This window comes from uncultured Shewanella sp. (assembly GCF_947501665.1).
Taxonomy (GTDB): Bacteria; Pseudomonadota; Gammaproteobacteria; order Enterobacterales; family Shewanellaceae; genus Shewanella.
Window position 1 is genome coordinate 1 of record NZ_CANMWS010000016.1, and the last position, 57671, is coordinate 57671.

At 40.1% G+C, this 57671-nt stretch carries 43 protein-coding genes and 2 pseudogenes (1 of these 45 running past the window's edge); 24 read left to right on the plus strand and 21 right to left on the minus strand.

The window, feature by feature from the left end:
• Nucleotides 1–470 precede the first annotated feature (470 nt).
• The 3 genes and pseudogenes from Q0976_RS13305 (at nucleotide 471) to Q0976_RS13315 (ending at nucleotide 4528) form a co-directional block, all read left to right on the plus strand.
• A pseudogene (locus Q0976_RS13305) lies at nucleotides 471–1906 on the plus strand (sodium:alanine symporter family protein).
• A 709-nt stretch (nucleotides 1907–2615) separates the two neighbouring features.
• The gene (locus Q0976_RS13310; protein WP_299494316.1) at nucleotides 2616–3965 is read left to right on the plus strand and encodes a reprolysin-like metallopeptidase; all 1350 of its coding nucleotides are present in this window, start codon (nucleotides 2616–2618) and stop codon (nucleotides 3963–3965) included.
• A 206-nt stretch (nucleotides 3966–4171) separates the two neighbouring features.
• Nucleotides 4172–4528 carry a hypothetical protein gene (locus Q0976_RS13315; RefSeq protein ID WP_299494317.1) on the plus strand — a complete coding sequence of 119 codons (357 nt, stop codon included), beginning with the start codon at nucleotides 4172–4174 and terminating at the stop codon, nucleotides 4526–4528.
• Between the two features lie 223 nt (nucleotides 4529–4751).
• On the opposite strand, the gene Q0976_RS13320 is transcribed toward Q0976_RS13315, so the two are convergent.
• Complete coding sequence (locus Q0976_RS13320; protein WP_299494318.1) at nucleotides 4752–5756, minus strand: MBL fold metallo-hydrolase; 1005 nt, start codon at nucleotides 5754–5756, stop codon at nucleotides 4752–4754.
• 1429 nt (nucleotides 5757–7185) lie between these two features.
• Here Q0976_RS13320 and Q0976_RS13325 point away from each other — a divergent pair.
• Complete coding sequence (locus Q0976_RS13325; protein WP_299494319.1) at nucleotides 7186–8595, plus strand: sugar porter family MFS transporter; 1410 nt, start codon at nucleotides 7186–7188, stop codon at nucleotides 8593–8595.
• A gap of 177 nt (nucleotides 8596–8772) precedes the next feature.
• Here the strand turns inward: Q0976_RS13325 and Q0976_RS13330 are convergent, their stop codons facing one another.
• Nucleotides 8773–9486: an SDR family oxidoreductase gene (locus Q0976_RS13330; RefSeq protein WP_299494320.1), complete on the minus strand. Its 714-nt coding sequence runs from the start codon at nucleotides 9484–9486 to the stop codon at nucleotides 8773–8775.
• 355 nt (nucleotides 9487–9841) lie between these two features.
• On the opposite strand from Q0976_RS13330, the gene Q0976_RS13335 reads away from it, so the two are divergent.
• Nucleotides 9842–10534, plus strand: coding sequence for a DUF3592 domain-containing protein (locus tag Q0976_RS13335; RefSeq protein ID WP_299494321.1), 693 nt, complete (start codon nucleotides 9842–9844; stop codon nucleotides 10532–10534).
• On the opposite strand, the gene Q0976_RS13340 is transcribed toward Q0976_RS13335, so the two are convergent.
• The 11 genes from Q0976_RS13340 to Q0976_RS13390 are packed head-to-tail and all read right to left on the minus strand — an operon-like array spanning nucleotide 10520 to nucleotide 22955.
• Complete coding sequence (locus Q0976_RS13340; protein ID WP_299494322.1) at nucleotides 10520–11803, minus strand: MFS transporter; 1284 nt, start codon at nucleotides 11801–11803, stop codon at nucleotides 10520–10522. The genes Q0976_RS13335 and Q0976_RS13340 overlap by 15 nt on opposite strands.
• Entirely contained in the window at nucleotides 11800–12909 is a 1110-nt protein-coding gene (locus tag Q0976_RS13345) for a hypothetical protein (RefSeq protein WP_299494323.1), read from the minus strand. The genes Q0976_RS13340 and Q0976_RS13345 overlap by 4 nt, the downstream gene beginning before the upstream one ends.
• A complete protein-coding gene (locus Q0976_RS13350; RefSeq protein WP_299494324.1) occupies nucleotides 12909–14015 on the minus strand; it encodes a hypothetical protein in 1107 nt (368 codons plus the stop codon). The genes Q0976_RS13345 and Q0976_RS13350 overlap by 1 nt, the downstream gene beginning before the upstream one ends.
• Before the next feature lie 27 nt (nucleotides 14016–14042).
• Nucleotides 14043–15476 (minus strand): serine hydrolase domain-containing protein, encoded by a 1434-nt coding sequence (locus Q0976_RS13355; RefSeq protein WP_299494325.1) that lies wholly within the window; start codon nucleotides 15474–15476, stop codon nucleotides 14043–14045.
• Nucleotides 15477–15518: 42 nt separating this feature from the next.
• On the minus strand, nucleotides 15519–16511 hold the full coding sequence (locus Q0976_RS13360) for an aromatic ring-hydroxylating dioxygenase subunit alpha (protein WP_299494327.1): 993 nt from the start codon (nucleotides 16509–16511) through the stop codon (nucleotides 15519–15521).
• Nucleotides 16508–17617 carry a hypothetical protein gene (locus Q0976_RS13365; RefSeq protein ID WP_299494328.1) on the minus strand — a complete coding sequence of 370 codons (1110 nt, stop codon included), beginning with the start codon at nucleotides 17615–17617 and terminating at the stop codon, nucleotides 16508–16510. Before Q0976_RS13365 ends, Q0976_RS13360 begins: the two co-directional genes overlap by 4 nt.
• Nucleotides 17614–18753 carry a hypothetical protein gene (locus Q0976_RS13370; protein WP_299494329.1) on the minus strand — a complete coding sequence of 380 codons (1140 nt, stop codon included), beginning with the start codon at nucleotides 18751–18753 and terminating at the stop codon, nucleotides 17614–17616. The genes Q0976_RS13365 and Q0976_RS13370 overlap by 4 nt, the downstream gene beginning before the upstream one ends.
• A 41-nt stretch (nucleotides 18754–18794) precedes the next feature.
• Nucleotides 18795–20135: a F390 synthetase-related protein gene (locus tag Q0976_RS13375; protein ID WP_299494330.1), complete on the minus strand. Its 1341-nt coding sequence runs from the start codon at nucleotides 20133–20135 to the stop codon at nucleotides 18795–18797.
• Between the two features lie 29 nt (nucleotides 20136–20164).
• A complete protein-coding gene (locus tag Q0976_RS13380; RefSeq protein ID WP_299494331.1) occupies nucleotides 20165–20986 on the minus strand; it encodes an MBL fold metallo-hydrolase in 822 nt (273 codons plus the stop codon).
• Nucleotides 20980–21957, minus strand: coding sequence for an NAD(P)-dependent oxidoreductase (locus tag Q0976_RS13385; protein ID WP_299494332.1), 978 nt, complete (start codon nucleotides 21955–21957; stop codon nucleotides 20980–20982). The genes Q0976_RS13380 and Q0976_RS13385 overlap by 7 nt, the downstream gene beginning before the upstream one ends.
• On the minus strand, nucleotides 21954–22955 hold the full coding sequence (locus Q0976_RS13390; RefSeq protein WP_299494334.1) for a 3-oxoacyl-[acyl-carrier-protein] synthase III C-terminal domain-containing protein: 1002 nt from the start codon (nucleotides 22953–22955) through the stop codon (nucleotides 21954–21956). The genes Q0976_RS13385 and Q0976_RS13390 overlap by 4 nt, the downstream gene beginning before the upstream one ends.
• Before the next feature lie 577 nt (nucleotides 22956–23532).
• On the opposite strand from Q0976_RS13390, the gene Q0976_RS13395 reads away from it, so the two are divergent.
• Nucleotides 23533–23910: a hypothetical protein gene (locus tag Q0976_RS13395; protein WP_299494335.1), complete on the plus strand. Its 378-nt coding sequence runs from the start codon at nucleotides 23533–23535 to the stop codon at nucleotides 23908–23910.
• Nucleotides 23911–24193: 283 nt separating this feature from the next.
• Nucleotides 24194–26305, plus strand: a complete 2112-nt coding sequence (locus Q0976_RS13400; RefSeq protein WP_299494336.1) for a S9 family peptidase — start codon at nucleotides 24194–24196, stop codon at nucleotides 26303–26305.
• A 55-nt stretch (nucleotides 26306–26360) separates the two neighbouring features.
• Here Q0976_RS13400 and Q0976_RS13405 read toward each other — a convergent pair whose 3' ends face one another.
• Nucleotides 26361–27677 carry a citrate:proton symporter gene (locus Q0976_RS13405; RefSeq protein ID WP_299494337.1) on the minus strand — a complete coding sequence of 439 codons (1317 nt, stop codon included), beginning with the start codon at nucleotides 27675–27677 and terminating at the stop codon, nucleotides 26361–26363.
• Between the two features lie 426 nt (nucleotides 27678–28103).
• Between Q0976_RS13405 and Q0976_RS13410 the strand changes: the two genes are divergently transcribed.
• Nucleotides 28104–29924 (plus strand): choice-of-anchor I family protein, encoded by a 1821-nt coding sequence (locus Q0976_RS13410; RefSeq protein ID WP_299494338.1) that lies wholly within the window; start codon nucleotides 28104–28106, stop codon nucleotides 29922–29924.
• Nucleotides 29925–30013: 89 nt separating this feature from the next.
• Here the strand turns inward: Q0976_RS13410 and Q0976_RS13415 are convergent, their stop codons facing one another.
• On the minus strand, nucleotides 30014–30364 hold the full coding sequence (locus tag Q0976_RS13415) for a hypothetical protein (RefSeq protein WP_299494340.1): 351 nt from the start codon (nucleotides 30362–30364) through the stop codon (nucleotides 30014–30016).
• A gap of 211 nt (nucleotides 30365–30575) precedes the next feature.
• On the opposite strand from Q0976_RS13415, the gene Q0976_RS13420 reads away from it, so the two are divergent.
• Together Q0976_RS13420 and Q0976_RS13425 are read left to right on the plus strand one after the other, a co-directional pair.
• The gene (locus tag Q0976_RS13420; RefSeq protein WP_299494342.1) at nucleotides 30576–31340 is read left to right on the plus strand and encodes a Nif3-like dinuclear metal center hexameric protein; all 765 of its coding nucleotides are present in this window, start codon (nucleotides 30576–30578) and stop codon (nucleotides 31338–31340) included.
• A gap of 251 nt (nucleotides 31341–31591) precedes the next feature.
• Entirely contained in the window at nucleotides 31592–33259 is a 1668-nt protein-coding gene (locus tag Q0976_RS13425; RefSeq protein WP_299494343.1) for a hypothetical protein, read from the plus strand.
• A 136-nt stretch (nucleotides 33260–33395) separates the two neighbouring features.
• Here the strand turns inward: Q0976_RS13425 and metG are convergent, their stop codons facing one another.
• A complete protein-coding gene (gene metG, locus Q0976_RS13430) occupies nucleotides 33396–35474 on the minus strand; it encodes a methionine--tRNA ligase (protein ID WP_299494344.1) in 2079 nt (692 codons plus the stop codon).
• A 160-nt stretch (nucleotides 35475–35634) separates the two neighbouring features.
• On the opposite strand from metG, the gene apbC reads away from it, so the two are divergent.
• The 8 genes from apbC to Q0976_RS13470 all read left to right on the plus strand — a co-directional run bounded on the left by apbC (nucleotide 35635) and on the right by Q0976_RS13470 (nucleotide 42449).
• Nucleotides 35635–36744 carry an iron-sulfur cluster carrier protein ApbC gene (gene apbC / locus Q0976_RS13435; protein ID WP_299494345.1) on the plus strand — a complete coding sequence of 370 codons (1110 nt, stop codon included), beginning with the start codon at nucleotides 35635–35637 and terminating at the stop codon, nucleotides 36742–36744.
• Nucleotides 36745–36759: 15 nt separating this feature from the next.
• Nucleotides 36760–37398 carry a uridine kinase gene (gene udk, locus Q0976_RS13440; protein ID WP_299494346.1) on the plus strand — a complete coding sequence of 213 codons (639 nt, stop codon included), beginning with the start codon at nucleotides 36760–36762 and terminating at the stop codon, nucleotides 37396–37398.
• A 32-nt stretch (nucleotides 37399–37430) separates the two neighbouring features.
• Nucleotides 37431–38015, plus strand: a complete 585-nt coding sequence (gene dcd / locus Q0976_RS13445; RefSeq protein ID WP_299494347.1) for a dCTP deaminase — start codon at nucleotides 37431–37433, stop codon at nucleotides 38013–38015.
• A gap of 82 nt (nucleotides 38016–38097) precedes the next feature.
• The gene (gene pabC / locus Q0976_RS13450; protein ID WP_299494349.1) at nucleotides 38098–38916 is read left to right on the plus strand and encodes an aminodeoxychorismate lyase; all 819 of its coding nucleotides are present in this window, start codon (nucleotides 38098–38100) and stop codon (nucleotides 38914–38916) included.
• 26 nt (nucleotides 38917–38942) lie between these two features.
• A complete protein-coding gene (mltG, locus tag Q0976_RS13455) occupies nucleotides 38943–39950 on the plus strand; it encodes an endolytic transglycosylase MltG (RefSeq protein WP_299494351.1) in 1008 nt (335 codons plus the stop codon).
• 92 nt (nucleotides 39951–40042) lie between these two features.
• Entirely contained in the window at nucleotides 40043–40660 is a 618-nt protein-coding gene (tmk, locus tag Q0976_RS13460; RefSeq protein WP_299494352.1) for a dTMP kinase, read from the plus strand.
• A gap of 1 nt (nucleotide 40661) precedes the next feature.
• The gene (holB, locus tag Q0976_RS13465) at nucleotides 40662–41582 is read left to right on the plus strand and encodes a DNA polymerase III subunit delta' (protein ID WP_299494354.1); all 921 of its coding nucleotides are present in this window, start codon (nucleotides 40662–40664) and stop codon (nucleotides 41580–41582) included.
• 81 nt (nucleotides 41583–41663) lie between these two features.
• On the plus strand, nucleotides 41664–42449 hold the full coding sequence (locus Q0976_RS13470) for a TatD family hydrolase (protein WP_299494355.1): 786 nt from the start codon (nucleotides 41664–41666) through the stop codon (nucleotides 42447–42449).
• A gap of 157 nt (nucleotides 42450–42606) precedes the next feature.
• Here Q0976_RS13470 and rsmF read toward each other — a convergent pair whose 3' ends face one another.
• Nucleotides 42607–44025, minus strand: a complete 1419-nt coding sequence (gene rsmF / locus Q0976_RS13475; protein ID WP_299494357.1) for a 16S rRNA (cytosine(1407)-C(5))-methyltransferase RsmF — start codon at nucleotides 44023–44025, stop codon at nucleotides 42607–42609.
• Nucleotides 44026–44149: 124 nt separating this feature from the next.
• On the opposite strand from rsmF, the gene Q0976_RS13480 reads away from it, so the two are divergent.
• The 5 genes from Q0976_RS13480 to Q0976_RS13500 all read left to right on the plus strand — a co-directional run bounded on the left by Q0976_RS13480 (nucleotide 44150) and on the right by Q0976_RS13500 (nucleotide 52152).
• Entirely contained in the window at nucleotides 44150–45376 is a 1227-nt protein-coding gene (locus Q0976_RS13480) for a spore maturation protein (protein WP_299494445.1), read from the plus strand.
• A gap of 362 nt (nucleotides 45377–45738) precedes the next feature.
• Entirely contained in the window at nucleotides 45739–46809 is a 1071-nt protein-coding gene (locus Q0976_RS13485) for a hypothetical protein (RefSeq protein ID WP_299494358.1), read from the plus strand.
• Nucleotides 46810–46878: 69 nt separating this feature from the next.
• Nucleotides 46879–47319: a YcgN family cysteine cluster protein gene (locus Q0976_RS13490; protein WP_299494359.1), complete on the plus strand. Its 441-nt coding sequence runs from the start codon at nucleotides 46879–46881 to the stop codon at nucleotides 47317–47319.
• Between the two features lie 962 nt (nucleotides 47320–48281).
• Nucleotides 48282–50405: an ATP-dependent endonuclease gene (locus tag Q0976_RS13495; protein WP_299494360.1), complete on the plus strand. Its 2124-nt coding sequence runs from the start codon at nucleotides 48282–48284 to the stop codon at nucleotides 50403–50405.
• On the plus strand, nucleotides 50398–52152 hold the full coding sequence (locus Q0976_RS13500; protein ID WP_299494361.1) for a UvrD-helicase domain-containing protein: 1755 nt from the start codon (nucleotides 50398–50400) through the stop codon (nucleotides 52150–52152). The genes Q0976_RS13495 and Q0976_RS13500 overlap by 8 nt, the downstream gene beginning before the upstream one ends.
• A gap of 434 nt (nucleotides 52153–52586) precedes the next feature.
• On the opposite strand, the gene Q0976_RS13505 is transcribed toward Q0976_RS13500, so the two are convergent.
• From Q0976_RS13505 to Q0976_RS24195, 3 genes and pseudogenes are all read right to left on the minus strand, one after another.
• Complete coding sequence (locus tag Q0976_RS13505; RefSeq protein ID WP_299494362.1) at nucleotides 52587–52958, minus strand: hypothetical protein; 372 nt, start codon at nucleotides 52956–52958, stop codon at nucleotides 52587–52589.
• On the minus strand, nucleotides 52955–54991 hold the full coding sequence (locus Q0976_RS13510; RefSeq protein WP_299494363.1) for a hypothetical protein: 2037 nt from the start codon (nucleotides 54989–54991) through the stop codon (nucleotides 52955–52957). The genes Q0976_RS13505 and Q0976_RS13510 overlap by 4 nt, the downstream gene beginning before the upstream one ends.
• A gap of 277 nt (nucleotides 54992–55268) precedes the next feature.
• Nucleotides 55269–55379, minus strand: a pseudogene (locus Q0976_RS24195) (methionine synthase); the annotation flags it as partial.
• Nucleotides 55380–55664: 285 nt separating this feature from the next.
• On the opposite strand from Q0976_RS24195, the gene Q0976_RS13515 reads away from it, so the two are divergent.
• Nucleotides 55665–56696 (plus strand): kelch repeat-containing protein, encoded by a 1032-nt coding sequence (locus Q0976_RS13515; protein ID WP_299494364.1) that lies wholly within the window; start codon nucleotides 55665–55667, stop codon nucleotides 56694–56696.
• A 141-nt stretch (nucleotides 56697–56837) separates the two neighbouring features.
• Here the strand turns inward: Q0976_RS13515 and Q0976_RS13520 are convergent, their stop codons facing one another.
• Nucleotides 56838–57671 carry the 3' portion of a methionine synthase gene (locus Q0976_RS13520; protein WP_299494365.1) on the minus strand. Its footprint extends 204 nt past the window's final position, so 834 of the gene's 1038 nt are visible here — the last part of the coding sequence; its start codon lies off the right edge, out of view; it ends in the stop codon at nucleotides 56838–56840.

Genomic DNA, 57671 nt, shown 5'->3' on the forward strand with positions numbered 1-57671 from the left:
TTAAGGTTTAAGGTTTAAGGTTTAAGGTTTAAGGTTTAAGGTTTAAGGTTTAAGGTTTAAGGTTTAAGGTTTAAGGTTTAAGGTGATTTATAGTTAACTAATTACCAATTACTGCCGTATAAAAATAATTGTTGTAATAGAAATAGAAATAGAAAAATAAAAAACAAACAAAAAGTTAACCATTTGTTGGTATGAATAGGAAATAGTGAATATCATCCTGATGTGTGCTATTTTTCTTTGGCTGCTTTTTTATCTGTGAAATATTGATGTTATTTAAAATAAGATAAATATTTCGATAAAATATGAATGTTTTTATGGATACATGATGATATCAACATAAATAAAGTCATTCATTTTACATTCACAAACTTATTTATTATATATTCATACTCTGTTGAATAATTACATTCAACCTAATACTAAAATTGTTCTAAATACGAATTAAGCTTTAGTCTTGAGGAATATAAAAAATGTTAGACAATATTGTTAATCTTTTAAATGATTTACTTTGGGGAAAGTATTGATTTATGGGCTGGTTGCCGCAGGATTATATTTCACTTTGCGTCTTGCCTTCATACAAGTGACTCATTTTAAACATTCAGCAAAATTGATGATCAAAAGTCGTCAAGGCTCAACAAAAGATGGACTCACTTCTTTTCAAGTATTCTGTACCAGTATGGCAGATAGAGTTGGTGCCGGTAACATGGCAGGTGTTGCTGTGGCTGATTGCTGTATTTGGCATGGCTACAGCCATGGTCGAGTCTACTTTAGCACAAGTTTATAAAGTTCGAGACAAAGATGGACAATTTCGCGGCGGCCCTTCATATTACATGGAAAATGGGTTAGGAAAACGTTGGATGGGAGTGCTCTTTGCTTTTCTCCTCATTTTAGCGTTTGGCCTCGTCTTCAGTGCCGTTCAAGCCAATACCATTTCTGGTGCCATGAGCAGTATTTTTGGTATTTTTCCAGCGACAGTGGGGGGATCCTAGTGATTTGTAGTGGGTCAATCATTATTGGCGGACTGAAAAAAGTGGCGAAGGTGTCAGAGATTATTGTTCCTATCATGGTTCTTGGTTATATCGGTATCGCGTTAATTATTGTACTTATGAATGTTCGTGAACTACCTGCAATCTTTATGCTCGTCATTAAAAGCGCTTTTGGTGTTCAAAAAGTTGTTGCTGGAGGCGTCGGTTATACCATTGCACAATCGATGCAGGCGGGTATTGCACGAGGTTTATTTTCAAATGAAGCCGGTATGGGCAGTGCAGCTAATATTGCCGCCAGTGCTTCACCCAAGCCTAATCATCCAGCATCACGTGGTTTTATTCAAATGATGGGGGTTTTTGTCGATACGATAGTTATTTGTATAGCAACCGCAGCTATTATTTTATTAGCTGGTGATGTGGGCGCAGATAATGACGGTATTGCCATTACTATTCATGCACTCACCAACCATGTAGGTGCTTGGGGCGGAATTTTTATTGGCTTAGCTATTTTGCTTTTTTGTTTCACCTCGATCATTGCAGGTTACTCTTATGCTGAAACCAATCTATTATTCTTAACGCACAATAATAAAAAAGCCTTGCCCTTATTTAGAATATGTGTGTTAGCTATGGTGATGTTTGGCGCCGTTGCTAAAGTTGGTTTCGTTTGGAACTTGGCTGATTTATCCATGGGTCTCATGGCCACCGTTAATATCATCGCTTTACTCATGCTATCTAAGCTTGCCATTAAGGTCACCAATGATTACCGCTATCAATTAAGAGTAGGAAAAACGCCTAGTTTTAATAGTAAACAATTCTCTGAACTTGCGAATTTAAAAGGGGGAATTTGGAACGGGGCCGCAACTTCTGAAGAAAATAATGACACTGCGGGCGACCAAGGAACGGAATCCACAAAAACATAATATCTCATTTGATCAATACACCATGTTCGTTGAGCCTAGTGTATTAATTCATTATCAATCTATTCAATATTTCTCTCCTGTCTTTATGTATGTGTTCCCGTGACAACTCACTTAATTAATCTAAATTTGAGATTATGAGCGTTAATTCTTTATCATTATATTTAATCAATGGGTTAGGTTTAAATCTATTCTTTGTTTCTTTCTTTGTTTGGCTGAATATTGATATAAGGTAAATTCGCACATTCCTTAAACAGCTTAAAAGTGGATTTATTCAGATAATACTTTTTACCTATATCGAGTCCTTGACGTCAGTTTAAGAGTCGTATTTTTCATAGGATAAGGCAGTTACTATAAAAGTAAAAAGTATCATCAATTATTATGGCTATTTCAGATTAAATAAAACTTATTTCGGTGTGGAAACGATTGGGATAATAGTTTATTGGAGCGCTTCTTTAATAAGCTTGAAAACGGAATATCGTCATTTTGCTGAAGCTTAGCAAAATATTACCCGCATCAGCTATGCTCTCATCAATATGATGGTGTGTCGATACTAAATAAATCAGACCGCTTGCTCTGGTTACACTCAAAAATTGTGCCCAATTTTAGTTAGCCAGTACATATGTCGCTGTAAGACTTAAGCTATCAGAAGCAACCTTAAATAATCTTAAACAACAAGTAGTCCCTAGCAACTTAATCATGGAGCTTTACTATGCGTTTTTTATTATCTTTTAAAAATTTTTTTGTATTTTTTATACTTCTATTGATGCCACTTTTCAATGTATCTGCCGAGACAATGACTCTTGAAGGAAAGTTACAGGTTTTTATCGAGGATGACTTAAATGGACAATATCGATACGACTATGCAATAAAACTCAATAACGAGCAAACGATCAGCCTTGATGCAAAATCAGCAACAATGTTGGCAGGCCTCAAATTTGGCACCCCTATTCAAATTTCGGGGCATTACGCTGATAATAACGTTATTGAGTCTGTGATGCCCCCTTTTATTGTGGAGTCGGTCATGCCCACTGCTGTTGACAAGCCTCTGTTCCAACAGGCTCAGGTAAAGATGAGCAACGAGTCATTACCCGCCCAAAAAAGTATTGGCATTTTAATGATGGAGTTTAACGATGTTAAAATGGGTAGCCAGTCTAGCGTCAAGAAATTAAACAATGAAATGTTTAATGATTGGGATTCTGCCAATAATCAGTATAAGGCGAACAGTGAAGGAAAGCTTTCTTTTAAGCAAGACTCAAACGGTGATGGCAGAGCGGATATTTATGGTCCGGTGTTAGTCGATGTGGATGCATCAGGTTTGTGTGATTATTCAAATTGGGCAACACAAGCATCAAATATCGCCCTCAATGAAGGGATTGATATGGCGCAGTATGACTATAAAGTATTTGTTTTTCCTCGAGGAACATCTTGTAAATGGGGAGGAAAAGGGAGGCTTTTTTGTGGTGATGATTGCCGTGCTTGGGTTATTCCAAACTGGGATACTCGAGTCACAAAAAACCTCTTTGCCCACGAATTAGGGCATAATTTAGGCATGCATCATTCTGCAACTGATTTTAACAACGACCATCAAGTTGACGAAGAATATGGTGAACAATCCATTATGGGATGGGGATTTAAGACTGGTACATTCAATGCCCCTCACCGCTATCATTTAGGCATGTATGATGCTTTTCCTGAAGCCTTGACCACAGTGCAAACCAGTGGTTTATACCCGCTAACACAACTACAAAATAGCTATACTGTTGTCGCACCTCAAGTCCTTAAAGTTATCAAACCATCGAATAATAAAGAATATTTTATTTCTTTAAATGGTTACGATCCGCTAATGAACCCCAATTTTATCTATATGTATCAAGTCAGTATTCACACTTTCCAAGGGAACTCGACAAGGAGTTTACTGATAAGTACACTCGATTCAGGTGAGCAATTTGTTGATGTGGATGGTGAATTTGATATTAGTGTCAGTGAGTTAATCCAAGGTTTTCCCGCGTCAGCGAATATCACTGTGAATATGGTCGAAAGCCCACTTTTAACTCACTAGGTGTTAATGATGCCTCAAGGATATTGTTGATTGTTATATGAATTCTGCGTCATCACTTGGGGGACTTTAGCTAATCGATGTTATATGGCTCTTGAATATCAATTATGGTGTTGGGTTTTGTAGTGGTATTGTTACTTAACTAATTAATATGTAATTAATATATAATTAATCATTGTGATAAAAGGTTCATTTTTAGGGTGGGATAAATGTTTAAAAAATGGAGTATTCTTTTAATGATGGGGTTAGCGTTTAAAGCTTATTCTGCAGAGATATTGACTCATGAAGGTGTGGTAAAGCAAATCGTTGCTTTTCCTCATTCATATGGTGCTTATTCTGTCGATGCCAAAGGTCTCTTAGCGATTTATGTGGAGGGGTTGCCTAAGGGCTGTATAACGGGCCAAAATAGAGTAGTGATTTCGGTTAATCATCCATTGCATAATTCCGTATTATCGATGGCACTACTTGCAAAATCTACAGGGAAAAAGGTGCGAATAGCCTATTTTAATGAGTGTACGATTAGAGCTGGATCATGGGATTTTGCCTATTTCGATTTAATGGAGTAAGTTCAAAAAGTGATTGGCTAATGCTTAGCTAGGTATAGTACATAGGGCTCATGTTCTTGTGGAATAATCATCTACTCGTGATAAAGTCGGTTTATCACGAGTAGGGCATTTAGCAAAAGTGAAAGAAACAAAAATAAGTAAGTCAATTAACGCATTAATTTTAAATGTAATTTATGTCTGACACTCGTTATCCCGAATTAAGGCTAAATATTCTCTGTAAGTCTTAATGTATCGCGTTTTCAATATGACAATTTTCAACTAATGGTGTTGGGATATAAACATCGCTAACAAATAATGTTTGAGAATAAGGTAAGTAAACAACTAAATTATATAAAGAATGAATATTCGGGACATTTATGAATATCATGTCATCTGGCTTACTTGAAGACATTATGTTTTCTTTAAATAACGTTTCACTACCTTGCTTTAAAAGCAAGGCGCTAGCTTCAGCGACTGTTTCTATTGCAATATCTGCCACATTGATCTTACTTTTTGAAAATTGATCTGGGTAAAGCGTATGAGGTGCGGTGAGTATATTTCTCAAAGCCGCTTCTGTTCCTTGAGCTGCTATGAGGCTTCCTCCATTAGCGACATACTGCCTTAATCCACCAATATGATCTGTATGCAAATGCTTAGGAACGATATAATTAATCGATTTCTTTGGAAATTTTTTCTTTATTGCCTTAAGAACAACATCACTTCGTTCATTATGCAGTGATGTTCCAATCAAGATTAGACCCTTTTTTCTTTCAATAAGCAAATTATGATGCGTACTGCCTATAATATGATAAGCGTTCGCTTGATAAGAGAGCGGTTGAATGAATACATTAGATGTATCAAGATCAAATGAGATCCCTGTCGCTAAATGACGATAAAGCCAAAATGAAGTACGTAAACCAAATGAAAATGCCTCATGGTTTACAGATTGCTCTACTAATTCTATTGGAAAGTCAAATAGATCATTCTCAGTAATAGCAGATGCTTTTAGGTAATGCCTTCCAATATATAATTCCGAGTTGATTATTTTACCATTGAATCGATAGGTTAATACCTTAGGGCTATTAATTTCATTAAATTGAATCCAATGTTGAAATAAGACTTCCACCTTACTGTCACCTGAGACAGGATGATCTTCTAATGTTTGGGTTTTAATTGGCAAGCCATCATGTTGATCAATATACAGTTCAATATCTTGAGATCCTGGTTGTAAATTCGGGATCCCAATCACCCAAAGCTTTTTTATGCCAACAAATGCCTCTCCTTTTATAACTGACTCCGCGTTGATTTAAAGCATGTTTGATTAATAATAAAGGTGATGACATTAAGTGTAATTTTTTACGCATAGCAACGCGAGAAGATGACATTTTATTACCCATTTCTTCCGCTGATTGAGCATAGTTAGGATCAGGTAATACAGAGTAATCTAAACCTGAGATATAGCCGGTATCATTATGGATAGTTTCTTGGTATCGCCTTTGAACGTTTGCAGGGTAAGCGTAGTGAGTATTCCAATTAAAATGATATCGAATATTATCGACATCAGAATAATCAACGGTAGTTCTTAAACGATAATTTGATATTAATTCTGGTTGAGCTTCAGGTGAAATAGAATGTTCAGGATTAACAAAGTGGGCTAACTTTAAGTTATCCTCACCAACAATCGATTCGATAACGTCTTTTTTACCGATTGCTTTTAAAGATAATTGTAATAACTTCTGTGGTTCAATTGAAGATGAGCCTTGTTTAACTGGGTCGCATTGGCCTCTATAAAAAAATTATTGAACACAATATAATGCCAGTAATCACTTTTTTCAATTCCATGAGATCAACCTCTGTACCTATTCAACAAAACTGTTGAGTATGTTTAAAGAATATTGATAATTAAATAATTATTATCTAAATGATATTAGCTATTTATCTAATAATCTTGAATAATCATAAGAACCAGTTACAAGTGAAGCTTTATTATTAATCGCTCTTGTTACTAGGGGCTGTTGATCTTTGGTGAGAGCATCTCTGTTTAAAGAAAGGGCTTAGAATGACTAGGTATTACACTTCTCGCCGCGACTAAAACACGTTAATCTGAACATAATTTAATCACGAAAGTTCAATCGGCCCTAGGAGCATGGGATCGTTTTTGCTGGTAAAATTATTGTTGATCGTGAAGGCGGCTTTGATTTTGCTATGCTCTATAGAGCATGATAGAAAGGTTAAATGAGTATACAAATAGGTTAATTAGGTTAGTGATGACTCTATCGAGACACTGGAAATGATTCTTAATATAACCTGAACTCGGGATAATGAGTGTCAAAGAAAATTGGCCATCCATTTAAAGTCAATAGGTTAAAATCAATCCCGTTATTGTTTAATTTGGCTAAATACCACTATTTTTGTCTATATCAAGGCGGGATTTCGTGTCTAATAGCGGGCTATTAGTAGAAAACACAACATAGATAGGGGCAAAAATAGCGCTATTAAGCGGCGCTGCTTACCCCGAGTTAAGGTTAATATAAGGCTGGTCTTTAAGAAGTATGGATTTGGTGTATTATTAGATCACGGGTATAGTTCGGCTGGTGGAGAGGTATTGAACAGTATCAATAGAGGCATTGCATCGCAATTTTAATTGATCATCGACAAAGATTAATGAGGGAGTGTAAATGGTTATTAATACAACAAAATATAATGATAAACTCATTTTGTGGGCACTGACCTCTGCGCTTGCTGGATTTATTTTTGGATTTGATACTGTAGTTATCTCTGGAGTAGAAATAACGATTCAAACTTTATGGGGCTTGTCACCCAGTTTACTTGGTGTGGTTATTAGTTCAGCGTTATGGGGAACGGTATTAGGGGCGTTAATTGGCGGTTGGCCTACCGATCGTTTTGGGCGGGTGAAAACCTTAATTGCTATTGGTTTTCTTTACTTTATTTCAGCAATATGGTCAGCATTAGCCAATGATCCCTATTCTTTTATCATTGCCCGTTTTATTGGCGGTTTGGCGATTGGTGTTTCTACTATCGCGGTCCCACTTTATATTTCTGAAATTTCCCCTGCTGAAAAACGTGGGAGATTAACCGGTTTATTTCAATTTAATATTGTTTTTGGCATCCTTATTGCTTTTATATCAAATGCTTTATTAGCGAATATAGGAGACAACGCATGGCGTTGGATGCTGGGTGTTCAAGTCGTGCCAGCGATTATTTATTTCTTATTGTGTTTTTATCTCCCTGAAAGTCCACGTTGGCTTATCGGTAAATGTAACAGAGTGACTGAAGGCAGAAAAGTCCTTATGCTTATTAATCCCAATATGTCTGCTGATACCATTAATGAGATGAGTGATAATATTATTAATGCGTCTTCAGCTGTTGGAGTAACAACCCCTTTTTGGGGCAAAAGGCTTAAATACCCTATTTTCTTAGCATTTTGCATTGCCTTTTTTAACCAACTTTCAGGGATTAATGCAATCTTGTATTTTGCACCGCGTATTTTTGAAATGACAGGGTTAGGTCAACAAGCGGCTTTATTACAATCAGCAGGTATCGGGGTGACCAATATGATTGCGACTCTTATTGGTCTTTGGCTTATCGATCGTCTGGGTCGTCGAACATTACTTTATATTGGTTCTTTTGGTTATATTTTAGCTCTGGGTACGTGTACGTGGGCTTTTCATTATAATGTTTATTCTATTATTCCTCTATGTATTTTTCTTTTTATTGCAGCGCATGCCATTGGACAAGGTACGGTTATTTGGGTTTTTATATCCGAAATATTTCCCATTGAACATCGAACGGCAGGGCAGACACTCGGTGCATCGACACTTTGGATTTGTGCTGCGCTGTTAACATTAGTTTTCCCTGTGATTATATCGACTTTCCCTCCGAGTTACATTTTTGGCTTCTTCTGCTTGATGATGGTTCTGCAACTTATCTGGGTATTTACAAAAATGCCTGAAACAAAAGGGATCCCTTTAGAGGCGTTACAACAAAAATTAGGCACTATCCCATTAAGTACATTACAGAAACATCATGATAGTGCAATTGATACTAAAGCTGTTCAGGAGAAGTAACTAAGGCATTCCCTGCTACCCATGCAGATCAGGTATTTACGGTGAGTTATTGTTGTGTTTGCGCACCAGCCTGCGGCAGGTAATTCAAAACAATAAGGCTATGGTTAATAACGAATTTAATGAAGACTAATTGACGGGAAGATTATCATCGATAATACGATAGAGGCTGACATATCTTTATTTCAGCTTCTCTTCCTCAATAGGTCTGCACAAAACCGTCATTTGTGGCAATAACGCATTGGGACTGAGGCTAAGGGCAAAATCGACGGCTTTAACGATATCATCCACTTGGATTTTATCTTCGTTGTTAATGCGACCATCATTAGTCATGTCGGTATCGACTACGCTGGGGCAAAGGCAAGTCACTTTTACACCGTATGGTAATAAGTGTTTAAAAAGGCTTTCACTGTAATTGATTAATGCTGCTTTGGTTGCACTGTAAAGGCCAATTTGGGGTAGCGCATTGATCCCCGTATTGGAGGATAGGGTAAAGATATGCCCTTGCTGTTGTTTTTGCATTAGCTGAGCCACTTTATTGGTCAGTATTAATGTTGAAGTGACATTAACGCTGAGTAAATGATCAATAGTATGATCATCAGCCTCAATAAAATTAGTGGTTAATTCCCCTGCGCAATTCACTAAAATATCGATAGGAGCATATTGTTTTAATAGTTTATCGGTAAGTTGTTCCACACTGTTAATATCCGCAAAATGGCACCGATAAATGTGAATATCAATGTTGGGATATCGCTCGCTGAGGCTTTTTTTAGCCTTGATGAGCCTTTCTTTATTCATTGCGACTAATACAATGTCGATATTTTTGTTGGCAAAATAGTTGGCGATAGCGTAGCCGATACCTCGACTGCCCCCAGTGATTAATGCAGTTGGCATAGCGTTCTCCTAAAAGATCATACCCTCAAGTGAAATGACGGTGCGAGTGTCAGAACCTCTCGAATACTCTAGTTCAAAGCGCATTTTCAAGTGATTTGATTATAAAGTATCTTACGCTTAAATAGAGCCTATTGGTAACCTCTTTTGCATGAAAAAAAATATTAATGGTCGATGATGATAAGGAGGAACACTTTGTTTCTTTTATGTTTGCATTTTGATGCCTAGGTGTTGTTAGTTTAGTGTTTGAGTGATAAAAGGCTTTAATGGGAGTAAAAGAGCTTTAAATATATAAACTAACATGGTTTATATGGAGCATAAGCTATCTATTTTATAGCAAAATGATAAGGGACGGGTTATGAAGTCTATGCCATTACTGCAAAAAATTGTGCTCATTATTGCTATGTTGATGCTGAGTCTGGCATTTTATATGGCCTTAAATACTCTAGTATATATTCAGGGGGCGACCAAAAGTGTGGGTAAGGTCATTGACTTTAAAGGCGTATATTCCAGCCATTCTATGACTTATGCACCGATTATAGAATATCAATTGCCTAATGGTAAAACGGCTCACTTTATTTCGTCCACTAGCTCCTACCCGCCAGCCTATGATGTTGGCGAACCTGTGAATATTTTGTACTCAACTCAGCAGCCTCAAAATGTCAGTATTAATGGCTTTTTTTCTTTGTGGATAGGAGAGCTGATTGTAGGGGGATTAGGTTTAGTGTTTTTAGTGATAGGTTTGTTTAGCCCAATACTGACTTGGTTAAGGCGCCGAAAAAAGGCCAATCTCACTTTATATGGTGATAGAATAGATACAAAACTTCAAGGGGTTGAGCGTAACTTTAATCTAAGAGTGAATGGGCGCCATCCTTATCAAATTGTAACGCAAGGAATTAATCCTAGAACCAGTGAGAAACAAACCTTTAAAAGTCAAAATTTATGGCGGGATCCCACCGCTTATCTCGATGAGCGGTGGATCACGGTTTATGTCGATAAAAAACGGCCGAAACGCTACGTGATGGATCTTGCCTTTTTAGTCGGTGAGTGATGGGGAAACGGTTTGCTTTAGTGATTTGGTTTCTTGTGAAATACACTGCCTCCATAGCATTAGGCCACCACAGAGTGAGAGCAGACTGTAAATCAAAAAAAGGGATTTTATGTTCACATGATAATGAAGGGCGAGGCTGATTAAGATAGCCGAAGCTATCATGCCAGCAGCTGAAATAACATTACTGGCAGCAAAAATAGTGGTTTTTTGTGTCTCTGCGCCATTCACTTGCAATAATGCATACCCGAGAAAAAGTAGCTGAGAGCTGAATAAGTTTGATAGTGCAATGACAATGATGACTTGTTGGAATTCGCTTAGCAGGCTAATGGTAGGCTCATTTTCTTTGAATGCTATCATCATGCTTAAGGTCGCATATCCTAATGTAGCACTCATACTCCCTACAATGATGATTTTAGCTTGTGAGAGACGTGTGTTGAGTATTAAAAACAGTAGAGAGCCAAAGGCAATCGCAACCGTCATGACAACAAATAATAGACTGGTATTCACCTCATTGATATTGAGTTGATACTTTGCAAAAGTGGTCATTTGTGAATAACTTAAGTTGATAAAAAACCAATAATAGCTGATGAGCAAACAACCTAAGACTAATTTAGGATCTTGCTTGATGGTTTGAAACATGTGTTGATATTGCGTGCAAAATGAGCGTGGCGAAGGTGGCTTTTTACGGGCAATGTTATGGGCAATACTGATGTTTTTTTGTTGATATACTCCAATGGCATTGATGCATGTGCACACTAAGATCCCAGTAATGGCCATATTAAGGCCTGCCTGCAACAAACCGCCCGCTAAGGCGGTACCCATGAGTATGGCGATAATGCTGGATAATTGAAAAAGTGTTGAAGATTGACTACGGCGTTGTTTATCGACTCTTTCATCGATCATGGCCAGTTTCAGTGGACCCGTTAAACAGGCGATAATGCCGATAGGCAGCAAGAGTACGCAAAGCAAATAAGGATTGTTAATATATAAACCGTAGCAAATCAGAATGATAATGACATATTCAATGGTTTTCAGTTTTTTAAAGAGCGGTAACTTTTGATGATTATCGCCCCATTGTCCGGCTAAGCCGGATAGCAGCACACAAGGTAGCATAAAGAGCGCTAAGGCAAGCGTGGTGAATTGCGCGGCCAGTTGTTCTGATTGCGCTTGAAAGCCTATGAATATCACCAGGGTATTTTTTATCAAGTGATCAACCGTAGCGCCGGAAAAGTTGACCCAAATTAAGGCACGAAACCCCTTTTTATTCATTGAGTTTGCTCCTTGAAAAAGGCGCGGCTCAGCCGACTCAGTATTTTCCAGCCACATTGTCTAAACCAAGGTAAGTGGTTGACATAAATGGCGGTATATTCCATTTCTTCTACGCCCCCTCTGGCGCGTTTATAGTCCATTGCCCCTGCACTGGCATGGCATATGAGTTGTCGCTCATCGCAGATCCGAGCCGTAATGGCATTAAGAATAGGATACAGCTGCTGCTTTTTATCTAAGGCAGTATCGTATCCACAAAAAGGCACTGTAAGCACATTCCCTTCAATAAATAGTCCTAGCATGGCGACCAATTTACCGGTTTGGGGATCTTGTAATGCTTTTATTTCCATTGCTTTTTGTTCAATACAGGTGTGAAAGAATAACGGGGTAAACTGAGGGTTATGGGGCGAATGTTGTTCAATGTACAGCTTGTGATAAAGCTGATGCAGTTCAGTTGAATAGCGTGTGTCATGTATATCGATAAGTTGATATTGGGTGTTGTTTAAATGCCGTTTATCATTTTTACTGGAGTTTTTTCGCTTGGGCAGCGGCGTTCGATAATCAATCATACAGATAGGGCGAGACGGCAATAGAATAAATCCATCGCTTTTTAGCTTGGTGATGATATTTTGATTTAAGCTTTGCGTGAGCGAGCGAAAAGCCAATGCATGATCTGGGTAAGCTTTTGTGAAATAGCGGCGCATATCATAGACGGGAAATTCAGATTGCTCAGGGGATAGGTTTGTTGCCCACAGTCGATTATTCATTTGGACACAGCGGTTAATGCGCATCCATTTCAATGGCGAAGCTAGGCCATTGATGAGTACTTTAAGGGGCGTTCTTAAGACAGTGGGAATGGATGCCAATAGCGCATCTCGCCCATAACTGACAAAGGCATTATAAGGTGAGCATACATAGGAGGTTTCATATTCTTTATTGTTTATGCTAAAAGGCATTGTCATACCTTGGTACTGCAGTAGATTCATTTCTGTATCCACATTGGCAATAAAAGGTTGGCAGCCTGAGGCGAGATACTGGGCGATCAGATGATCGACACCTTCAACGTGAAGTTCGCTAATATTGTCAGCGGAAAATAGCTTAAAATGCATTATGATGTTTTTTTCAGAAATTTTTCTGAACTCCAGTGGATCAATGTTAATGTCACTTGCCAAAAGTAGCGGCGATAACGGGGTAAATGTTGAAAGGCAATGGCGCCAAACTCTCGGTGTTCTTTCGCACCTCGGCTGGTTTTAAAGTGTTTAACGCCAGTGCCGCAATGCAGCCTTAATCTTTTTTGGAAACAGGTTTGTAAATTGAGTGCATATAAGATTCGGTAGAGTCCAAGAGATTGAGGGGCACAAGTGTCGTAGCCTACGATGGGATTCGTTAGCATATTGCCTTTATGCTTGATGGCGGTAAATCCCATGACTTTTTTTGATTGCTCACAATATAAGGCAGTAAAGTCAAAGAAGCGTTTTTGATGAGTGAGTGCAATGAAATGTGCATTGAGCTGTGGATTAAGCGTGCTGTATTGGGTGATAAAGAGCTGCTGATAGAGCTCCGCAATTCTTCCATAATGCTCAGGGTGAATATCATCGTGTTGCAACACTGTCAAAGAGGTGTTTTTTAGCAAGGTTAAATCGCGTTTATTGTCCCGCCTTTGTTGTAAATTATCATTCGGATTAAAAATGTAAGCATTCATCGTGGGGCTTAGATAATAGCCCAGTGAGGTTAGTGCGTTTTGTTGCGGTGATAAATAACTGTCTTGTATTGAACGATAAACATGGCTATGTGAAGGAAAAGCTTTGATCAGTAATGCATGGATTTCACTCAATTCTTCTAACGTTAACTGACGAGTGTGTAGATTTGTGCCCGTTAGGAAGTTATTGACAAATATTACATTATCGATTTTAAAGAGATTAAGTATCTTACCGAGAAGCGTCAGGGTACCGTTTAGAAGCGGATTGCTAATGCTTGCTTGTGGGCTGTTAATCAATGCCGTGTATAGAGAACACACAAATGAGTTGTGTTTATGGTATGAGTTAAGCGTTAATGGCAATAATTGATCGTTGATAAGAATGGCAAGATATTGCGCGTGAACATTATTAATATAATGTGCGGGTGTATGGGTTATCATGGCTTTGATGTAATCGGCATCATCACAATGAAGTGGTATTTTATCGAGATTATTTGGTGTAATGAGAATGGCTGTCATGAAGTCTTCTAATATTCGTTTTTATTTTTATAGTTGTTTATACAATGAGTTATCTTTTGTTTCTTCACAGCGAGTAAAGGTGATACGGCCACCTTCAGGCACCATAAAACATTCCATTTTGTCGCTATAGAGTCGAAGTTGAACGGCTTTACCGATGTGTTCTTGCAAAATTTTGATTTTCATACTGCCAAGACTTTGCTGTAAATCTTCATTGTCAAACCGCCCCTTAAAGGTATTGCCTTTAAACGGACTCAGCTGGATTTGGTAATTCATTGGCCCTATGCCAAAAGTCAGCTCTGGAGTGATTGTGATGTCGCCAACAATGGGATTATGGTAATGGCCAATGAGTGTGGCTGTATTTTTAGGTTTGCGCAGTGCAGGCATTGTTGAATAACAGTAGTGTGCTAATGCACGAGGAGAAAGGACGGCAAATTGCGTCTTGGGGTAATCGGCATCAATGAAAAGTTGTAAGAATTTGTCGGCGATTTTTTGGGGAATGATACTAGAACGGTTACATAAAATGCCTATGCCAAGGTGTCGCTCTTTGACGGTGAGTAAAAGTGAGGTGATCCCCGGAAAACCGCCAGTATGACGGGTAATGGTGTGTGATGCTCGCTTTTCAATGAGCCAGCCTCTAGCGTAATGACCGGTTTTTGCATTAATCGTACAAGGTATCACCCCATGGGTTAAATAGGCCTGTTCATGGGCAGTCATATTGAGTTTGTCGTGTTGCTCATGAGTCCAGAACTTAAGCCATTTGCCCATATCTTCAATGCTGCAATTGATCCCCGCGGCCCCCAATAATTGATGTGGAAAACGAGACAGAGCGAGTGGGGCATTGCCTTGTAAATTAAATGCACGTCTGTGAGGGGAGGCTTTATTGGTGTGTTGCAAATAGGCTTGTTTACCACAGGAGCTGCGCTGCATACCCAGCGGCTTAAAAATGAATGTCGATAGTGCCTTCTCAAAGGAGCAATTGAGAGTAATTTCAACGATTTTTTCAAGGGCAACAAAGCCTAAGTTATTGTAAGCGAACTCTGTGGGCGCTGATGTTTGGCTGCAATGGGTGAGTGCATTGAGCATATCATTTGATGAAAAACCTAAAAAACCCAAGTAGTCCATTGCGTATGGCGGTAACCCCAGAGTATGTGTGACCAAATGCACAAGGGTAAATTGCGGATTAAAATCAGGTAAAATATGCTGAACGGGTTGATCCCATGCTAATTTATTTTGTGCAACCAAAATGCCAATCAGGCAGGCTGTCATGGCCTTTGTGAGCGAGGAAATAGGAAACACAGTGTGTTTATTCAGGGGCATGTTTGTGTCAATGGATTGTTTGCCATAGAGACAAAAATGCTGTTGATCTTTATGTTGAACAACAATCGCTAATCCCGGTAATTGAGCGCGTTTGGCCAAGACTTTTGCTTTGTCAAAAAGTGTATCAATATGCTGGTCTATCAAGATGTTATCCTATGAATAAAGTCAATTCAGGTCAGTCATGCATTACAACAGAAGCTGTTTTTCTCTGTGGGTTGGGGTGATGTCATTGTTAAAGGCTTTGACAATATAAGGTCGCATCAGATCGGTTTTTGTCACCATAGGTTTAAAACTAGGTTCATGGTTAAGGTTGGCTTGTTGAATTTCTAAAATGCGTTTATCTTGCAAAAAAGCAATATATTGAAAAGGAAACAGGGCCTTCATTTTAAAATAACTCAGTAAGGTTTTTCCCTTCACGTAGGTTCGCACGACCATTTTGGTTTTTTGTGCGGTTTCGGGAACAAGATAAATGACCACCGAGAGCGCGATGCCTTTTGCATTGCAGTATTCCAATTCAATGGTGCCAGAGTGATGAATACGGCCGACACCTTTAGTAATGTGGTTGCCAAATAAACGACTGACGAGTCCGGTTTGTTTTTTCTCTTCAATATATTCTGCTTGGTAACCCGTTGGGTGATCCGTAATACGGGCATGACATAAATGACGCTTGGGTTGATTAGTGCGAATGATCCCGGTGTGCACGGTATGGGTGTGCAGTGCATCTAAGAAATTTTCTGCAATATCCACTGAATTGGCTTCAATAGTACCTATGTGCGTTGAATAGCGATGGCTGGCGTGCACTTCTGGAATAAAAGGCCGCTGAAGGGGCTTGTCACTGCTGAGCCAAATAAGGCCATGGGCTTCGCATATGGAAAAAGTATCAATCAAGGCATTTTTAGGGGCCTTGAAATTCACATCACCGGGAATATTGGCTAATTGTCCTTGGCCATTAAATTGCCAGCCATGATAAGGGCATTCAAGTGTTCCTTGTTTTAAGCAACCATTAGATAAAGGCACGCCCCTATGTGGGCATTGATCTTTTAAGGCGTGCAGTTGATGGCCATCGCGAAATATCACCACGGCCTGATCATGATAGGTCACAGCCAGTGGTTTATCTTGTTTTAATTGATGTGATTGTATGACTGGACACCAGTTTTTTTGTGTAATCGATAGAGTCATAATTGATGCTTTTTAATTAAGGGAACAAAAACCTTGTTGGTTATCCAAGATAACACTTGCCACATACGCTGGTTTTTTTTAGGTAAATGTTGGGTATATATCGCGGAATACTCAATGAAAGGTTGACCACCTCTTTGTCTTTTAAAATGGGCTGCCCCCGAGCTGGCATTAAAAATCTTTTGATGCTTCTGCGCAAAATCTAATCCTGAAAATGCAGCCAGTCTGTATAATCCCAGCTTTTTAGGTTGCGTAATATCGTAACCAACAATCGGGGAGGTCACGATACCTTCGATGCTAAATCGCCCTGCAATTGCGTCCAATCTGCCTCGTGCATTGCGGTAGCCCTCAAAGGAGAAATGTGGGTGAGCAAACATGGCTTCAAGATACGTTTCAGTAAATTGAGGATTGAGCCGAGAATATTTACTGACATAAAGCATGTTATACAGTTCGATTATCCTAGGATAATCATTGGGCGTGATCTCGGCTTGATCCACTCGTTGATAAGGCGTTTTTTTGAGTAAATTGAGATCGTTTTTATAATCTCGGCGCTGCTGATAATCGGCCAGCTTTTTATCATAAATATACACTTGTCTTGACGGGGCTAGAATATAACCGGCTTGTTTAAAACCTTGGATTAGCTCAGGATTAGAATAAGGGTTCAGTGAGCGAAAAATGATAGTGTGCTCACTGTAATCTTTGACTAACGTCTGCGTCAGTTTATCAATCGCGTCAGCATGAAAACTCTTGGGATACAAATTAGTCGATAATAGCCAATTGTTGACATGTAATACTTTGTTAATATTATTTTTTTTAAGGTAATGGCCCAATAAACGAATACAAGGTCGAATGAGAGCCTCTAACCAAGGTTTATTCAGTTTATCTAATTCCTCAAGGCAATAAGGGATAAAGGCGGTATAGGGGGAACACACATAACTGTTATGAAACTCTGTATGATTGAGGCTCATTGGCAACTTGCAGTGTTTTCCCACCGTCAGTGTTTGCAGCTCGGTGTCGACATTGTCTATCATACGTGACGAGGGTATGAAGTGTTGGCAGTAAGCTTCAACGGGGTGCTTCTGTGTTGTGAGTATGGTTTGTGTACTCATTTGATGGCTTCTCCGTCCCATTCAAAATCTTGTGTGGCGGCTTCTCTAACGGAGATTTTTTCTTTAAAAGCGATTTGAACCAGTTCAGCCAATGAAATAAATTGAAACCATGAAAACCCTTTATCATTTTTGCATGCCATCACATCGATGGCTTGTCGATAATCTCGATACCAAGCTTTGACTTTTCGTTGATGTATGGCGAAGGGTAAGCCCGCTAATACCATCATGAGTGAAATCATTTTTGGCTGTTGAAAATGGGGACGATGTTGAGCGTTCACACCTAAAAATGCATCCGCCAAATTAGCCTCTTCTAATAGATGCAGGCCACTGGTTGCGCGAGGGTTACATTCAATAATATAAATATCATCAGGTGTTTCGATAATATCGAATCCAAGGTGCCCTGTGTATTCATGTTTTTGGCAAAAGGCGTGAATAAAGTCACTTATTTTTTTGTTCACAATGGGCTTGAAGTAAATACCTGCAGCGACTTTTAATCTATGAGTCGGTTGATAAATGGCTTGTGCAAACACCTTACCTTTTAGCGCTATCGCATATGTACAATATTCATTACCTTGAATTTTTTCTTGTTTTAAAATACGGCCAGGGGCGGTGTCAGACAAGTGTTGTACACTTTTAGGGGTGGGAGACAGGAGAACATCGGTACCAAAGCGGCAAAACTCTCTTTTTACGATAGCGTTAGACAATATCTCAGGGGTTATCGTACTGCTAAAGTCCAGTAGCTCCGTTTTGGGTAGGGCGATGCCTGTCTCTTGGCATAAAGACAAAATATCGTATTTACTGTGCAATTGCTGCATTAAATCAAAACCGGGGCATAATACATCGCAATGTTGCGTCAGTTTGTCTTTGATTTTTGAGATATAAAAGCTTTCTTCACACATGGGCAATAGATAATCAATCTCATGGGTTTGAATGATGTCCAATAACGCTGTTTGGTAGTTGTTGATGTTATTTCTTGGACTGGGGCTGAGAATAAACTGGGTCAGACTACGGCTGTTTTTTGCGAGTGGGTAGCGCAATGAGTCCGTCATAAAGACTTGATGCCCATGTTTGGCTAAATTTCTGGCCAGCTCGAGTGAAACAGGGGCTCTGGCACAAGTAATAAGAAAACGTTTCATTTCAATGTCATTCCTAATGGAGGTAGATGGCTATCGATTCATCATGTTGATTTAACTGTGTTTATCACTCTGCGGCGCTTTTCCCCTTTTTTAGGGTATTGATATGGCTTGAACTGATAATTGGGCTGCTTAATATCAAGTTTGTTAAATAGCAAATTTAAGCTGCTGGCAATCTTATCTTTGTTGTCATTGGTGTAAGGTCCGCATTCAATAAGCAGTGTACTGGTATGGGTTTGTGTGACACGATACTCTTCGACTTTTTCGCAATGAGACACTATGGTGTTGCGAATGAAATCAGAATAGACATGAATAGCTTTATTGCTGTGGTGAGTCAGTTGTAGCACATCATCTTTTCGACCTTCAATGGATTTAATTCGAGTATGGGATGAGCCACAGGGGCAGGGCGTGGGCTCTTCAACTAATACATCATCCAGTAAATAGCGCACAATGGGCTGAGTGCGTCGCCTTAAGTCGGTGACGATAGGTGAAAAGCGTCGTTGGGTTTGATCAATCCAGTGTTTCTCAATGATGATGTTGTCTTCATTGAGATGTAAGTTGCCATGGGAGCAAGTGATCCCGAGAAACCCTTCTGTGCATTGATATATTTGATGTATTTTTTGACCAAAATAGGCTGATATTTTTTGTTTGTCCTCTTCTTCTAGTACTTCTGCAACAGCGATGATTTTCTTAGGGGTAATAGCAGGTTTTAAGCGCGATAAATGCAGTAATACACTGGCAGGAGCAATGAGAATACTGGGGTTATAAGCTTCTAATCTGTTAATGTGCGTTTCTAATGTGGTGAGTAAATCAAAAAAGCGAAATTGCGTGAATAAGCTGCGCGTGCTTTCATACAGTGTATTGTTAGCACGAAGGAAAAAGGCGATGCGTTGAGGTCTTAAGTAATGAGGAAAGGCTTTTGCGACCATGTATCCGGCCCATTCTGCGCGCTCGGTTTCCGATGAGATAAATAAGCCTCTATTACCACTGGTGCCTGATGATAATCCCACGGCGTATTGCCCATAAGTAGGGGTAAAATCACGTGTATTTTCAGCTGTAATCGCAATATCCAGAGCCTTATCGCGCAGCAGATGAGCGGTATTGATTTGATCAAAATTGCCCATGTGAATTTTTTTATTGATTAACGGAAATTGCGCTAAGGGCCAATCAAGGTATGTGCGGTAAAAAGGTGAATGGGCTAACACTTCTTTTTTAAAGCGATTGAAGTGTTTATTCTGTTGTTTCATTAATCGTGAGCGTGTTATTTTTTGATAATATTTTGCTCTAAAAAAACCAGTGATAAAGGCACCCAAACAGGCTATTTTTCGAGGCGTTTTTGTTATTACAGGATTGAATTCAATCTTGTTGCGATCAGTGCTTGTCATATTGGTATTTTCCCTATTCGTCGATTTCATCATAGCGTTAATGCTTCAATGGTTTTTTTACAGTGACTGGGAATAAGCGCAATGTCTTTATTACGGGCGTAGAGGTGAGATAATTTCTCTAAGGTATTGAGATACGCTTGCCCATTGTCCATGATGATGTGGGCTAATTTATTGGGTCTTGCGCCTTGGGTGTAAGCTTCTTGTGTCCAGCAAGCATCACCAATCAAAAAGGCGGTTTGCTGCGAATGCTCCAGCAGTAAACCAAAATGCCCAGCGGCATGGCCTGGTAAAGAAATAGCCAACATACTCCCATCATTGAATAGGTCATAACCTAAGTGAAAAGGGGCATAATGATAGGGTAAATTTAAAGGATGACTGTCTTCGATAAAGCGGCAACGATGAGTAAAGTCTTTGGGCAGCAGTTTAGGCAGATAGCCTTTAAGTAATCCTTTGAAACGACTCGTGTCATTAATGGCATTGAGTGCCTCCCGCGAGCAGACAAACTGTGCGTGTGGGAAGTCCATTAAACCCGCAATATGATCAGCATGGAAATGTGAAATGAAAATAACCCTTATTTCATCTGCGCCAATGCCCCTTAAAGCAAGCTGGGTAACCAGTTGTTCTTTATCACATAAGTGCATTGGGGTTAAGCTGCGATATAAACGTTCAGGGAAAGGTTGTGTGGCTTGTATAAAGCGTTTTGCATACCCGGTATCGAACAACACATACCCAAGTGTTGGGTGTTTTATGAGGCCGACATAGGCAGGAAATTGCATACTTTTCCAAGAGTGTCCTTGCATCACCATGGCTTCGGGATGGAAACAATGACCGACTTTTAATAAGGTTAGCATGGCGGCTCCGAATTAAAATATTGCTTTATTCCGTGCTCAAGGTCATAAATTGGACTGTATCCCAGTCGTGTTTTTGCTGCATTGATGTCTAGTGTTTGTGACTTGGCTAATAATCCTGCGCCATAGCAAGTGAGCAGTGGCTCTTTAGCGTTGAAGGCTTTAGCGATTACCTCCATTACCCGCGCGATGTTAGCCAAAATAGCATAAGATATTGGCAAAAACCGAACCGTTTGATGAGTGTGACGAGTTAACAAATTGATTAAAGTGTTTACTGTCATAGGCTCATCATTAGAGATATTAAAACAGTGTTTATTGATTTTTGGTGCTGTACCGGCCAAGTAGAGCGCATGGGCGACATTTTTGACATAGGTGATATCCACTAAGGCTCGACCTTGCGCGATTAAGGGGAAAAAACCTTTATCAAGTAAAGTCAATATACGGGGGAAGATGCTGGTATCGCCTTCACCTACGATGCCTCTTGGTCTGATGATCACAACTTCAGTGTCACCGCATTCATTGAGCATGACTTGTTCGCCCAGATATTTAGTCTTAGCATACTCATTGGCAAAGCCCGATGTCAGTACTTGGCTTTCTTTAATGTCCAGTTTGTCGGTAAAGTTAAAATAAACGCTGGTGGAAGACACATAAACACAACGTTTAATATGATGATGTTTAGCAGCCTTGAGCACATGCCTTGTGGCCGCAACATTGGCAAGATAAAAGGCCTCTTTTGATCCCCAAGCACTGGAAAAAGCAGCGCAATGAAAAATAACATCTGCGGTTTCAAACCCTGCAATGACATGACTTTCATGGGTTAAATCCACTACTTTAAAACGTGTTTGAGTGGAATTGAGTTTACGCCCTTTGACTTCATTTCTACCCAGAGCCAATACTTGATAACCCTGTTTTTCTAGATAGTGGACTAAGTGCGACCCTAAAAAGCCTGTGGCACCGGTGATAATGGCTTTCATCCCATCTCCAATATGATAGCGCCAAAACTTAATCCTGCTGATGTCCCCAGTAACATGATCTTATCGCCGCTGTTGACCTTGCCAGAGTTTAATAATTCATGAAGTGCAGATGGAATAGAAGTGGCAATCTGATTACCTCTATTTTTTAAAATGTTTACCATTTTACCTGGGGCAATATTGAGCCGTTTTTCAATATGCTGTAGTCCTAGTTGGCTGGCTTGATGGGGGATAACCCAATCAAGATCATCAATCTGATAGGGGGTTTTTTCCAGTGCCCGTTCGACAAAGCCCTTGATATGGTGGGTGGTCATTTTAAAGACAGATTTACCTTTCATCTCAAATAACTCAAAAGGTTGGTATTCGCCTTCTGTTTTAGAGGGTTGATGTAAGGTGCCATAGCCTCTGACTTGACAAAATTCAAAGCCTTCACTGTAGGTTTCAAAGTGACTGGCTAGGATCTGAGTCGCGTTTTGTGTTGCTTGGCTAACAATTAATGCTGCAGCGCCATCGCCAAATAAGCCGCCGGTTTCTCTTACGCTCCAATCAAGGCCAATAGAGGCGATTTCAGACGAGACAATGAGGATGTTCTTATAGCGCTGTGTAGAAAGTAAGGCATGGGCCACATCCAATGCTTTGACTGCACTTAGGCAAGTCATATTAATATCAAATGCCGGGATGGGGTGAATTAATGGTAGCTGTTTATGAATTTTTGCCGCACTACAAGGGATCAATTGCTCTAAGGTGCTACTGGCGGAAATAATACAATCAATATCATCAAGTGTAATGTCACTATTGTTTATTGCTTGCTCTATCGCGGCTACGGCCATGCTTGTTGGGGTTTCATGGGTGACATAATGGCGTGAAGCCACTCCAGTGGTTTTTTCCGTTTGCCCTTCAGGCCAACCTTGGCTTGCATCAATTTGGGTCGATTGAACAATGTATTCTGGTAGCGCAATACCTGTGCCACGAATATTGATAGCAGAATTGACGTTGTTCATATTATTACTTGAGGTATCCATATTTTTTATTAGGTGGTCCATATTATTGGTTGTTTATTTTTGAGTGATTGGGAGCAGGCGGATTTAATCTCTGACCTGCAATGTCATTGTTCATTTATTATTAAATTTATAATAGAATTTGAACGATTTATATCAGGTGAAAACCTGAGGATGATGAATTATTCTTTAAACTCATGTGGTTATGCTTTAGTGTAATAACTCTAAGTTTTTTGTGGGATCAATACCTTGTAAAGCTGAAGTCTTTATTCTTTGAAAAATATTAACTTTTGATGTGTTTTTTATTTTTAACTTTTTGCTATTTGCTATTTGCTATTTGCTATTTGTTTTCTCTTTTACAAGGAGGAATTGATGTCCCCCTTAATTTATGGGGTTAAGTTAATATTTAATAGCATCAATGAAAGAAAATAATTAAAAGTTGTTTTTGCGACACACTAAGAAACGTAAAGATTGCTAACTATTGCGGTTATTTTGCTAAGTTTGTCTTTTTTTGACAGCGAGCTTGATAGTTTACTGGTATAAAAAGGGCCATATAGAGGAGCAATGAGAGGAGAGAATAATGCTCGTATGGTTTAAACGGCAACTATTAGACCGATTTACTTCACAAAAGAGTGATGTTAACGGAATCACTCATAGCTATGATTTTTCTTATGGGATCTGGGAGAATATTGCCGATTTTTTTTATGGTGTGCATCAAGAAGAAGCCCAAAAAGCCTTATCTGATTTAGCGCATGTTCAGCAGTGTGATACTCAAAAATATGATGCTTTTCACCGATTACGTAAGCTTGCTTCAGACGTTTTTTACGATAAATTTATCGAAGAGGGCGTGAAAAATATTGATGGTTCTTGGGATATTACGATCCACATTAAAGGTTGGCATATTAATCAAGATATTTTACAGCTTAATCTAAAAGCAGTGAATGCCATGTCACAATAGGTTGCATGTTTAGCGTTAATGACTATTGGCATTAAAATAGTCCCATCAAGACAGTCACATTAAGACTGTGTGATGAAAGAGTAAGTAAAATTAGCAGGTGAATATACCCAAGTGAAACGCGCATCTTTGTTCTACTTGGGTATCGAGAGTAAGATTTACGGGACACGCCACAATAGAAAATAGGACTAATGAGCGGAAATAGTGATTTTACCTTGCCCAAGTGGTTTTTTTTGGCTAGTGTGGCGCCATAATATTTACATTTATCCAACAAAGACCCGTGTTTATGAAAAAAAAATGCTTACTTTTGGCACTTGCCTCCATTAGCTCATTGAGTATGCTGTCGGCCTTTGCGACAAATAATATGAGCGCCGCTTCGAGTTCTCAATCTGCTTTTTCAGCGCCTTTCACAGTAAAAGATTTAGTTAATCTGAACAAGTTAGGTTCGCCAACATTATCCCCTGATGGCTCAAAGCTGGTGTATAGTATAAAAAAAATAAATAAGGATGGTGTGGCCCAGTCTAATCTTTATTTGCAGAATTTAACGGCCAATGAAGATGGAGAGAACGTTGGGCATGAGGTTATTCAGCTAACCTCCTCATCAAGCACTGAGTACAATGCGACATTTTCAATAGACGGTAAGGCCGTTTACTTTCTTGCTAACCGTACAGGTTTAGATCAGTTATATCGTTTGTCATTAGCGGGTGGAGAAGCCATGCCTGTGACTGATTTGCCACTGGGAATAGAAGGCTTCAAGCTTTCTCCTGATGGCAAACAAGTCTTGTTTATCATGCGAGTGGTACCTGAATGTGACACGCTTATGTGTTCAAAAGATAAGTTTGATGCTGAAAAGAACCGTAAATCGACGGGGCGAGTATATGATCAGTTAATGGTGCGTCATTGGGATACTTGGTATGATCATGCCAGAAGTCATTTATTCATCGCCGAGCTTAATGATGCCATCATAAACGATGCCATTGATATCACCAAAGGGCTAGATACTGAAACGCCGCCGAAACCTTTCTCCGGCCTAGAAGAAGCCACCTTTACGCCTGATAGCCAATATGTTGTTTATAGTGCCAAAGCCCCGAGTCATACACAAGCTTGGACAACCAATTATGACCTTTGGAAAGTACCTATTAAAGGGGGGGAAGCTGTTAATTTAACTGAGAAAAATAAAGCATGGGATTCCCATCCTGTTTTTTCTTCCGATGGCCGTTATCTTGCTTACCTTGCGATGAAACAGCCGGGGTTTGAGGCAGATAGAAATCGTATTATGTTACGCGATATGGTGACAGGTCAAGAAAAAGAAGTCGCCCCCCTTTGGGATCGAAGTCCGCATTCTGTGCAATTTGGTTCAGACGATAAAACCTTATATGTTACCGCGCAAGATCTTGGGCAAGTGTCTTTGTTTGAAGTGAATACCCAATTTGGTGATGTGCGGGCGATTTATAATGAAGGGTATAATAATATTGTCGGCATTACGGCTAATAATATTGTATTTACCCATAAAAGCTTAGTCCAACCCAGTGATTTGTTCTCAATTAATTTAGATGCTCAGAATTTACAACAACTGACTCAAGTTAATCAGAAGAAGCTTGCAAAGATCCAATTTGGCGAATTTGAGCAGTTTAGCTTTAAAGGCTGGAACAATGAAACGGTTTATGGTTACTGGATAAAGCCCGTTAATTATCAACAGGGTGATCGTTATCCCATAGCATTTCTGGTTCATGGTGGGCCTCAAGGTTCATTTGGTAATAATTTTAGCCGTCGTTGGAATGCTCAATTATGGGCGGGAGCCGGTTACGGTGTGGTGATGATTGATTTTCATGGCTCGACTGGCTACGGGCAAGCTTTTACCGACTCGATTACACAAGATTGGGGGGGGAAACCCCTTGAAGATCTGCAAAAAGGCTTAAACGCTGTCGTGAAACAACAACCTTGGTTGGATAAAAACCGTGCTTGTGCGCTAGGTGGCTCGTATGGTGGTTATATGATGAATTGGATTGAAGGCAATTGGCCTGATGGCTTTAAGTGCTTGGTGAACCATGCGGGTCTTTTTGATATGCGCTCTATGTACTATGTGACTGAAGAGCGTTGGTTCCCTGAATACGAATTTGGTGGAACGTATAATGACAATAAAGCCTTATATGAAAAGTTTAATCCTGTGAATTATTTAGATAATTGGAAAACGCCGATGTTGGTGATCCATGGTGAGAAAGATTTCAGGGTGCCTTACGATCAAGGCTTAGCAGCCTTTGGTTTTTTACAACGTAAAGGGATCCCTTCTGAGTTACTGATTTATCCTGATGAAAACCATTGGATCCTTAATCCTCATAATTTAGAGCAATGGTACGCCAATGTATTAGGTTGGTTGGATCGCTGGACGAAAAAGTAGTGCATGACTGATAAAAAACCAGAACTGATGTTCTGGTTTTTTATATTGATTTACCTCATACAATACCCAGCATGATGGCAACTATCAGTAACAGTATACTTAATCCCCAGATCCAAAAAAATGAATAGCGGATATGCCTGCCCATTTTTAATTCTGCCAGTCCGAGTCCAAGCCAAAGTGCGGGGGAAAAAGGACTGATAAAGGTGCCGAGAATATTACCGATGATCATGGCATATATGGCGGATTGTGAATTGACACCTACATTAGAAGTAATGTGTTCAACAATGGGAACCAATGCGAAATAGTATGCATCCGTGTTTAAAATGAGTTCAAAAGGGGCGCCGAGCAGACCAATAATAATGTGCAAATAAGGCAAAATTGCATTGGGAAGCACAGTGACAATATCTTGTGCGAGGGCATTTAGCATTTTTGTACCCGTTAAAATGCCCAAAAAAGCCCCTGCAGACAGAATAATACATCCCATTAGTACAGCACTGGGTGCATGGGCTTTTATCCTGTCCATTTGATCGCTCACTTTTGAGTAATTAAGAGATAGCGCCAAACTGACACCTATCATGAAGGTGAATCCTGAAGGAATAATCCCCCATAAGAGCAAACCTATGACACTTAACGTCAGCAAGACATTCATTGCTAACTTTTTAGGTTGTGTATTGGATGTTGATAAGGTGGCGGGGGATTTAGAACCGTCGTTATTATGAGCCATTTCATTGAGTGAATGTTGAAGCGGAGGCAAGTTAGCGATACGTCGTTTTTCTCGAACCCCCAATAACATTGCCATTGGTACGAGCATGATTAAGGCAATGAATTGTAATGGTACCAATGGCCGCCAAAGATCGGTGGGATTCATGGATAATAATGCTGCGGCCCGACCAATGGGCCCAGCCCAAGGTAGCATGTTCATAATACTGGCACTGGCACCCACTAATAACAGCAGTAAATAGGGACTCATACGTAAACGTCGGTATAAGGGCAGTAAAGCTGGAATAGTAATGAGAAAAGTAGAGGCGCCAGAGCCGTCAAGATGTGCAATGGCCGCAATAAAGACAGTGCCGATGACAACAGATTGAATGCTTCCATGAGACAGAGCGACCATTTTATTGATCATTGGTGTGAATAAACCCACATCATTCATGATCCCAAAATAAATAATGGCAAAAATAAACATGATGACAATAGGAAAGACTTTTTGGGCGCCGCTATTAAAGTAAAGTCCAATATCATGAATACTGGTACCTGCAACCAGTGCACCTATGATTGGCACAATAATTAATGCCGTTATTGGACTGGTTTTTTCCGTTAGCAGTAATCCTACAATAGTGATAATGGTGATAAAGCCAATGATCCCGAGCATGGCCACTCCTTCATTTTAGTTGTTATTAGGTGGTGGACGTATGGGCAGTCCATCAGAATAATTATTTCACGTAGACTTGAAATGTGTGATGACACATGTTTCTTCATCGTTTGCCTGTTATATTTTCCAAGTATTCCACAATAAAAGGGACCTTGATGAAAACACAAGCTCTCATGATCATTTCATTTAAAATCCCTCTCAAACTTTATTCAAATGTATTTTTTAGGTTTCATTTAATTGTTATTTAGTTGTCATATTTTGTTCTTTGTTGTGCTTTATGCTGAATTTAGGATGCTTTTTGTTAGTAAAGCTTTATTACCCGTGATACTCCCAGTTGCAATATTCAGCTGGAAGTATTACGGGTGTAGCGTACGGATGAAATGCCATTAAGAACCGCAAGTCACATTCAAAGGAATTGCAACACAGATGAAATCATTAAGATTGATATTACTCACCCTGCTGTCGAGCTTGTTATTGATGGCTTGTGAAGATGGTACTGAAGACAAGGTTATAAGTAACGAAAGCAATGTGTCTTTGAGTGCGTTGGCGCCTGTCACATCTCAGGTTTCTTCTATTGGGCTATGTGACGATAAATTGATTGTTGACGATGACAATTGTTCTCATTCAAGTAGATTGTCAATGCAGCTTATTGCACGATATGCCTCAAACGCGTTTGGTGTGAGTGCGGCTGAAATTGTCGATTTTCATCCAGAAACGTCACAGCTTTTTGTGATTAATGCACAAAGTGGAAAGGTGGATATATTGGATGGAACATTGCTTGTAACAGCAGAACCTGTGGGCCATGAAGCATCATTAGTGCTTAATAATATGGTTAAAGTAGATGAAATCGATATTGAAAATGATGTTGGCTTATTGCATTTAGGCGGGGTGAATAGCCTCGCTATTTATCAAGATTTATTAGCGGTTGCGATTGAGCGAGGTGATTCACAAGGCAATGGGAAACAAGGTAAAGGTTTAGTGGCTTTTTATCGAGTGATGGAAGAGGGGGGAAGACAGTTTATTCATGCTGTTGAGGTGGGTTATTTACCTGATAATATCGTGTTTACGCCCAATGGTGCTCAGTTATTGATTGCCAATGAAGGTGAGCCTAATGATGATTATAGCGTGGATCCTGTTGGCAGCATTTCAGTGATTGATATTCTTGATAACACCCCTGCCACACAGGCGACTCATATTGATTTTACAGACTTTAATCAAGGAGAAGTGCGTTATAATGAACTCAGTAACCTGATTAAAATCAATGGTCCTAATTCGAGTGTTGCACAAGATTTAGAGCCTGAATACATCAGTATTAGTGAAAACAGTCAAATGGCTTATGTGAGCTTACAAGAAAATAATGCCATCGCAAAAGTGAATTTATTGAGTATGACCATTGAATCAATATGGCCTTTAGGATTGAAAGACTTTGGTGTTGCGGGCAATGAAATCGATGCTAGCGATAAAGATGAGGGTATTAATATTCAGCCTTATTTAGGTGTCTATGGCCTTTATCAACCGGATACGATTGCCAGTTATCGCTGGAATAATGCCGATTTTATTGTGTCTGCTAATGAAGGTGATGCACGTGATTATGAGGGTTTTTCAGAAGAAGTGCGTGCTGAGGGTTTAACATTGACTGCCGAGCATCCTCAATATCTGGCCGCGCAAGATAAAACCCAGTTAGGGCGTTTAAAAGTCACAAGGAGTATGGGAGATGAGCAGGGTGATGGTGACTATGAACAATTAATCAGTTTTGGTGGACGTTCATTTTCTATTTGGGATCAAAATGGTGTATTAGTTTTTGATAGTGGTAGTGACTTTGTTCGAATCACCGCAGCAGTACTTGGGCAGCATTTTAATAATAATAATGATCAAAACAAAGGTGATAGCCGCAGTGATGATAAAGGTGTTGAGCCAGAAGCATTAGCATTAGGTCAAATCGGTCATCGTCATTATGCGTTCGTTGGCTTAGAGCGTGTCGGCGGGATCATGATTTATGATGTGACAAATCCATTTGATGTGTTTTTTGTCGATTACGTGATTAATCGAGACATGAGCATTGATTTTTCTATTGATAAAAAAGACATCGATGGAAAGAAGATTGAGGGCGATCCCAGTGTTGTGGGCGATTTAGGGCCTGAAGGAATGAGGTTCATTTCAGCGGACAAGAGTCCATCTGGTGAGGCACTATTGATTGTTGCTAATGAAGTGAGTGGCAGTACCAGTGTTTATCAATTGACAGAATGAAAGGTATAAGGTGGCAACGCTTAACAAGTTAACCTCCCTGGCACGTTACTTTTGTGGTGAGGTGTCAGGAAGGTGAGTGCGATTACTGATTAAAAACCACGGGGTAATTGCCCTTGCCCAGCCAATTTTTGACGCCATAATTCTTTTGGCGTTTGCCCTGATGTTTTTGTGGTTGTTTGTGTGTGGGCAACCTTAACGGTTTTGACTTTAGCCGCGGTGGGGCTGCTGGTTTGTACTGTTGTTGGTGTATCAGCTTTTTGTGTGCCAGTTTCAGTATTAAACTCTGCAAACATAGATTCTAATTCACTGAAACGTAGAGATTTACCGCCATCGATTTTGTACCAGCTTCCTTTTTGCTCAATAGAGACTGTTTTGCCTTGTTGGCTTGTTAAAAAGCCTTCAAGCTGGCTGATAACTTCTTCTTTGGTCAGTTTAGACATAGTTGTAACCTGTTAATTTTTTGTGTGTACATAACGAATTGGCGTGATTTTATAGGGTAAAGCACACAGATGTCCAATTTCCGGTGAAATTGGCCTTTTTTTATGCATTTTTTAACGATAACAGATAATGCATTAAGCATGGGTTAAGTTATAGATAAATACCCTAAATCGGTTACAATATTGTTTTTATCGTTGGCGTTAGGGTGATCCCATGTTGCGTACTGAATTAACGCAGTATTTAACTTCTTTTTTGAATATCAACGCGTTTAAAGATTATGCCCCCAATGGGTTACAAGTTGAGGGAGCGAATGAGATCCACACCATAGTCACTGGTGTAACGGCCTGTCAGGCATTAATTGATAAAGCCATTGCATTAAAGGCGGATGCAATTTTAGTGCATCATGGTTTTTTTTGGAAAAATGAGCCTGAAGTGATCACAGGCATGAAGCAAAAACGTATTAAAGCTTTGCTTGAGAATAATATTAATTTATATGGATATCATTTGCCTTTAGATGCACACCCTGAAGTGGGTAATAACGTTGAGCTTGGGCGTCAATTGGGGTTGAATAATATCCAAGTGGTTGAGAATTTACCGAGTTTATCAACCCCAGGGTTATTGTGGCAGGGGGCACTGCCTGAAAAAATGCCAGCCAGTGATTTTGCAGCATACTTAAAAGCTGTACTTGGGCGTAAAGCCTTGCATTTGGGAGATGAAAATCAAATTGTTGAGTCGGTTGCTTGGTGCACAGGCGGCGCCCAAGATTATATTGATTTAGCGGCGCAGTTAGGCGTAGATGCCTTTATCAGTGGAGAAGTGTCTGAGCGTACCTTTCATTGTGCCATCGAGCAAAATATTCACTATTTTGCTGCAGGACATCACGCCACTGAGCGTTATGGTATTCAAGCATTAGGCCGACATTTGGAGGCTAAATTTGGCTTGACACAGCATTTTATCGATATCGATAATCCAGTGTAATAGGCTGCTATTTTTTAATGTGGTTTGTTTTTTAATTTTAGTAGCATGTGTGTGAGTCATTGCTATATTGGTGTACTCCATTTTAAACATTACAGTGACCTTTAGGCTAAAATCGAAAAAGTCGAAAGTTATATGGAGTCTCGTGGGAGAAAAGTGATAGAAACTAACAAAATTGATATTAAATGGAACAATAAATACTTACCCTTTCCTTGAACGATTAACTTTCAAAGTGTCATGTAATGGGGAGTAGAATGGAAGTTTCTGGGACAATTTCAAACATAATGGTTGATTTGAATCAACTTAAAAACAATGATTACGAGTATGGTTTCGTAGAAAAAGCGTTTGATACCTTCAAAGACTTATTTTGTTGGAGTAACCGAGTGGCAGCAAAAACGCTTTTCATTGAGATGATGACGAATGAGTCATTAACAAAAGAGCAGTTTGTTCAAAAGTTCAATGAACTAAGTGAATTAGCATCTGCCACGGGTAAAAAGGAATTTACAATCGATACGAATGGCAATGGCGACTTGTCTTATAAGGTTAGCCAACTTATTTTAAAAACGTTTCCATTTGAGCGAGTGCATGATCCATTGCCTTTGAATATTGAAGGATCTGAACTGGATGAAACAGACAGTCATATCAGTAGTGATACGAAGAGCAGCACCATGAGTTCATCGGTGAAAGGCAGCCTACCTCAATCAGAGAGCGACATTATCGAGCCTGCTCCTCCTTTGATGTCACAAGGGAAGCAATTACGTGCTCAAAATACGCCTATTGTATTGTTACCGCAAATGACCTTAAGTGATCTATTGAGTCGAATGGGTGAAAATGTCTCTAGTTGTCAAAAAGTCACTGAGTTATTGATGATGAAGAGCGAATTAAACAATGATGAAGCTGGAGTGGCAAGAAGGTTATATTCTGAATTACAGTCTGAACAACTGACATTTTTACTGAATCCTCAAGAACCAATACAATCAGTGGTTCAGTTTACCGATGATGAAATCATTAAGCGATTTTATGATCGAGATTTTCAATACCTAGATCAGCTGCTTAGATTAACTGGAGAAGACATTGACAATGCACCGCGGGCAATGGAAATATTATCTTCACCTAAGTTAAGTCAGTTGAAGAAGGCGCAAATTCTATTAAGTGACCTGAACATTTCTATACAACAAAAAGAAATGCGTAACGTTGAGTTACTCCGCGATAATCAGTTTAGAGAGGGGCTATTTTCAACGGACGGGAAAAAACGTCCTCCCGTTACCATCGGATCAAGTTATACAGTAATGGAAACCATTCGTGACGAGCGTGGACAATGGATAGGAGATAAAGCGCTTCATAGTGTTAAAGGAGAGTATTTCGCGATCAAAACCCTTGATAATGGTGATTGTTCCATTGCCAGTATCGGGCTTGATCCTAAAGAGATGAGAACGAAAAAGTATGTCGATAATATGATCCAAACGATTGTGAGTAGTGGCACTATTGAGCAAAAAGAAGCACTATTGTTTGCATTACGAAGTGTTGCAGCAGAGGTAAATAATATGCCTGAGTTGCAGTTGGAGGCCTTATATTTGGCAACTCCTAATAATTTAGCTCTGCTTGATATGACATCACTAAAAACACGATTAGCAACACCAGGGTTATATTTGACTCAGCAAGAGCTTGGTCTCATCGCTGCGAGTAAAAATATAAAGGTTATTCTAGTTCAATTTAACAAGAATGATATTCGTAACATGGACAATTTTACTGATATTCAAACCGTGGATACAACGACTAAGTCAGTAGAGTTAGGGGATAAGAGTAGTCAAACGGTGAAACACGTTTTAATGTCGCCTAATTCGCTGTCAAGTAATGTCAAGGCGCCAACGCATTTTTCAACTTTGAAGGTGATAGAAGAAAACACTACACAACTGCACTAGGGCTTAATATATGATTATGTGATCCCTTATTGAAAGCACTTTCGATAAAAAAGCCGCTCTTATTAAAGATGCGGCTTTTTTATTTGTGTTATCCCCGTGATTGAGCGATCCTCTGTTACGGGGATAAAAGTGCGGCTTATTTCACTTTCATACCGGGTTGAGCGCCGTCATGGGGTTCCATGATCCATAAGTCCTTACCACCTGGACCTGCGGCTAATACCATGCCTTCTGAGGTGCCAAAACGCATCTCACGCGGAGCAAGGTTAGCCACCATCACAGTGAGCTTACCAGTCAACTCTTCAGGGGAATAAGCAGATTTGATACCAGCAAACACTTGCTTGGTTTCGCCGCCTAAATCCAGCTCTAAACGCAGTAACTTCTTCGCTTCTTTCACATGCTCAGCTTTGGCAATGCGGGCGATACGCAAGTCAATTTTAGCAAAGTCATCAAAGCTTATTTCAGGGCTGATAGGCTCTTGTTCAAGGGGAGATTGATGAGCGGTGCCGTCTTGCTGTTTTGCTTCCCCTTTCGTTTCTGTTGTGTTGGCTTTACTTGTATCCGCTACTTGCAGATTTTCTGTGGAGGCGTCGATGATGGCTTGAATATTTTTCATGTCAACACGCTGCATTAAGGCTTTAAAAGGAGTGATTGTATGGCCGGTAAGATCCGTATTTAAGCCATTCCAAGTCAGTTCTAGTTGTAAGAATGCTTCCACATCACTGGCAAGTTTAGGCAATACAGGCTTTAAGTAAGTACACAGAATACGGAATAAATTCAGTGCATGGCTACAAACTTGATGAGCCTGTGCTTGAGTTTCTTCTTGCTTGATCAATTGCCATGGCGCAGCTTCTGCCACAAAGGCATTGGCCAAGTCGGCTAGTGCCATAATCTCGCGCATGGCTTTGCCGTATTCTCGGGTTTCATAACACTCAGCAATAGCGTCTTGCTTGGCTAAGAAAGTGTCAGTAAGGCTATTGTCGGCCACTTTCGCTAATTTGCCATCAAAACGTTTGTTAATAAACCCGGCAGTACGAGAAGCAAGGTTGACGAGTTTACCCACCAGATCAGAATTGACGCGTTGGGCGAAATCTTCAAGGTTTAAATCTAAATCATCGATACGGCTACTGAGTTTTGCGGCGTAATAATAACGTAAGTATTCAGGATTTAAGTTATCTAAATAGGTACGAGCCTTAATGAAGGTACCTTTTGATTTAGACATTTTAGCGCCATTGACGGTGACATAACCATGAGCATAAACGCTGGTGGGTTTACGCAGCCCTGCGCCTTCTAGCATGGCAGGCCAGAATAGACTGTGGAAGTAGACAATGTCTTTGCCGATAAAGTGGTACACCTCAGCGGTTGAATCTTTAGCCCAAAAATCATCAAATTTGATATCGTCACGTTTATCACACAGGTTTTTAAATGAACCCATGTAGCCGATAGGCGCATCTAACCAAACATAAAAGAATTTACCCGGGGCATCGGGAATTTCAAAACCAAAGTAAGGCGCATCACGGGAGATATCCCATTGTTGTAAGCCTTGCTCAAACCATTCTCCCAGTTTATTCGCCATTTCAGTTTGTAATGACCCAGAATTAATCCATTCTTTTAACATGCTTTCAAAAGCAGGTAGGTCAAAAAAGAAGTGCTCTGAGTCTTTCATGATGGGCGTCGCACCGGAGACTGCAGATTTTGGATTGATTAAATCTGTTGTGCTGTAAGTTGCACCGCAGTTGTCACAATTGTCACCATATTGATCGTCAGAGTGACAGCGAGGACAAGTGCCTTTGACAAAACGATCCGGTAAAAACATCGATTTTTCAGGATCAAATAACTGTGAAATGGTCTTAGTTTTGATATAACCGCCAGCACGTAATTTGAGATAAATCTCGCTAGCAAGAGCCTTATTTTCTTCGCTGTGAGTGCTATGAAAATTATCAAATTGAATATTAAAATCGGCAAAATCTTGCTGGTGCTCTTCTTGCACTTGAGCAATCATGGCTTCAGGGGTAATCCCCAGCTGCTGTGCTTTGAGCATGATAGGCGTACCATGGGCATCATCGGCACAAATATAATAACATTCATGCCCACGCAATTTTTGATAGCGTGACCAGATGTCTGTTTGAATATATTCCAACATATGCCCTAAGTGTATGGGGCCGTTGGCATAGGGTAGTGCACTTGTCACTAGTATTTTACGTTGTGAATTTGCCATCTTGTCTCTAAATTGTGTGATGCTCAAAAAGTATGGGGTAGATACTAACCGATCCGTTAAAGACTTTCATTAAAAGCTGATGTAAGTGGATTAAATTCAGACTAATGTTTGCCTCAATATCTGCTACAATTGCACAACTTTTATTTTAGGGAGTGATATTTTGCCTTCATTTTGCCCAGCATTTTCACTGAATGAACCGTTATTGACCCCAGTGTTAAGTCATTTAGCGTTAGTCATGGATGAACATCTTGGACGCAGTTTATTAGAGGCCGATATTGTCAAAGATGTGGCGCTGAACGGGCGTTGCCTTGACATTGCCTTAACGTTTCCTTATCCCTGTTACTCTCAAAAAGCGGCGATTGAAAAAAAAATAGCGGCGACATTAAGCGCAATCACTGAAATTGATACGGTGAAATGTCACATTGACTTTGATTTTGCTGTACAATCCCCGCAAACTCAGTCACCCATTAATAATGTTAAGCACGTCATTGCTGTGGCATCGGGTAAAGGTGGCGTGGGGAAATCCACTACAGCGGTGAATTTAGCCTTGGCATTAGCGGCTGAAGGGGCAAAAGTTGGGGTGTTAGACGCTGATATTTATGGCCCTTCCATTCCCATTATGCTTGGGATCCCGAACTTTAAGCCTGTATCGCCAGATGGCAAGGTGATGATGCCTGCTAATGTACATGGCATTGTGGCACAATCTATTGGTTTTATTGTCGATACAGAGCAAGCGGCCGTGTGGCGAGGCCCTATGGCTGCAGGCGCATTAGTGCAATTAATTAATGAAACCCAGTGGCCTGAATTGGATTATATGGTGATTGATTTACCACCAGGGACGGGGGATATTCAGTTAACCTTATCGCAAAAAGTACCACTGAGTGGTGCTGTCATTGTGACAACGCCACAAGATATCGCACTGGCCGATGCTCAAAAAGGCATCAATATGTTTCAAAAGGTGAATGTCCCTGTATTGGGCATTGTGGAAAACATGAGTTTCCACCTATGTAGCCAGTGTGGGCATCAAGAGCATCCATTTGGTCGAGATGGTGGGCAAAAAATGGCGACACGTTACGGATTACCTTTGTTAGGGCAACTACCATTGACCTTGGCAATTCGAGAAGACGTGGATAAAGGGGTACCGAGTGTGGTGGCAACACCTCACAATGATATTGCACAATTGTATCTAGCGATTGCTAGGCAAGTGGGTGCAGAATTAGCGTTGTCTAAAGCGCAACCAACCGTTTCTATTAGTATGTCGAATGAATAAGGGTTTAGAATACAAATGAATTCACAGCAGTGTGTGATTATTGGGATTGCAGGGGCGTCTGCGTCGGGTAAAAGTTTAATTGCTAAAACGATTTTTGAAGAGTTATGCAGTGATTTAGGCACAGATCAAATTGGTGTGATTTCAGAAGATGCTTATTATCGTGATCAAAGCCATTTGTCGATGGAGCAGCGTGTTTTAACCAATTATGATCACCCTAAAGCGTTAGACCATGAGTTATTGTGTTGTCATTTGCAACAACTTAAAAATGGTGAATCTGCTGACATTCCCGTTTACAGTTATAAAGAACACACTCGAACTGACGAAACCTTATCTTTAACGCCCAAAAAGGTGATTATTTTAGAGGGCATTTTATTACTTACCGATCCTGCGCTGCGTGATGTCATGGATGCCACTGTCTTTATGGATACGCCTTTAGATATTTGTTTTATGCGTCGCTTATCTCGTGATGTGGCAGAGCGAGGCCGTACCATGCAGTCAGTGATGTCGCAGTACACCGAAACGGTACGTCCGATGTTTTTACAGTTCATTGAACCGTCAAAACAGTATGCTGATATCATAGTGCCTCGTGGCGGGAAAAACCGTATTGCCACTGATATTTTAAAAGCTAGAATTCAACATTTGCTCGCAAAATAACGGCTAAGAGTGATTTTAGAGGATAATGAAATATGCGTTTAACCGATATTGAAATAGAAGCGTGTTTAGATGATGGTACCATTATTATGGAGCCTCGTCCAAGCTCTGAGGCCATCAGTGGGGTGAGTGTTGATGTTAAACTGGGCAATCAGTTTCGGGTGTTTAAAGATCACACTGCGCCTTTTATCGATTTGAGTGGCCCAAGTACGCAAGTTCAAGCGGCGCTAGACAGAGTGATGAGTGATACCATAGTGATTGCTGATGATGAGTCTTTTTTCCTTCATCCAGGGGAATTGGCGCTGTCAATTACACATGAAAATGTGACTTTACCGGCAGATATTGTGGGTTGGTTAGACGGCCGTTCATCGTTAGCAAGGCTAGGTTTAATGGTGCATGTGACCGCTCACCGTATTGATCCGGGTTGGCAAGGTAAAATCGTACTTGAATTTTATAACAGTGGTAAGTTGCCGTTAGCATTAAAACCTTTGATGACCATAGGTGCGCTTAACTTTGAACGTTTAAGACACGCTGTGGCAAAGCCTTATAACACGCGTAAAAGTGCGAAGTATAAAGATCAGCAAGAAGCGGTGGCTAGCCGTATTAGCCAAGATAATTAACAAAAAAGAGGACACTGCTTGCTGCCTCAGTTGTTTTTTATTTTGATTAACAGCGTGGCAAGTATCAATGCAAGGTTAAAGCATGATGACAGTCTGGGTTAATGGTGTTGAAAATGGTCAAGTGAAGCCTGTAGATAGAGGGCTGGCTTACGGTGATGGTTTATTTGCCACTATGCGAGTCAGTCATCATGAGATACAGTTTTTGACAGGCCATTTTAATCGGCTGTCCCAAGGCGCCAAACGTCTCGGATTTGATTGGCAAGCGTCACCCACATTAAAGGCACATTTACATCAGCAAGCTTTAACAATGGAGCACGGCTGTATTAAATTGTTATTAACCCGTGGCTCTGGCGGTCGAGGGTATGCCGCGCCGTCACAATTAGACATCACTGAAGTGGTGTCAACCCATCCCATTCCTAAGCATTATCCACTCTGGCAACAACGAGGTATTGCATTAGTGAGTAGTGATGTTACTTTGGGCAGACAACCTCGGTTAGCCGGTATCAAACATTGTAATCGTCTTGAGCAAGTTCTGATAAAGTCAGTGCCCATTCCTTTAGGTTTTGATGATTATTTGGTATTGGATGAGCAAGATTTGGTGATAGAGTCATCCATGGCCAATCTTTTTTTTGTGGATAAAGAGCAAGCGGTTTATACCCCTGCACTCAGTCACAGTGGCGTGGCGGGTATGATGCGGGAGCAAGTCATTAATGGCATATTAGCGTTGGGTTTTTCGGTGCATGTGAAACCCATACCAATAAGCCGGTTGACTGATTTTTCTGCTGCTTTTGTCACTAACAGTTTACTGGGAGTGGTGGATGTGACTCGCATTAATGATGTGATGTACACCAGCGACCCTTTAACACAGATGTTACGTACAGAATTGAACTTGGTTTTGTAAACTGGTCAGTATTTTAGGTTGTGAAAATGAAGAAAGTAGCGATAGGTTTGATAGCGAGTAGTTTGATGGTATTGCTGTTAGCCGCAATGGGGGCCTATTGGGCTTATCAAACCTTGTTGGAATATGGACAAAGTCCCATTGAGACATCGACACCGGTAGAGTTGCAAGTGGAGCGAGGCACCTCTTTCTATGAACTGGCTAAACAATTGCAATCCAAAGGACTCATCGATAATGCACAAAAATTGCGTTGGTTGGCCCGTATTAAACCCAGTATTGCGCATATTCGCTCTGGATTATATCAAGTCGAGCCCAGTGATACGATTGACAGCTTGTTACTCAAAATTGCCAAAAATCAAGAAAAGGTTTTTACGTTGACCTTAGTCGATGGATTGACAGTGAAGGAGTGGAGCACTCAATTGCAAAATGTGCCGCATATGACATATGAGCCTAATGTTTTTGATGAGGTGTTATTAGCCAATGGTGATGAGTCTCACTTACCTGAAGGCAAGTTTTTCCCTGACACGTATCAGTACCGTGCGGGTGAGTCACTGCGCGAGTTACTCAATACCAGTTATTTGAAAATGCAGCAGGAGTTAACCTTGGCTTGGGATAGTCGTGATGCGGATCTTCCGTTAACCTCTAAATATCAGCTACTCATTTTAGCATCGATTATTGAGAAAGAAACCGCTCAACCTCAAGAACGTCCTCAAATTGCAGCCGTTTTTATGAACCGTTTACGTAAAGGGATGCGTTTGCAGACCGATCCGACCGTGATTTACGGTATGGGCGAGCGTTATAAAGGCAATATAACGCGAAAAGATCTACGTGAAAAAACGCCTTTCAACACCTATCGAATTAAAGGGTTAACCCCGACTCCGATAGCAGCGCCTAGCTTGGCGGCGATTCAAGCTGCTGCACATCCTGCAGCCGTTAATTATTTATATTTTGTGTCTCGTAATGATGGCAGTCATGTGTTTTCTAATACCTTAAAAGAGCATAATCGTGCTGTGAATAAGTATCAACGAAATCGATAACCAGCGACATTTATGGTTATCTTACAGCAGTATTAATTAAGTGGTTTTGGAAGAAAAGAGTGCAAAATAACAACAATCAAGGTAAAAGTTCAATGGCGAAGTTTATTGTAATAGAAGGGCTTGAAGGAGCTGGTAAATCGAGTGCCATTGCCTTAGTCAGAGACTTTATTGAGAAAAAAGTGGGCTCTGTTCCTGTTTGTACACGAGAGCCTGGCGGAACGCCCCTTGCGGAAAAAATGCGCGACTTGGTTAAAATTGCCGATGAGCGCGATCCTCTTTGTGATGAAGCTGAGTGTCTACTGATTTATGCAGCCAGAGCACAATTGATTGCCAATGTCATAAAACCTGCGCTTGCTGACGGTCAGTGGGTATTGGGCGATCGGCATAATTTGTCATCCTTGGCTTATCAAGGGGGCGGACGTCAGCTTATGCCGTTGGTTGAGGCGGTCAGTGAGGCCACATTAGGTGATTTTAAACCTGATTTAACGCTATATTTAGATATTGCTCCACAATTAGGGCTTCAGCGGGCTGCAGCGCGAGGTGCATTAGACAGAATCGAGCAACAAACATTAGATTTTTTTGAAAGAGCACGCCGCACTTATCTGAACTTAGCCGCACGCGATCCTCGTATTGCTGTCATTGATGCCAGTCAATCAATGGCAGCTGTGCATAAAGACATCATTGCAGTATTACAAGCGCAAGGTTGGTGATATGACCGAGCAAGCAATTCCTTGGGTCGATAATGTACTGAGTCAGTTTAGTGAACAACTGACACATCAACTGAATGGTCATGCCTATTTAATTGGGTTAGATAAAGGCTATGGTGGTGATGTGCTCACATTGAGTATGGCAAAGGCTTTATTGTGTCAAAAAGCAACGCCCCGTGGAGGGTGTGGTTTTTGTAAAGCTTGCTTGTTATTTGAAGCGAACAATCATCCTGATTTTTATGGAATTAAAGCAGATGGGCATCAGATAAAAGTGGACCAAGTGAGGGCGTTGTGTCAAAAATTAACGGCCACCTCTCAACAGGGAGGGCGGCGAGTTGCGGTACTTTTTAACAGTGAACGGCTCAACCTTGCTGCGGCTAATGCGTTATTAAAAACATTGGAAGAGCCGGGAAAAGAAACAGTTTTATTACTCCAGTCTGATACGCCAAGCCGATTAATGGCGACGATCAGTAGCCGCTGTCAACGTATCAATGTCACCTTACCTTCATCATCAGAAATAACAACATGGTTGGCAACGGGTTTAGCCGTTAAACAAGACGTGACCTGGTGTTTACCTGTAGTCGGCGGACCGATTGCTTTGGCTGAGTGTATTAAAACAGGCCAATATACGGAGCTATTAGCGTTTCGAAAAGCATGGGCTCAGAGTTTGTCTTCAGGTCGTTTATCAAATGATTTGAGGGCATTGAATGAAGAGAGAGCGATTGATGCCATGAATATTTTGTATTTAGTGTTAAAGCAAAAATTACTTAAACAAGCTGATTTAGATCCGATTATCCGTATGAAAATTGCTGATTTATCTGCCGAGATAATGCTGCAATATCATCAATTAAATATAATGCCTAATATCAATACAACGGCATTATTTAGCCGGTTTATTGCTGATTATCAACAAATTGTAAAGTGAAACCCCTAAGGCATCCTTGTAGTTATTTATGCTTATAGGTATGCTTGCCTTTTAAAAAAATTAACCTTTAGGAAAACCGTTGTGCTGATTGATTCTCATTGTCACCTTGATCGCTTAAAAGCCGCGCCAGACCAAGCCAGTTTACGCCAAATGATGGCCGAGGCAAAAGAGAGAGGAGTAGAATACTTTCTGTGTGTCAATGTCAGGCAGAATGGTTTTCAAGCGATGAGACAACGTGTTGCAGAGTTTGAGCAAGTCTTTATGTCTGCTGGTGTGCATCCGTTAGATGTCAAAGAAGGGTTAAATATTGATGAGTTACAAGGTTTTATTAAAGATCCTAAAGTGATTGCTATTGGTGAAACGGGTTTAGATTATTTTTATGCTGATGAAACTAAAGCACTTCAGCAGCAATGTTTTGAGCAACAAATTGCCTTGGCTGTTGATGTGAATAAGCCATTAATTGTGCATACTCGGGATGCACGAGAAGATACTCTGCATTTTTTAAAGCAAGGTCAAGCCGATAAAGTGGGGGGAGTACTGCACTGCTTTACTGAAAGCTATGAAATGGCGAAATCAGCCATGGAGTTAGGCTTTTATATTTCAGTGTCTGGTATTGTCACCTTTAAAAATGCAGCGGAATTACGAACGACTATACGTAAAATACCCAAAGATCGCTTATTGGTTGAAACCGATTCGCCTTATCTTGCCCCTGTTCCTCATAGAGGTAAAGAAAATCAGCCTGCTTTTGTTCGTGATGTTGCTGAATTTGTCGCTGAGCTTAGAGGTGAGACTTATGAAGAGCTAGCGGCTTATACTTCTGAGAATTTCTTTAATTTGTTTAAAGATGCTCGTCAACACGTTAAATAAAACATAAAAAAAGACCCAAAATGATCCGTGAGGTTTTGGGTCTAGGGGAAGGGCTCCTAGGATGGAGCCATGCGCTAATAGGGTTAAGTTATTCCATCTAACTGGTACTTAAGTGTAGTAGATAATGCTTAATAAGGGCAAGATTTATTAGTACCTACTAATCAAGGGCGACTTTATCTTTGACTAAGTCTCTAGGCAGGTTGTTTTTTAATTTATTGCCTAAATGTTTTGCCATGCCCAGTAAGTGTCCCTTATAACTGACTAATACTTCCCCGTGGGGTTTGACTTTATTGGCCAGTAAAATATCTCGGCCCATTAAGTAATGTTTCGCTTCATTCTGGGTTAATGCAATACTGTGTTGACTGTGACCTAATGCCATTAAGGCTTCATGTTTTGCCTTAAATCCTTGTTTAAGACTGTCAACTAATTTAATGCCAATACGTTGAAAACGCATTTTTCCGATAAAAGGAATAAAAGGCGCAGGAAACAACCAAAATTCACTTTCTCTTTGCATTATTATTCCTTCTACAGGGAGCTGAATTGAAAAAGTATCTTTAAAATAATCGGTTAAGCCATTAACTTGTTTTTTACTAGCGGCTGTAAAAGGAAAGTTTTTTTGTTTTCTCGGCGCTGGATGGAGGCGAGGGATGGACTGTTTTTTAATGATCTTAGCGACAAAAAAACCTTCACTGTCGAAAATTTGTGGCCAAACATGTAAAAACCCTTCTTCAGTACATGCCTTGTCGGCATGAGGGAAGAGCTGAGATAAATCCTCAAATTCCACGGCTTCAGGGTACAGATCTTTAAGATATAAACAAACGGCTTGGTTTTCCGCTTTATTTAATGTACAGGTGGAGTACACGAGTGTGCCGCCAGGTTTCAGGGCGAGAAAAGCGGATTGAATTAATGCTTTTTGTGTGTCTGCAATGCCATCTATCTTCTCTGGATCCCAATGGATAAGCGCATCGGGATCTTTTCTCACCGTGCCTTCGCCACTACAAGGCGCATCTAAGAGAATGGCATGGGCACTTTCATAGAGGTATTCCCCAAAGACGCGTGCATCAAAATGAGTTAAAGCCGTATTACTGACTCCCATACGCAATACATTGGCATGTAGTACTTTTATACGGCTAGCTGAATACTCATTAGCAATCAATAAGCCTTGATTATTCATCAAGCTGGCGATTTGTGTCGTTTTAGAGCCAGGGGCTGATGCCATGTCTAACAGTGTATCGGTATTGTGCCAATCATAATCGTGGAATAACGCGGTAGGCGGCAACATGGAGCTGGCTTCTTGAATATAAAAAAGACCTTGTAAGTGCTCTATGGTGTTACCCAGTTGAATGTCAGTTGTTAGCGTGAGCCAAAACCCATCTTGGCACCAAGGTATGGGCTCAAAGGCCCAGCCAAGGGGTGACATTCTATCAATGAAGTCTGCAGAACTTATTTTTAATGTATTGACACGAATAGACAATCTCAGAGGTTGACCACAAAAATGAATAAAGTCATCAAGTGTTAAATGACTGGGAAGATCCTGAGCGATACTATTAATGAAATTTTGATTTAATTGGACCATATAGAGGGTATGATGCTGAAAAAATCCAGTATATCATAAGAATTAGTGCGGCTACCTGTGTATCGATTATAGGTGTGATCCACTGTTGGGATTGATAGCATCATTAGAACAAAATGAGGTGAGTGTGCTCAATAAAATTTGGCTATTTTTTTTCGTTATTATTACCTTGGCGGTTGGGCTCCAGTTAGCTGATGGACAAACTCAAGTATTAACGGCGACCGTTGAGTCGTTATTTAATAGTGCAAAGTTGGCTGCCGAAATCGCGTTGGGACTGATTGGGGTGCTGGCTTTGTGGATGGGATTAATGCGCGTGGGCGAACGTGCAGGAGTGGTTGGCGCGTTAGCAAAAGTATTGGAGCCTTTGTTAAGTCGATTAATGCCTGAAGTGCCAAGAGGTCATCCGGCTTATGGCAGTATTACCATGAATTTAATGGCAAACATGTTAGGTTTAGATAATGCAGCCACTCCCTTGGGGTTAAAGGCTATGCATGATTTGCAAAGTTTAAACCCGAATAAATCGGTGGCAACCAATGCTCAAATTTTGTTTTTAGTGTTGAACACTTCTTCTGTGACACTGATCCCTGTGACGATTTTTTTGTATCGCGCCCAGCAAGGCGCAGTCAATCCTGCTGATATTTTTTTACCTATTTTGTTTGCCACTTCGGCATCTAGTATTGCTGGTATATTATTAGTGGCGTTGGTGCAAAGAATTTCCTTGGTTAATACGGTATTGCTGAGTTATTTTAGTGTAATGTTCGCATTATTGGTGGCTTTTGTGTGGTATCTCGGTACCTTGAGTGCCCAAGCGATGGGGAACTTTTCGAGCTTATTGGGTAATGGTGTTCTTATTACCTTGATATTAAGTTTTATCTTGATTGCGGGTTACCGCAAAGTCGCCGTTTATGACGAGTTTATCGAAGGAGCTAAAGAAGGTTTTGCTCAATCAATACAACTTATTCCTTATTTATTAGCTATGTTAGTGGCCATTGGCTTGCTTAGAGCATCAGGTGCACTTGATTATTGTCTCGATATTATTCGACAAGTGGTGATGTTTTTAGGTGGTGATGGCCGTTTTGTTGATGCCTTACCCACCGCCATTATGAAGCCTTTTAGTGGTTCAGGTGCAAGAGCGATGATGTTAGAAACCATGGATCAATATGGCGTTGATTCCTTTAGTGGACGATTGGCGGCTATTTTTCAAGGGAGTACCGAAACCACTTTTTATGTGCTGGCAGTGTATTTTGGTGCTGTTGGGATCCGTAATGGCCGTCATGCTGTTGCTTGTGGATTAGGGGCTGATTTAGCGGGTGTGGTGGCCGCGATTTTTGTTTGTTATCAATTTTACGGTTAGCGATATTTATCCATATGATAGTCTTTTGTTGTTGGTATTCAGCGGTTCGACGAAGAAACCGTGCTGTATCATTCGAAGAATAATCGTGTAAATTAGTTTTATATGTATAAGAATTGTTGGCTTTTAGTGTTTTTTATTTGAATTTATTCATCGTTATACTTGTTAGTGTTTATTAACGAAGGTTAAGGAAAGTTAATTCATAGTCAGGTGGAAACTTTTCTAATAGACTGTTTGCTCTTTAATTCTTTTCATCAGCTGTAGAAGGGTTGATGATGTTTGTCGTGATTTTTACTGAATTAATGTGCTCTTTGCTAGCGTATTGTCGGTGGAAGGCGTTGATAACCCGTTAGAAGTGGTGTGATATGAAAGCACTTTTTTTATTATCTATTTTATTATTCTCTTTACCCTTTATCATGATGCAAGCCTTTGCAAAAGAGGAGGGAGGGGCTTCATATCCTTCGCCTAATAATTTAGTGTTAGTGACCATTGATGGCTTGAGGTGGAATGAAATTATTGATGGAGCCGATTTAAAGCTCATTAACTCTCCTCATTGGGTGTTGGATCCTCAACAAATAAAGCGTGATTTTTGGCAGGATAATCGACACGCGCGACGAGAAAAATTAATGCCTTTTTTATGGCAGACGATGGTGAGCCAAGGTGTATTGATTGGCACTGGACATGATTATATTGTTCATTCAGATAGAGAAGAAAAGTGCCATAGGGCACCTGCTATTGATGCGTGTAAGGTTAAATCAAACCCTAAGAGACCAAAGACTGAACTTAGCAAAAGTGAAGAGCCTCAAATAGAGGCGTCTAGTGTGTCACCGAATACGGATATGATGCAATGGCTTAGGAGCGTTTTCCCCTATGGTTATCGTTCAACGCCTTTTGGCGTTAAATTGGTGCCAGTGTACTTTAATGATGTGGATAAACAAAAGCCTAACTATTGGAAGAAAACAAATTTTGATTCAAAAACTTATGCTTATGCAGTTGAGTCTATAAAATCGCATTTTCAAAAAGTCACCTATCTTTCTTTTGGTGCAACGGATATGCATCTTCATGAAGGTAATTACGGCAAATATTTATATGCAGCTAGGCGTATTGACAGTTATATTGCTCGATTATGGGCATTACTTCAATCATTGCCGCAATATAAAAATAATACCATTTTGGTTGTGGTTAATGGTCATCATTTAAAACGAGTGTCTCGCACTGCCACCGAAAAAACCATTAATGGTTATTATCCACTCTGGTTTGTGGCTATGGGGCCTAATATTCGTCCAGTGGGAGAATTAAATGAGCATTTTCCCATATCGCCTGCCGATATCTCACAAATCTTATTAACACTATTAAATGAATACCCTGAATTAACTCCTCCGCGCCTGAATAAATTACTCGATCATTTCATGCAGCAGAAGACACCAGCCAAATGAGCATTAGGGAGTGAGGTCTTTTTCATGTAAAATAGTGCCATATCAGATTGAGAATATGTAAGAAGTATCATGTCGTTTTGGAAAACAACCCCTTTAACGGAAATGAGTCAGGCTCAATGGGAGTCTTTGTGTGATGGCTGTGGAAAGTGCTGTTTAAATAAAATTATCGATGATGAAACTGATACCTTATATTACACAAATGTGGCTTGCGAATTGTTGGAACATCAGCATGGTGGATGTCTAGATTATGAAAGTCGATTCAAAAAAGTACCAGGTTGTACCAAAGTCAGTATGGACAATATTGCTGAACTGACTTGGTTACCCAATAGCTGCGCTTATCGGCGATTATACTTGGGCCGCGATTTACCGTCATGGCATCCTTTAATCACAGGCTCCAAAGTGGCCATGGAGCAAGCGGGTATTGGGGTTAATGGTCGAGTGATTGATGAGAAGCAAGTTGAATACCTTGAAGATCATATTGTGTTATGGCCATTAAAGGATGTGGATTAATACACGTGAATGCTGACATGAAAGATTGCTCAGCTTAACAGAATATTGTACGTGAATATTCTTTTTTATTTGCGGTGAGGCTAAGGTCGTGGCTCCCTATCCTTATAGGCTACATGGATATTGATAACAACTTCAATGTTTAAGAGCCAGTTCGGTATTGATATAAACGGATTTATGAATACCGTGCCCCTTATTGGTAAAAGAAGAGGGATGCGAAGGAACGGCCGATGTCTTCCGCTCATAGCGATTACTATTGTAATCTCACCCTGCCGCAGGCTTATGTGCAGATAAAAATATGAAACGCCACAAGCATCTGACCTGCGTGGATAGCAGTGAATGCCTTAAAATGTCGGGAACATTTTGGCCCTGTGGCCTCTGCTAAAACCTCTCTGTTTTAGAAGTTCGCTATTGCATCTACACGGGGGGTTAAGAGCAAAAGAAAAAATCAAAAACAAAGAGAAAGCCAGTGGTTTCTTCCAATGGGTTGTGCTTGATAAATCAAGATTAAAATAGCTACCTACATTCTAATATGGTTCTAATATGATCAAAGCTAAACAAAGATAAAAGCGTCATTCAATCCGTTGTGAGGCAACTCATAGATTTTTATGCTAACTATCATTTGGTTAAAACAATTTGGTTGAAACAATTTGTTTACATAAGTAACGTTTGAGGGTATTTTTGCTGGGTGAGTATGTGTTGGATTGTGGTCGGAAAGAACATTGACTAGTTTGTTGGGGTCTTACTACGCGCTAAATTTCAAACTGAAACCGCAATGTTGCCAGTACTTTAACAAGTGTTGGCAACATTACTCCTAAGGGGCTGGAACTACATTATGCAGCTTCGCTGCTACATTGCGGCCTATCCTTATATGCTATAGGGCAAGGCGCACCTAGAAAGCGTCTGTAACGTAATTGGAAGATCGGGCCTGAAAAATTTACTAATCAAATGAATAGGGACATCAAGTGATCATTAAAGAAGTACGTATCAGAAACTACCGTTTATTAAAAGATGTTCAAATGACATTGGATGAAAGATCTACTTTAGTTGTTGGTAGAAATAACACCGGTAAAACCTCCCTAGCAGAAATATTCAGAAGCTTTTTAGCAGGCCCATCACCCAAATTGAAATATGAGGATTTTAACCAGTCATCTTTAAGTTCATTTGAAACCGCTTTAGTTGCTTTTCAGGCGGATACTGCAGAGGAAGAATTGAGGCCACAGATTCCTGCGATTGAGTTGGAGTTATTGGTTGATTATAGGGATGATGCTGATGCCTATGGCGTACTTGGTGATTTCATTATTGACCTTGATGAAGAGTTATACGAAACAAAAATATTAGCTTCTTATCAAGTTAAAGATGGAGGGGTCAGTAGTCTGCTTGGCAGGTTAGATTTAGAGGATCGGGCGAGTTACTTCAAAGCATTAAAAGAGTCAATCAATCAAAATTTTGAGGCGGTTCTTTATGCGATTGAACCTGACAATTCTGAAAATAGGGTAAAGCTCGATTTTACAAAAGTAAAACGTTTGATTCGCTCTGAAGTTATTAATGCCCAGCGTGGCTTGGATGATGAAACGCATAATGAGCGGGATGTACTAGGGAAGTCACTTGGCAATATTTTTAATAGCTCTGCCAATGCAGGTGCACCAGAAGCTTTTAGAGTATTATCTGGAGAAATAAATGAAGTTGTAGAAGAACTGCAGACAAGAGTTGATACTGATTTTCAACAAAAGGTAGAGCAACTTTTACCAACGCTTACTATTTTTGGATATCCAGGCTTGCAGGACCCTAATTTGAGTGCGTCTACCGAATTGAATGTTAAATCTTTACTTGAAAATAACACTAAGGTTTTTTATCAGAAAGATGACCATTTTACCTTGCCAGAAACTTATAACGGTCTTGGTTTTAGGAACCTCATCTTTATTCTATTCCGTATTTATGAATATTTTAGGGCATATCAATCTGAAGAAATAGCGCCAAAATCCCATCTTATCTTTGTTGAAGAGCCTGAAGCGCATTTACATCCTCAAATGCAGGAAGTGTTTATTCGGCAGCTCGATGAAATAGTTGCAGAGTTTGAACAGACTTTTAATGCAGGAGCCCGCTGGCCAATTCAGTTTGTGATAAGTACGCATTCTGCTCATATTGCTAATGAAGCAGACTTTAGCAAAGTGAGGTATTTTTTATCTAAAACTCATGGCTCTACTGAAATAAAGGACTTAGGTGCAGAATTCTCTGCTGCAGATTGTCAAGCCGATAAAGAGTTCCTGCATAAATATTTAACACTGACTAAATGTGATCTTTATTTTGCGGATAGGGCGATTCTTATTGAAGGCGCCACTGAAAGAATTCTTCTACCCGAGATGATCAAAAAAGTGGATGATGCAAAACAATGCAGTTTGCGTAGAAAGTATATGTCTGTGATTGAGATCGGCGGCGCATATGCGCATCACTTTTATAAATTCATTGACTTTCTTGAACTTAAGACATTGTTCATTACTGATTTAGATTCAGTAGAGAAGATCAAGGGGGAGAAGACAACGACATACCCAGCCTCCTGTGTGAGTGAAGGTACACATTCAAGTAATGCAGGCCTGTCAAATTGGTTTGGTATGAAAGGGTACGCAAGTTTGGATGAAATTTACTCCAAAGCAGAAAAGTCCAAAGTTTCAGGATGCCGTAGATTGGCATTTCAGATCGACGAAGATGAAAAAGCTCTATGTGGGCGTAGCTTTGAAGATGCATTTATTTTGGCCAATACAAATCTATTTGAATTACATGGTTTGAAAGGTGTAGAGCTGGAAAAGTCCGTTTTTGAAAGAGCTAAGAAAATTGGAAATGAAAGCAAGGCCAATTTTGCCATTAAATATTCTATAGGTGAAACCGCATGGAATGTTCCTAAATATATCTCCGAAGGTTTAGTTTGGTTAAATAGAAATACTATTCCTCCTAGAGAACCATCTGCAGAAACAGAAACAGAAACAGAAACAGAAACAGAAACAGAAACAGAAACAGAAACAGAAACAGAAACAGAAACAGTGCCAGAGCTAGAAGGTATAGAAGTTGCGGAGGAACAGGCATATGTGTGATGTTAGCCCCGCAGAGCAAGCATCAGTTCAAGCTTTAAATGAAATGTTTACCGCGATAGATGATGGAACCTGCTTTCGATTAGAAGCAGGTGCTGGCGCTGGTAAAACATATTCCCTTATTAAGGCTTTGAAACACCTCATTAATGACCAATCTATCGAGTTATCAACAAAAGATCAGCAGATAGCTTGTATTACTTATACTAATATTGCAAAAAATGAAATACGAGAAAGAACAGATAATCACCCTGTAATTTACGCTGATACGATACATGCATTCAGCTGGGGATTTATAAAAGGCTTTCAGGCTCAAATTCGTAATCTTATAACTGAGCTAGGTGATAAATGGATTGCTCGTATCGGTGAGGCGGGTGGAATATTTAATCAAAAGGTTATCTATGATTTAGGATTCCCGAAAATGGATGATGAAATCATTTCGTTACATCATGATGACGTTATTAAACTAATGTCTTCTCTGTTGATTTCCCAAAAATTCAGAATGCTCCTAAAAGCTAAGTTTCCTATTATTTTTATTGATGAATATCAAGATACTAATGCTGGATTAGCGTCTTCAATTGTTAAAAATTTAATTGATAATGAAGCTGGTATTTTAATTGGTTTATTTGGCGATCATTGGCAAAAAATCTACGGTAAAGACGCATGTGGCCTAATTGTAAGTGCACAAAATAATATTGTTGAAATAGGAAAAAACGCAAATTTCCGGTCTGATAGGAATATTGTTCAATGTTTGAATAAGATGCGGCCAGAGCTACCTCAGTATGAATTTGATCCTGAGTCTGAAGGGCAGGTTTCAATATATCATTCCAATTCATGGACTGGATATCGGCGAATAGGTGGGCATTGGGCAGGTGATTTACCCGAAGATATTGCACATGAATATTTTGAGCATGTGAAAGGCATTATGGAAGCCGACGGATGGGATTTTGACTCTGAAAATACAAAAGTGTTGATGTTGACAAATAATGTGCTTGCGACAGAGCAGGGTTATAAAGATCTCGCAGATTGTTTTAGTTATGCAGAGGACTATTTAAAAAAGAATGATCCATATATCAAGTATTTCGCCGATATTATAGAACCAATTTCAGCTTCTTTTGAATCAAGAAAATATGGTGAGATATTTCAAGTCATTAACGAAAAGTTTCCTCACCTTCATTGCCAAGATGATAAGCGCTTATGGGGAGAAAACCTGAATCGGATAAATGATATCCGTTTAAATGGCACAATTGGTGATTTGTTAGGTTTCCTTTCCGGTATAGATAAGCCTCGATTGCCAAACAAGGTCACTCAAATGGAAGCCCGTTATCAGGAATTACAAACTGCGAACATTGATGATTTAGATGAAAGCAGTAAACGATTTTTAAGGAAGATGACTTCTCTAAGGGCAATTAGCTATCAGCAAGTTATACAACTAACAAGATTTATTGAAGAAAAAACGCCATTTTCAACAAAGCATGGTGTAAAAGGTGCAGAGTTTGATAACGTTCTTGTTGTGTTAGGTCGTGGTTGGAATCAGTATAACTGGAACCAAATGCTGGAGTTTATGGAGAATGGTTATCCTAATAATAGAAAGGATAGCTTTGAAAGAAATCGTAATCTTTTCTATGTTGCGTGCTCTAGAGCCAAGCATAATTTAACTCTATTAATTACTCAGCAGTTGTCAGAACCTGCCTTAACTAGGCTGGGCTACTTATTCGGAGAAGAGCATATTGTCGGCGAACTTGACATCTAAACGTAAGGGTGGGAATTCGGACATCCATAATTATATATCATGATCATATGTCTCAGGTGACGCCTATGGCGCACCTGATTTAGGCGTTAAGCTTAGATATGAAAAATACTGCATATGGTTTTGATGATTCTACTGCCTATCGTTGCACTTATTTCTTTAGTATTGGTATTTAGCTCGAAAGAGCAAAAGAAAATTGATTGCGTCTTCAATAGTCTTAGTCATAAGTTTGATTGGCCTTTTTACTATAGAAAACACTGAATATTGGAAAGTTGACTCTTGTCTCGATAGTGGTGGACGTTACGATTACGAAAAAAGTAAGAGTGAGGTATGAAGTGATTAAATATGAACAGTATTATGAATTGATTAGATAGAGGCAAAATTTACCAAAGCATTTGATAATGCTTTGGTAAATTAAAAAAGAGAAAAATAAAGAATCAGAGCCCTGTAGATTCGCAACTAATGCTCTTTCTAATCAGGCTAATTTCACATTTCTGTTCATTCCAAGGGGCTGCAACAATGAAATGTAGTGTAAAAGCCGATATTTTCATCTGAGTTGGATAAATTGAAGGGGAATCTCTTTTTAAATCAAAGGGGCTATCGCCCATTTGGCAAAACTCTTGTGTTTGTTTTTTTTTAAAATCCTTAATAAAAATACATGGATTGTCATTTTTTATATACACGGCATAAAATGGCCCTTTTCCATCCGAGATATTACTATCAATCTGATAATACTTATAATTACTTATATCATCAGAACACGCTGAAAATGATACAACTAAGAGTGAAATATAGATTAGTAATTTCATAATAAATGCCTTATTCTTCTATCAAAACGATTATTATCAACTTTAAATGACTCTTTCCAAAAGCTTTGTTCCAAAGCTGCAACAAATTTTGAATCTGATCCAGTGTTCCCTGAAATTTGGTCTTGGTATACAGCAGGCAAGACGACTTTTCGTGTGTTACCTCTCGGATCATCAATACCGGTATAGTCTCCTCGATAAGTTAAATCGATCAAGATCTCCCTTACATTTTGTGGCAATGCATCCCAATCTATTTTTTTACCATTCAAATAAGCATCACAAACACTCTGTTTAATTGTTATTCTCTTTGTGTCTGTCATGTAGTTAGCATACACGACATTAAATAAATGATGTTGCATTTTACGGGTAATTTCTTGCTCTGCTTTTGGCACGTTGGCATCTAAGGTTTTCCAGTACTCATAACCTACTTGCCTTCTTTTGTTTGCCGCCCCCTTTAACCAAGTTAATAATGCGGGAGAAATCGGTTTAGCATGTATAGCAGCTTGGTTAAATAAGCTTTCAATTTCGCTGGCAGTTCGCTTACCTAAATCCAACCCTCTACCGATAGTAATGCCGGAATTATCAAAAACAATACCTTTAGAGTTATGAGGAATATGGGGTGTCCGTGTAAATAGGTGATGATCGGTAACATCATTACCTTCTGAGTCAAAAGTCAATTGCCCATAAGGTACCTTAAGCCATTTCAAATCCATTTCATCATCTTCACCTGTGTGCAGGGCTAAATACACAGGTTTGAGCTTTAACTCTGAAGGAAAGTTCACTATGGCTTCTACATTGGGCTCGACGATATTATTCGTATCCAACTCTGTTTGTGGTTGAACCTTTAAGTCCCATAAGGCGTCATTTGTTTGTTTATCTAAAGCGTTAGCTGGATCTAATGTGCTATTGTTATTTAAGGTATTGGTTTCTTGTTGAGGATCACTTTCAGCATCCACAATTGCTTCACCCGTTGGCTGCCAATGAAAACTCAGCTCGTCGGTAAGTTCTGCGCGTATGCCGTCACCAGCCATCACAGCTTGGATTACTTTGACTCTATCGGGATACATCTGCCGTTCATCGGTATGCACGGCCTTTAGTATGGGCTTGTTTTTATCGAGGGTGCTGTCATTTTTCAGTTCTTGTTCGGTCGGGAGCTGATAGTAAAAGCGTACACGGGTCGTGGCTTCGACCATGACAGGAAAATCAAAATCTTCATATTGAGCACCGCCGGTTTCTTTGGCCCACACCGCAAGCAGTTGGGTATAAGGGTTAAAGCGGCTGGCTGCTTTACCAGAGAATGACCATTCTCCTCTGTCACTTTCTTGTGTATCACCACGCTTTGCTAATGACACCACTTTATTTTCATTATTCTGGTTTAAGGGCTTTCTATTATTAGCGGCATTTGCATCAGGTTTAAATAATGACAATATTCCAAAATTCTTAGCGGATTCTTCTTCTGTGCGCATGTCAGAAACGTGCTTTCCCAGAACCATGGATTTGGCAAAGACCTTTTTGCCGTAAGCGGGCATATTAAACTTGGCAAATTTATCTGGCCCCGTTTGTTTTGGTGGTGGATCGTTAATCACAGGCTCTTGCGTGCGTTTAGGCATTTCCGCTGGCGGATGCAAATTATCCGATGACGGGCTTTGATACGGATTGCCGCCAATATTAATCATGCCACCTGCAGTGCCTAAGCGATTATCAATGGCTTTGATGACATCTTTTGGATACGCGGGGTTGATGGCGGAATGCACTTGCCTGACTTGCATAGGCTTTAAGCTATGCAAAATGATTTTGACTCTGTCTTCAGTGCTGAGCTCAGCCTTGGGAAAGTCCATGATGAACATAGGCGCACGAGGTTTGTCGACAAGCAATAATTTTTTACCGCGAGTGAGGGCGGTTTTAAGGCTGGATAGTGACTCACCTGTGGCAAGGTAAGCCTTTAATTCATTATCTTTAAGATGAGTAAAGTCCGTTTCAATGCTTAACGCTTCATGCTCCATCAATTGATGAAGTTGCACTACCTTCCCTGACATACCGCTCCCTTAATTCCTTATCTTAAGTAGGCTTTTACTTAAAAACTTTTATTTAAAAACTATTACTTAAAAATGCTACTCTTCCCTTAAGGGCGGTAATTTACCACAATATATTGAAAAAGAAAGTAAAAAATAAATAAGAAAAACAAAACTGATCCTTCAACATTTTTCAACAAAAGTCACTGCTTTTTGTGTGATACTCTGTTTTATGTCAACCAACCTTGGCTGACGTGACTCTCACTTTTCCGAGCGTCACGTCAGCATAAAAGCGGATTAATCACTTATTCGCGTTTGCGAGTTCTTGTCGCACGATCGCAGCGCTGGCACTCAAGGCCTTGAATTTGCCTGTTGTCACAGAGTGTGACAAAGGTGTCACGCCGCAGTTAGTTATGTCGAGGATCTAGGGTGCAAGGGTAACGCGGTTAATTAACGGTTAATTAAAACACCCATGATTATATGTCCCAGGTGACGCCTATGGCACACCTGATTTAGGCGTTATGTACTATTGAAATCGCTAACTATGCGACGTCATTTAGAGTTCAGGTTAATGATCTTGAGTTTTCTATAACGTAGATAGGGATATATTTTCTTACAAATTACCACACTTAAAAGCGTTTACTTTTAATCTGTTAATGCTCAAATATGGCAGTATAAAAAACAAGGTTCATACTTTATGAAAACGAATTTGATTAAACTTTTTGGGCTACTGTCCCTTGCCAGCCTCAGTGTGGTGCATACAAAAGCACAAACCATCGATAATCTTTATAACTGGTCAGAAGCACCGTCAATCTCAACACCTATCCAAGAAATATATCCTGCAATTTATAATGAAGAAATTTATATCTCTGGTGGGTATGTCCCTAGTCAGAAGCCAGTATTTTTTGGCTTATCTCCTACTCGGTTAACCTTTATTTTTAACCTTGGATCTCAACAATGGAGAAAAGGGCCTCAGTTACCAGAAGAAAGGCACCACCTTGGTTTAGTGAGTAACTCAGACTATTTATATGGCGTGGGTGGTTTTTACGGGCAACAAGGTAAGGCGTGGCAAATACAAAACACTGTGTACCGTTTGGACATCACCTCAAATACGTGGCAAAAAGGCCCTGAATTACCCATTCCATTGGCAGAGTCCGTTTATGTATCCGTTGGGAATAATATTCATGTGATCGGGGGGAAAACGATATCGCCTGAAACGGGAAAGCATGCAGACACTAAAAAGCATTATGTTCTTGTAGATAACACACGTTGGGTAGAAGCCACAGAGCCCAGTATTGTCAGAAGTTCTGCAGCAAGCGCCGTTTTAGATAACAAAATCTATGTCATCGGGGGGAGAGAAAGCGGTGTGCAATCAAGCAATAAACAATTTGCTGAGGTGTATGATGTGAAAAAAGATAAATGGACTGCGATTAAACCCTTTCCTGTTGCGTTAGCCGGTATGTCAGCCTCGGTTTTAAACGGTAAAATCATTGTGTCTGGCGGTGAAGCATTTGGTCCAAATGGCAATTGGAGAGAAGGCAAAGCCTCTAATCAAGTATGGGCTTTTGATCCAGCTACTGAAAATTGGAGTGAAATTTCAACCATGCCTTCAGCTCGCCATGGCCATGGCTCTGTTACGCTGAATAATAAGATATACATTATGGGAGGAGCCGCAAAGGTGGGACCCCAAGATACACTCGCGACCACGTTAATTTTGGCTAAAGATTAAATCATTTATATTCAGAGCGAGGTGTACCGTTGCTGATAGCCAGTTGCTTAAACGGAAAAATAACCAAGGAAATAACCAAGCCATTCATGCTTCACGTGACTCTCACTTTTTCGAGCGCCACGTGAGCATAAAAGTGGATAATCACTTATTCGCGTTGATAAGTTCCTCTCGAACAATCGCAGCGCCAGCACTTAAGGCCTTGAGTTTGCCTGTTGCCACGGTGTGAGATAGGGGCGTCATGCCGCAGTTGGTGCAAGGGTAGAGCTTGTCGGCATCGACAAATTGAAGGGCGCGTCGAAGAGTATCAGCCACTTCCTCTGGTGTTTCAATGGTGTTGGTTGCAACATCAATGGCGCCGACCATGACTTTTTTACCTCGAATGAGTTCAAGCAGCTCCATTGGCACGTGAGAGTTGTGGCATTCGAGTGAAATAATGTCGATACTCGATTGTTGCAACTTGGGAAATGCCTCTTCGTATTGTCGCCACTCAGAGCCTAAGGTCTTTTTCCAATCAGTATTGGCTTTAATGCCATAACCGTAACAGATATGCACTGCGGTTTCGCATTTCAGTCCTTCAATGGCGCGCTCTAACGTGGCGATGCCCCAATCATTGACGTCATCAAAAAACACATTAAAGGCGGGCTCATCAAATTGGATAATATCCACGCCAGCGGCTTCTAATTCTTTGGCTTCTTGATTAAGAATTTTGGCAAATTCCCAGGCGAGTTTTTCGCGACTTTTGTAATGAGCATCATACAATGTATCGATCATGGTCATGGGGCCTGGGAGTGCCCATTTGATGGGTTGCTTAGTTTGCTGGCGTAAAAATTTGGCATCTTCAACAAAAACAGGCTTTTGGCGTGAAACTGCACCGACGACGGTGGGCACACTGGCATCATAGCGATTACGAATTCTCACGGTTTGTCGTTGCTCAAAATCGACGCCGTTAAGGTGCTCAATAAAGGTCGTGACAAA

Bases quoted from the DNA above. Each gene is read 5' to 3' on its own strand.
- Q0976_RS13335 (WP_299494321.1), top strand. From the start codon at position 9,842: ATGAAGTCTATGCCATTACTGCAAAAAATTGTGCTCATTATTGCTATG.
- Q0976_RS13395 (WP_299494335.1), top strand. From the start codon at position 23,533: ATGCTCGTATGGTTTAAACGGCAACTATTAGACCGATTTACTTCACAA.
- Q0976_RS13505 (WP_299494362.1), bottom strand. From the start codon at position 52,958: ATGAAATTACTAATCTATATTTCACTCTTAGTTGTATCATTTTCAGCG.
- Q0976_RS13515 (WP_299494364.1), top strand. From the start codon at position 55,665: ATGAAAACGAATTTGATTAAACTTTTTGGGCTACTGTCCCTTGCCAGC.
- Q0976_RS13375 (WP_299494330.1), bottom strand. From the start codon at position 20,135: ATGACAAGCACTGATCGCAACAAGATTGAATTCAATCCTGTAATAACA.
- dcd (WP_299494347.1), top strand. From the start codon at position 37,431: ATGCGTTTAACCGATATTGAAATAGAAGCGTGTTTAGATGATGGTACC.
- Q0976_RS13360 (WP_299494327.1), bottom strand. From the start codon at position 16,511: ATGACTCTATCGATTACACAAAAAAACTGGTGTCCAGTCATACAATCA.
- tmk (WP_299494352.1), top strand. From the start codon at position 40,043: ATGGCGAAGTTTATTGTAATAGAAGGGCTTGAAGGAGCTGGTAAATCG.
- Q0976_RS13390 (WP_299494334.1), bottom strand. From the start codon at position 22,955: ATGAACAACGTCAATTCTGCTATCAATATTCGTGGCACAGGTATTGCG.
- pabC (WP_299494349.1), top strand. From the start codon at position 38,098: ATGATGACAGTCTGGGTTAATGGTGTTGAAAATGGTCAAGTGAAGCCT.
- Q0976_RS13400 (WP_299494336.1), top strand. From the start codon at position 24,194: ATGAAAAAAAAATGCTTACTTTTGGCACTTGCCTCCATTAGCTCATTG.
- Q0976_RS13340 (WP_299494322.1), bottom strand. From the start codon at position 11,803: ATGAATAAAAAGGGGTTTCGTGCCTTAATTTGGGTCAACTTTTCCGGC.
- Q0976_RS13405 (WP_299494337.1), bottom strand. From the start codon at position 27,677: ATGCTCGGGATCATTGGCTTTATCACCATTATCACTATTGTAGGATTA.
- metG (WP_299494344.1), bottom strand. From the start codon at position 35,474: ATGGCAAATTCACAACGTAAAATACTAGTGACAAGTGCACTACCCTAT.
- Q0976_RS13330 (WP_299494320.1), bottom strand. From the start codon at position 9,486: ATGCCAACTGCATTAATCACTGGGGGCAGTCGAGGTATCGGCTACGCT.
- Q0976_RS13500 (WP_299494361.1), top strand. From the start codon at position 50,398: ATGTGTGATGTTAGCCCCGCAGAGCAAGCATCAGTTCAAGCTTTAAAT.
- Q0976_RS13325 (WP_299494319.1), top strand. From the start codon at position 7,186: ATGGTTATTAATACAACAAAATATAATGATAAACTCATTTTGTGGGCA.
- Q0976_RS13490 (WP_299494359.1), top strand. From the start codon at position 46,879: ATGTCGTTTTGGAAAACAACCCCTTTAACGGAAATGAGTCAGGCTCAA.
- rsmF (WP_299494357.1), bottom strand. From the start codon at position 44,025: ATGGTCCAATTAAATCAAAATTTCATTAATAGTATCGCTCAGGATCTT.
- Q0976_RS13350 (WP_299494324.1), bottom strand. From the start codon at position 14,015: ATGACAGCCATTCTCATTACACCAAATAATCTCGATAAAATACCACTT.
- Q0976_RS13310 (WP_299494316.1), top strand. From the start codon at position 2,616: ATGCGTTTTTTATTATCTTTTAAAAATTTTTTTGTATTTTTTATACTT.
- mltG (WP_299494351.1), top strand. From the start codon at position 38,943: ATGAAGAAAGTAGCGATAGGTTTGATAGCGAGTAGTTTGATGGTATTG.
- Q0976_RS13370 (WP_299494329.1), bottom strand. From the start codon at position 18,753: ATGAAACGTTTTCTTATTACTTGTGCCAGAGCCCCTGTTTCACTCGAG.
- udk (WP_299494346.1), top strand. From the start codon at position 36,760: ATGAATTCACAGCAGTGTGTGATTATTGGGATTGCAGGGGCGTCTGCG.
- Q0976_RS13385 (WP_299494332.1), bottom strand. From the start codon at position 21,957: ATGAAAGCCATTATCACCGGTGCCACAGGCTTTTTAGGGTCGCACTTA.
- Q0976_RS13485 (WP_299494358.1), top strand. From the start codon at position 45,739: ATGAAAGCACTTTTTTTATTATCTATTTTATTATTCTCTTTACCCTTT.
- Q0976_RS13415 (WP_299494340.1), bottom strand. From the start codon at position 30,364: ATGTCTAAACTGACCAAAGAAGAAGTTATCAGCCAGCTTGAAGGCTTT.
- holB (WP_299494354.1), top strand. From the start codon at position 40,662: ATGACCGAGCAAGCAATTCCTTGGGTCGATAATGTACTGAGTCAGTTT.
- Q0976_RS13425 (WP_299494343.1), top strand. From the start codon at position 31,592: ATGGAAGTTTCTGGGACAATTTCAAACATAATGGTTGATTTGAATCAA.
- Q0976_RS13420 (WP_299494342.1), top strand. From the start codon at position 30,576: ATGTTGCGTACTGAATTAACGCAGTATTTAACTTCTTTTTTGAATATC.
- Q0976_RS13380 (WP_299494331.1), bottom strand. From the start codon at position 20,986: ATGCTAACCTTATTAAAAGTCGGTCATTGTTTCCATCCCGAAGCCATG.
- Q0976_RS13345 (WP_299494323.1), bottom strand. From the start codon at position 12,909: ATGCATTTTAAGCTATTTTCCGCTGACAATATTAGCGAACTTCACGTT.
- Q0976_RS13315 (WP_299494317.1), top strand. From the start codon at position 4,172: ATGTTTAAAAAATGGAGTATTCTTTTAATGATGGGGTTAGCGTTTAAA.
- Q0976_RS13410 (WP_299494338.1), top strand. From the start codon at position 28,104: ATGAAATCATTAAGATTGATATTACTCACCCTGCTGTCGAGCTTGTTA.
- Q0976_RS13365 (WP_299494328.1), bottom strand. From the start codon at position 17,617: ATGAGTACACAAACCATACTCACAACACAGAAGCACCCCGTTGAAGCT.
- Q0976_RS13510 (WP_299494363.1), bottom strand. From the start codon at position 54,991: ATGTCAGGGAAGGTAGTGCAACTTCATCAATTGATGGAGCATGAAGCG.